Below are 52,222 nucleotides of genomic sequence, written 5' to 3'. Positions count from 1 at the left end.
TAGCGGGTCGCCGCAGGCGTGGCCACGAGGGTGGCACCCGCCGGCTCTTGCTCCAAAGCCCAAAGCCAAACGCGACGCCGAAGGCGAGCCCTAAATATCCAAAAAAGCCAAAAAAAAACCTCGCGAATCTCTCGCGAGGTTTTTCAAGAACAAACAAACCTTACGCCGTAGCGCGAATACGCTCCACGATCGCATCACCGAAGGTATCCGTGGTACCCGTACCACCGACATCCGGCGTCGTGCGATCACGGGCATCCATCACATCGCGGATCGCGCTGCGCAGGCGGGTAGCCTTGGCAACCATGTCGAGGTGATCCAGCATATCCGCCGCGGCAAGCAGCAGCGCACAGGGGTTGGCCTTCTTCTGACCCGCGATATCCGGCGCCGAACCGTGCACGGCCTCGAAGATGGCCGCGTCCTTGCCGATGTTGGCGCCCGGCGCGAGGCCCAGGCCACCGACCAGACCGGCACACAGGTCGGACAGGATGTCACCGAAAAGGTTGGTGGTGACGATCACGTCGAACTGGTACGGGTTCATCACCAGCTGCATGCAGGCGTTGTCCACGATCATCTCGTTGAACTCGATGTCCGTGTAATCCTTGGCCACTTCACGCGCCACCGTCAGGAACAGACCCGACGAGGTCTTCATGATGTTGGCCTTGTGCACCGCCGTGACCTTCTTGCGGCCCTTCTGGCGGGCCATCTCGAACGCGTAGCGGCAGATGCGCTGCATGCCCGGGCGGGTGTTGCGGATCATCGACACGGCCACTTCGTTGTCGCCCTCGCCCGTCTGCGTCTGGCCTTCGGCGAGGTACGCGCCTTCGGTGTTCTCGCGCACGGTGATGATGTCGATGTTCTCGAAGCGCGCCTTGGTGCCCGGGAAGCTGATCGCCGGACGCACGTTGGCGTAGAGGTCGAACTTGCGGCGCAGGGTGACGTTGATCGAGGTGAAGCCGCCGCCGATCGGGGTGGTCAGCGGCCCCTTCAGGGCGACCTTGTGCTTGGCGATGGTGTCGATCGTGGCCTGCGGCAGCAGGTCGCCGTGCTTTTCGAGCGCGACCACGCCGGCGTCCACATACTCGTAGGACAGGCCACAGTCGAGGGCGTCGAGGACACGGATGGTCGCGTCCATGATCTCGGGGCCGATGCCGTCGCCGGGGATCACGGCAATCGTCTTGCTCATGGGAGTACTCCTGAAGGTGTGTCGCATGACACGTGCCGAAGCGCACGCGTGGGGAGAAAAATCGCCCAATTATCGGCGATCCGGCCCTCTTCCTTCAAGGATGGCGCCCGGCGGGCGCCAGGGTCGATCAGGCGGCGGGATGATCCGCGCAGGCGGCGGCATCCGTGGCGGGTTCGCCCTCGAGCGAGTCGAGGAAATCCACGGCGCGACGCAGATGGGGAATGACGATGGAGCCGCCCACCACCAGGCCGACGCTGAACACCTCGAAGAACTCGTCGCGGTTCACCCCCGCCTCCTTGCACTGGGCCACGTGGTAGCTGATGCAATCGTCGCAGCGCAGCACCATGGAGGCGACCAGGCCAAGCATTTCCTTGGTCTTGACGTCCAGCGCGCCTGCCCGGTAGGTCTGGGTGTCCAGGGCGAAAAAGCGGCGCACCACCTGGTTGTCCTCGCCAAGGATGCGCTCGTTCATCCGCTGGCGGAACGCGGTGAATTCCTCGACGCGCTTATCGGCCATCAGTGCGCCGCCCCGAGGATCTCGGCCAGCCGGCCGCTGCGGTCGGCCGCGGCCAGGTCGTCGAACCCGCCCACATGGGTGCCGTTGATGAAGATCTGCGGCACCGTGCGGCGGCCGCCGCTCTTCTCCAGCATGAGGTCGCGCTGGGCCGGGTCCGTGTCGATGCGCACCTCGTTCCAGGCCAGGCCCTTGGCCTTGAGGAGGTTCTTGGCGGCCACGCAGTAGGGGCACACCGCGGTGGAATAGATGGTGATGTCGGGGGTGGACACGGGAGGGGAACTCCAAGCCGGGATGAGGATGAAAAATGGCGATCCGGGGGCTATTTTACAAGGCAATCGTTCGCCACCGGGTGATGGTATCGTCCTCGCACCTATGCGTACCCCACGTCTCCGCCTGCCCCTGATCGCCGCCGCCGCGCTCGCCACCTTCGCCGCCGGCGCGCAGGACAACGTCCGCCTGCCCGACCTGGGCAGCTCGGCCAATGCGCTGATCAGCCCGCGGGAGGCTGACGAATACGGCGCGATGATGCTGCGCCAGATGCATGCGCTCGACCTGACGGTGGACGATGCCCTGCTGGACCAGTACATCAACGATCTGGGCTATCGGCTGGTCGCCGCGAGCGACCGGCCCAAGGACCATTTCCAGTTCTTCATCGTCCGCGACACCCAGATCAACGCCTTCGCCGCGCCCGGTGGCTACATCGGCGTCAATGCCGGCCTGATCAACATCACGCAGAACGAGAGCGAACTGGCCGGCGTCATGGCCCACGAGATCGGCCACATCACCCAGAACCACCTCTACCGCGCCTTCGAGGACTCCAAAAAGAACGCGCCGCTGATGGCCCTGGTGCTGCTTGGCGCCATCGCAGCGGGTGCCGGCGGCGGCATGGGCGATGCGGCACCGGCCGTACTGATGGGCGGCCAGGGCCTGCTGATGCAGCGGCAGATCAACTTCACCCGCAAGGACGAGGTGGAAGCCGACCGCGTGGGCATCCAGACCCTATCCCGTGCCGGCTACGATCCCGAGGCCATGGGCGACTTCTTCGGCCGCATGCAGGACACGCTGCGCGTGGGCCAGGGCGAAGAAGCCCTGCCCGCACTCTTGCAGACCCATCCGGTCACCCTGGCGCGCATCAGCGAGGCCAAGGCGCGCGCCCGCACGCTGGAGGAGGCCCAGGCCAACCGGCCGCGCCAGCCGACGCTGGACAAGGCCACCTGGGAAAAGAGCACGGCGCCCGTACTCTTCGTGAAAGACCCGACCACGCTGATATCGCCCTCGGGCAAGGTGGCCCGGGACGGCGTCGACGACACCTACGCGCTGATGCGCGAGCGCGTGCGCGTGCTCTCGGGCGATGCACGCCAGCTGGCGCCGTATTACGCGACCAACCTGAAGCGGAAGGATTTCGACACCGCGGCCAACCGCTACGGCTACGCCCTCTGCCTGCTGCGCATCGGCCAGGGCGCCCAGGCCGCCGCCGAGTTGCAGCCCTTGCTGGCCAAGGCGCCATCCAGCGTCGTGCTGCGCCTGGGCCTGGCCGACGCCTACGAGAACGCGGGCCGCCACGGCGACGCCATGGCGATCTACAAGGCCCTGCACGACAACTCGCCGCGTAACCGCGCGGTGGCCCTGGGTTACGCCCGTGCCCTCACCGGCACCGGACGGGTCGAGGACGCCCGCATCGCCACCGCCATGCTCCGGCCGATGCTGGACGACAGCGAGGACCCGGACATCTACCGCACCTTCGCACGGGCCAGCGAGCTGTCAGGCGACGGCGTCCGGGCCGCGGAAGCGTATGCCGACAGCGCCTACCTCTCCGGCCGGCCGTTCGACGCCATGGAGCAGCTGAAACGGCTGCTGGGTCGCAACGACCTGGATTATTACCAGCGATCGCGCGTCCAGGCGCGCATCGCGGACCTCACCCCGCTGCTGCTGGAGCTGCGCAAACGGCGCATTACAACGGACGACAACCCCGACGGCCGTAGCCAGTGGGCCGGGTCTCGTACCTTGCTGAGAAACGGAATGTGACCGTTGTCATTCCCGTGTAACACTGCAAGGCTGCAATATGACGGTCACAGCCACCGAGCGGCCCACGCGTGCATAAGCGCATTCTCATCGTAGAAGACGAAGCTTCGATCCGCGACATGGTCGCGTTCGCACTTCGCAAGGCGGGTATGGACGCGGCTCACGCCGCGGACGCCCGCGCCGCACAGATGGCCATTTCCGAGCGGGTTCCGGACCTGATCCTGCTCGACTGGATGCTACCCGGCACCAGCGGACTGGAACTGGCCCGACGCCTGCGACGGGAAGAACTGTCACGGGAAATCCCGATCATCATGCTCACCGCCCGCGGCGAGGAGATGGATCGGGTCAACGGCCTGGAAGCCGGGGTGGACGACTACGTCATCAAGCCCTTCTCCACCCGCGAACTCATCGCACGCATCAAGGCGGTCCTGCGCCGCAGCCAGGGCGACGACGGCTCAGGCGTGGTCGAGCTGGGCGGCCTGCGCATCGACGGACCCGCCCACCGCGTGTTCGCCGGCGAGGAGGCCGTGCCCATCGGCCCGACCGAGTACCGGCTGCTGTTCTTCTTCATGACGCATCCGGAGCGGGTCTACTCCCGCGCCCAGTTGCTGGACCATGTCTGGGGAGGCAGCGTCTACGTCGAGGAACGCACCGTGGATGTGCATATCCGGCGCCTGCGCAAGACGCTGGAGCCGTGGAAACTCGACGACATGGTGCAAACGGTGCGCGGCGCGGGCTATCGCTTCTCCGCCAGCACCTAGGTTTGCGCGGGCGGGCACGCTATGGTCCGAGCATCTGAACGACCACCGGCCGTACCCGTCATGTCACACCGTTTCCTTTATTCCTGGCGCCTTCCCGCCGGTTGCGCGGCCCTACTCGTTCTGGGCGGCGTGGCCGGCTGGCTGGTGCACGCGCCCCTGGTCGGTGTGACCGTGGTCGCGCTGGGGCAAATCGTCGTGCTGTTGTCTCTGTTCCGTCACAACACACGGCCAATGTTGCCTTCGACCGCCACGCACGCCCCCGAGTATGACCGTCTCATGACCCGCACCCGCCGAATCGCCTCCCGCCTGCGTGACCTGCGCAGCGCCGCGGGGACCCTGCCCGATGCCGTGGTCCTTTTGGACCACTCGCACCACGTGCGCTGGTTCAACCATGCGGCGGAGGAACTGCTCGGGCTGAAACAGGCGCGCGACCGTGGCCGGGTGCTGGCCGACCTGATGCGCAACACCGACCTGTCCGAATGGCTGGCCGACGGCGCGCGCGAACCGCTCAATGACGTAACCGCGCCCGGGCATCCGAACCGGCACGTCACCGCCACGCTGCTGCCCTTCGGGAGCCGCCAGCGCCTGTTGCTGGCACGCGACACCAGCCACCTCACCCGGCTGGAACAGATCCGGCGGGATTTCGTGGCCAACGTGTCGCATGAGCTGCGCACCCCGCTGACGGTGATCCACGGCTACCTGGAACTGCTCGACCCCGAAGACGTGCCTGAGCTTGCCCCGGTCCTGGACGAGATGCGCGCGCAGTCCAAGCGGATGGGCCAGATCGTGGAAGACCTGCTCACGCTGTCGCGGCTGGAAACCCAGGAACACGTCGCCGACGAGCCCGTGGCGATGGCACCCCTGCTGGCCAGCCTGCGCAAGGAGGCCGAGGCGCTGAGCCAGGGCCGCCATACCGTGTCGCTGGACGTGGCCACGGGGCACGACCTGATGGGCTCGCCGAAGGACCTGCACAGCGCGTTTTCCAACCTGGTCAGCAACGCGGTGCGTTACACCCCCACGGGCGGCAAGATCGTCATCCGCTGGGCCGCGGTCGAGGAAGGGGCCCGATTCTCGGTACAGGATTCCGGCTTCGGCATTCCCGCCTCGCATATCGCCCGGCTGACCGAGCGGTTCTATCGCGTATCGTCCAGCCGCTCGCGCGACTCCGGCGGCACCGGCCTGGGCCTGTCCATCGTCAAGCACGTGCTAAATCTGCACCAGGCACGGCTGGTGATCGAGAGCGAACCCGGCAAGGGCTCCACCTTCGCCTGCGTCTTCGGCAGCGAACGCCTGGCCGATGCGGCCCGGCTACACGAAGCCGCCGGCCTGCACGGCTGATTCGTGGCCGGCACGCGACGGCGGGTTGCTGCGACGCCGCTTTCCGGCATGATCGTCCATGCGCCACCATCGGACGTCATGAAAGGACCAGCGGAACGAATGAGCGAGCCCGTCGACCTCGGCCACCCCGACCTCTACATCAACCGTGAACTGGCGGCGCTGGAATTCAACTTCCGTGTGCTGGCCCAGGCCCGCGATCCCGATGTCCCCGCGCTGGAGCGCCTGCGCTACCTGACCATCGTCAGCAACAACCTCGACGAATACTTCGAGGTTCGCGTGGCCGTGCTCAAGCACAAGCATGCCCTGGGCGCGGCGGTGCCTGGCGCGGATGGGCTCTCGTCTGCGGATCTCCTCACCCGCATCCGCCAGCGCACGCTGGAACTGGTCGGCGAGCTCTACATCATCTGGCACGAGGAACTGCTGCCCACACTGGAACGGGAGGGCATCCGTTTCCTGACCCGCGAAGCGTGGAGCGATCGCCAGCGCCGCTGGCTGCAGGGCTATTTCCAGAACGAGATCATGCCGGTGCTGTCGCCGCTGGGCCTCGATCCGGCCCACCCGTTCCCGCGCATCCTCAACAAGACGCTCAACCTCGCCGTGGTGCTCGAAGGCCGCGACGCGTTCGGTCGCGAGGGCCACATGGCGCTGGTCCGCGCGCCGCGCTCGCTGCCGCGCATCATCCACGTACCCGGCGAAGTGGACGGCAACGACGGCGACTTCGTGTTCCTGGCCGAAGTGCTGCAGGCGTTCGCGGACGAGATCTTCCCCGGCTTCCGCGTCTGCGCGGCCTATCAGTTCCGCGTCACCCGCAACAGCGAACTGGTGGTGGAGGAAGCCGAGGTGGAGAACCTCGCCCGCGCGCTGAGCGAGGAGCTGGTCGGCCGTGGCTACGCGCGCCCGGTGCGCCTGGAAGTGGGTGCGGACTGCCCGCGTGCGATCACCGAGATGCTGGTGGCCAACTTCCAGTTGGAAGACGCCGACGTCTACCGCTGCGACGGCCCGGTCAACATCATCCGCTCGGGCCTGATCTACGACCAGGTGGACCGCCCGGACCTGAAATTCCCGCGGTTCACGCCCCGCCTTTCCCCGGCGTTCGGCAAAGGCGTCAACGAATTCGACGTGCTGGGCGCGCGCGACGTGCTGCTGCACCACCCGTACGAATCCTTCGTCTCCGTGATCGAGCTGCTGCGCCGCGCGTCGACGGACCCGGGCGTGCTGGCGATCAAGCAGACCCTCTACCGCGCGGGCAAGGATTCCCCGCTGGTCGATCTGCTGGTGGAAGCGGCGCGTAACGGCAAGGACGTCACGGTGGTGATCGAGTTGCGCGCCCGGTTCGACGAGGAAGCCAACATCGGCCTGGCCACGCGCCTGCAGGAGGCCGGCGTGCAGGTGGTCTACGGCGTGGTCGGCTACAAGACCCACGCCAAGATGCTGCTGATCGTGCGTCGCGAAGCCGGCGGGCTGCGCCGCTACGTGCACCTGTCCACGGGCAACTACCACCAGGGCAACAGCCGAGGCTACACCGACATCGGCCTGATGACCTCCAACGCGGATATCGGCGAGGACATCCACAAGGTGTTCCAGCAGCTGTCCGGCCTGGGCCCGATGATCCAGCTGAAGCGCCTGCTGCATTCGCCGTTCACCCTCTACAGCAGCGTGATGGGCAAGATCGAACGCGAGATCGAGCACGCACGAAACGGCCGGCCCGCACGCATCGTCGCCAAGCTCAATGCGCTCAACGAGGCGCACGTGGTGGAAGCCCTCTACCGCGCTTCCATGGCCGGCGTCAGCATCGACCTGATCATTCGTGGCGCCTGCACCCTGCGCCCCGGCATCCCGGGCGTGTCGGACAACATCCGCGTGCGCTCGATCATCGGCCGCTTCCTCGAGCACAGCCGCGTCTACTGGTTCGGCAACGACGGCGCGCCGGAGCTTTACTGCGCCAGCGCCGACTGGATGGAGCGCAACCTGATGCGCCGCATCGAAGTGGCCGTGCCGATCCTCGACGCGGAGCTGGCCGCCCGCATCTACGGCGAAACCCTGGAAAACTACCTGCGCGACAACACGCAAGCATGGCTGCTCGGCGCAGATGGCCGCTACACGCGCAACCAGCCCGCCATGGGCGAGGCACCGCACAGCGCGCAGCAGGCGCTGCTCTCGGCGTATTGCGGGTGACCCGGCGCGTGCTGTTCCTGTCGGTCTCCGCCGGCGCTGGGCATGTGCGCGCCGCGGAGGCACTGGAGGCCACGGTGGCGGCGCTGGCCGCTGAAGGCCACGACGTGGAGGCGAAGCACCTGGACGTGATGCACTACGTGCCCGCCACGTTCCGGCGCATCTACGCCGACTTCTACCTCAGCCTGATCACGCGCTATCCGCGGCTGTGGGGCATGCTCTATCGCATCACCGACGACACCCATCCGGATGCCGTGACTGCGCGCATGCGGCGCACCATCGAGCGCCTGAACACGCGGCGCCTGCGCACGGCGATCGCCGCGTTCGCGCCGGATGCCATCGTCTGCACGCATTTCCTGCCGGCCGAGATGCTGGCCCGGCAGATCCGCAAGGGCCGCATCGATACCCCGGTATGGCTGCAGGTCACCGACTTCGACCTGCACCGCCTGTGGGTGGTGCAGGGCATGGCCGGTTACTTCGCGGCCAGTCCCGAGATCGCCCATCGCATGCGTGCGGTGGGTCTGCCGGCCGACCGTATCCATACCACCGGCATCCCGCTGATGCCGGCCTTCGCCGGTCCGCACGATCGCCAGGCGCTGGCCGCCGGCTTCGGGCTGGACCCGTCGCGCCCCACCTTCTTGGTGATGGGTGGGGGCGCCGGGGTGGGCGAACTGGACCGGCTGGCCGACACGCTGCTGGCCGCCGGCGGCACCTTCCAGCTGGTGGTGCTCGCCGGACGCAATGCCGCCATGCTTGAACGCCTGCGCGCCCTGGCCGCGACCCGGCATGCGGGGCGCCTGTTCCCCCTGGGCTTCACGCGTCGCGTCGACGAGGTCATGGCCTGCTGCGACCTGGCCATCACCAAGCCGGGCGGCCTGACCGCCTCGGAGTGCCTGGCGATGGGCCTGCCCATGATCGTCAACGCCCCCATACCCGGCCAGGAAGAACGTAATGCCGACTACCTGTTGGAACAGGGCGCGGCGTGGAAGGCGATCGACGCCGTGGCCCTGGCCTGGCGCGTCGACGTGCTGCGCGACGCACCCGACCTGCTTGCCACCATGGCCGCCCGCGCCCGCGCCATCGGGCGGCCCCATGCGGCACGCGACGTGATCGCCCGGGTGCTCGACCTGCGGGGCACGGCATGATCCATGCCCCAGGACGACGCGCGCTGGCGGTGCTCGCCACCGCGGCCTTCACCCTACTGCTGGCCTTCCTGTTCGCGCGTGTGGAGATCGAGATCGAGGGCGCGCACGGCTGGGCGACCAGCCTGCCCACCTGGCGGATCGAACACCACTGGCTGCTCGACCTGTTCTGGGGAGGCCGCGCCATGACCGGCTACCACGCCTACGTGTTTCCGTTCATCGCGCTGTTCTTCCATTTCCCGATGGTGTTCCAGGGCTACTGGAGCTGGCGCGCGCAGGTACGGACGATCGCCTGCATCATGCTGTTCTGGGTCGTGGAAGACGGCCTGTGGTTCGTGCTGAACCCCGCCTTCGGGCTGGCGCGTTTCGACCCCGTCGACGTGCCCTGGCATCGCCACTGGTGGGGCCCGGCGCCCGCCGATTACTGGGTGTTCGGCTTCCTGTGCGTCGTGCTTTTCGTGCTGTCCGCGCTGCCCAGACCGCAGCGCGCGCCTACCCCACGCTGACGGACCGTGCCAGAATCCGTCGATACGTTGCTGCGGACATCCCTTTTGGCATCTACAGGCAAATCGCAGATCAACGACGGTGAATTCCTCGCCGCGGTCGATCTGGGCTCCAACAGCTTCCATATGGTGGTGGCCCGCTACGAGCACGGCGAGCCCCGCGTGATCGACCGCCTGCGCGACTCGGTGCGCATGGCGATCGGCCTGCGACCGGACGGCACGCTGGACGCCGGCCATCGCGCCGCGGCGCTGGCCAGCCTGGCGCGGTTCGGCCAGCGCATCGCCGGCATTCCCGCCCTGCACGTCCGCGCGGTGGCGACCAACACCGTACGCCGGCTGGCCTCCCCGCATGCCTTCCTGTCCGCGGCGGAAGCGGCGCTGGGGCATCCGGTCGAGATCGTGTCGGGCCGCGAGGAAGGCCGCCTGATCTTCCTCGGTGCCGCCCACGACCTGCCGGCCTCGCGTGACCATCGCCTGGTGATCGACATCGGCGGCGGCAGCACGGAGTTCATCATCGGCCGCGGCACGTCGCCGCTGCTGACGGAAAGCGTGCAGGTGGGCTGCATCGCCAGCACCCTGCGGTTCTTCCCGGGCGGCAAGATCACCCGCAAGCGCTGGCTGCGCGCGCGCCGCGAGATCGGCGTGCTGCTGCAGCAGTTCTCCGAGGATTACCGGGAAGCCGGCTGGGCGGATGCCTACGGCTCCTCGGGCACCTCCAAGGCCATCGGCGCCGTGGTCCGCGCGATGAAGCTCTCCGACGACGGCATCACCCCGGAAGCGTTGGCCGCGGTGCGCGAGGCCCTGATCGAGCAGGGTGCGTCCGGCGGCGCGCTCAAGCTGCCGGGGCTGCCCGAGGATCGCGCCGAAGTCTTCGCCGGTGGCGTCGCCATCTACGAGGCCGCCTTCGAGGCGCTGGGCATCGAACGCCTGCGCGTGTCGGAAAGCTCGATGCGCGAAGGCCTGCTGTGGGACCTGATCGGCCGCTCGGCCGGCACCGACCCGCGCATGGCCAGCATCGACGCGCTGGCCGCACGCTACGGCGTGGACCGCGCGCAGTCACGGCGCGTCGAGACCACGGCGCTGGGCCTGTTCGACCAGCTGGCCAAGGTGTGGAAACTGGACGACGACGGCCGCGAGTGGCTGTCGTGGGCCGCGCGCGTGCACGAGCTGGGTCTTGCCATCGCGCACAGCCAGCACCAGCGACACGGCGCCTATATCCTGCGCCATGCTGACCTGGCGGGTTTCTCGCGCCAGGAGCAACAGCTGCTGGCGGCGATCGTCGAATCGCACCGACGCAAGCCGGAAAAATCCGTCATCGCCGCGCTTCCCGTGCGTTACCGCATGCTGGCCCGGCATATCACCGCCATCCTGCGCCTGGGCGTGCTGTTCCGTCGTGCGCGCCGTGCCGAGGCGCTGCCACGCATCCGTGCCGTCGCCACGCGCCAGCGCCTGCGCCTCACCCTGCCCGCCGACTGGCTGGACCAGCACCCGCTGACCGAGGCCGACCTCGACCAGGAGCGCGAACCGCTGGCCGAGCTGGGCCTGGAGCTGGAAATCGTGACCGAATGAGCGCAATCGCCCCCGTGCGCGCGAACGCTTTCGCGAAGGGGCGTATCATCGGTGACCTGTTCCGCCGCCGCGATCGGTCACCCATGTTCAAAGCCGTCCTTGCCAGCGTCCTGCTCGCCCTGCCCCTTGGCGCCCTGGCCCAGCAACCCGCGAAACCCACGGCCCCGGCCACCGGTGCCGCGGAGCATCCCCGGGTGGTGATGCACACCACGCAGGGCGATTTCACCCTGGAGCTGTACCCGGAAAAGGCACCCAAGAGCGTTGCCAACTTCCTCCAGTACGTGCGTGACGGTTTCTACGACGGCACGGTGTTCCATCGCGTGGTCGACGGCTATCTGGTACAGGGCGGCCTCTACGGCCGCGACCTCACCCAGCGCCGCACGCGCGCCGCCATTCCCAGCGAGGCGGACAACGGTCTGTCCAACCTCCGCGGCACGGTGGCCGTGGCCCGTGGTGCCGACGCCAACTCCGGCACGTCGCAGTTCTTCGTCAACCTGGTCGACAACCGCCGGCTGGACTACGTCAGCAACCAGAGCGGCCTCACCTGGGGTTTTGCCGTGTTCGGCAAGATCGTCTCGGGCATGGACGTGGTGGACAAGATCGCCGCCCTGCCCACACGCGCCCAGGGGCCGTTCGTCGGCGATGTCCCCAATCCGCTGGTGATCATCGATTCGGCCAACGTGGTCGGTGAGGAAAAGGCCGCTCCGGCCCACGCGTCCTCCGCGGCCGCCGCAACGCCGGCAGCCACCAGGAGCAACGCGGCTCCGGCCAAGCCAGCCACGAAGAAGGCCGACAAGAAGGCCGCGACGCCGAAGGCCGCATGAGCACGCTGTTCATCGCGGACCTGCATCTGGACGATGCACGGCCCGCCATCACCACGCTTTTCGAGCAGTTCCTCGCCTCCGATGAAGCACGCACCGCTTCGGCGTTCTACATCCTGGGCGACCTGGTCGAAGCGTGGATCGGCGACGACGACGATGCCGAACTGCCGACCCGCATCGCCACCGCCACGCGTCGCCTGAGCGACGCCGGCGTTCCGGTGTACTTCATGGCCGGCAACCGCGACTTCCTGCTGGGCGACGCCTTTGCCAAGCGTGCCGGCCTGACCCTGCTGGACGACGGCACGGTACACGACATCGAAGGCGTGCCGACGCTGCTGATGCATGGCGACGTGCTGTGCACCGACGACGTGGCGTACCAGACCGTGCGTGCGCAGGTACGCACGCCCGCCTGGAAGGCGCAGATCCTGTCGATGCCGCTGGAGGCGCGCCGCGCGTTCGCCGCCAAGGCGCGCAGCGACAGCAAGTCGCACACAGGGCGCACCGACGAGACCATCATGGACGTGAACCAGGCCGCCGTCGAAACCGCGATGCGCAGCGCTGGCGTGCAGCGCCTGGTGCACGGGCATACCCACCGCCCCGCCATCCACACCTTCGACCTCGACGGCCGTCCGGCCCGGCGCATCGTGCTGGGCGACTGGTACGACCAGGGCTCGGTGCTGACCGTCGACGCCACCGACGCGCAGCTCCGCGGATTCCACAACGCACACGTGTGAACGCACTGATGTGATCGCGCACATCGCGCGAACATACACACGCGCATGCGACCGCGCCTATCGCGCGCACATACATACGCGCATGCGACCGCGCCTATGTAGGAGCGCACGATGTGCGCGACATCTGTTGAGGCCAAGCGCCCGGATTCACGCGCCAGCCCCAGGTCATCGCGAGAAGATGTCGCGCACGTGCGTGCGCTCCTACCGGGATCAAACGGCGGGGCGGTTGTCCAGGGTGGCGAGCCAGGTGAGTTCGCTTTCGGAGAAACCGGCGGCGCGGCGGGCGTCGAGGTTGAACGGGCCACGCAGCGAGCCATTCATGTAGTCGTCGAGCAAACGGGCGAAGGTGGCTTCAGGGTCGATGCCGTCGCGCGCGCAGCACCAGTGGAACCAGCGCGTGCCGGCGGCCACATGGGCCACCTCCTCACGCAGGATCACGTCCAGGATGGCCACCGTACGATCGTCCTGCTGGCGGCGCAGGCGCTCCATCATGCCGGGCGTGACATCCAGCCCGCGCGCCTCGAGCACGCGCGGCACCAGCGCCATGCGTGCCGTGTCGCTGTGCGCCGTCTTCTCGGCCATCTCCCACAGGCCGTTGTGCGCGTCGAAATCGCCGTAGGCATGCCCCAGTTCGGCCAGCCGGCCCGACAGCATCGTGAAATGCCGCGCCTCGTCGTTGGCACAGGCGGCCCAGTCCCGGTAATACGCATCGGGCTTGCCACGGAAACGATAGACCGCATCCCAGGCCAGGTCGATTGCATTGAATTCGATATGCGCGATGGCGTGGATCAGCGCGGCGCGGCCCTCCGGCGAACCGAGCCCGCGTTGCGACAACGCACGCGGCGACACCAGCCGTGGACGATCGGGTCGCCCGGGTAGCCCGATCGGCCGCGGCGGCGGTGAGGCCGAGTCGGGTCGAAGGTCGCCACTTTCCAGCGCGGCGAAGGTCGCGAAGCTCAGGCGTACCTTCTCCGCGGGATCGGTGGCGGCGAGGCAGCGCCCCGCCGCGGCGTGGAGATCGTGCAGGTCGGACATGACGTCAGCCGGCGGGAATCGAGACGCCGCCCGGGATCAGGCGCTGCGGCGTTCGTGCTTGGCGGAGTCCGAGCGCATCGCTTCCTGCTGTTCGAGGAAGCCGGCGTCCACGCCCGTGACGTACTCACCGGAGAAGCACGAGGTATCGAACTGCTTGAGGTCCTCGTTGCCGTCGTTGACCGCCCAGATCAGGTCTTCCAGATCCTGGTAGATCAGCCAGTCGGCACCCAGCGCCTTCTCCACTTCCTCCACCGTGCGACCGGCGGCGATCAGCTCGGAGGCGGCCGGCATGTCGATGCCGTAGATGTTCGGGTAGCGCACCGGCGGCGCGGCGGAGGCGAAATAGACGTTCCTTGCGCCAGCGTCGCGGGCCATCTGGATGATCTGGCGCGAGGTGGTGCCACGAACGATGGAGTCGTCCACCAGCAACACGTTCTTCTTGCGGAATTCCAGCTCGACGGTGTTGAGCTTGCGGCGGACGGATTTCACGCGCTCGCCCTGCCCCGGCATGATGAACGTGCGACCGATGTAGTGATTCTTGACCAGGCCTTCGCGCATGGGCACACCCAGCGCCTGCGCCAGCGAACTGGCGGCGGTGCGCGAGGTGTCGGGAATGGGGATGACCGCGTCGATGCCGTGATCGGGGCCGCGCTCGCGGAGGATCTTCTCGGCGAGCTTCTCGCCCATGCGCAGGCGAGCCTTGTACACCGACACGTCCTCGATCATCGAATCCGGACGCGCCAGGTACACGTATTCGAAGATGCACGGCGCGTGCACCGCGTTCTCGGCGCAGCGACGGGCATGCAACTCGCCGCCCTCGGTGATGATGACCGCCTCGCCCGGTTCGATGTCGCGCACGCGCTTGAAGCCGAGTACGTCCAGCGCCACCGATTCGGAGGCCACGGCGTATTCGCGGCCTTCGGGCGACACACGCTCGCCGAGCACCAGCGGACGGATGCCGTTCGGATCGCGGAAGGCGATCAGCCCATAGCCCAGCACCAGCGCGATGCAGGCATAACCGCCGCGCGCACGCGCATGCACGTTGCCGATCGCCTTGAACACGTGCTCCGGCGTCAGTGCCCCGCGATCGTCCACCTGCAACTCGTGCGCGAGGACGTTCAGCAGCACCTCGGAGTCGGAGTCGGTGTCGATATGGCGACGATCGTCCTCGAACATTTCCTTGCGCAGCGCCTCGGTGTTGACCAGGTTGCCGTTGTGCGCAAAGGCGATGCCATAGGGCGAGTTGACGTAGAAGGGCTGGGCTTCTTCCGTCCCCTCCGAGCCTGCCGTGGGGTAGCGGCAGTGCCCGATGCCGATGCGGCCACGCAACCGGCTGACGCCAGCCGAGTTGAAGACGTCGCGAACCAGGCCGTTACCCTTGTGCAGGCGCAGCCGCGCACCATCCACGGTAGCGATGCCGGCGGCATCCTGACCGCGATGTTGCAGGACGGTCAGGCCGTCATACAGGGCCGATGCCACTTCCGTGGTACCGACGATGCCGATGATTCCGCACATGGTGTTGCCTTCTACTGATGGGCCGACGTGGTCGCGGCGGCAGGATGAGCATTATCGCTCTTCGGCGCCTGCCCTGGCATGGTGAGGTCGCGAAGTTTCATCAGGTCGGCCCCGCTGGGCATCGACATGTTGGGCATTTTCATCTCCTGCAGCGCCGCGGGCGGGTGCAGGTACTGGCGCACGTTGCCGGGCACCTGCTGGCCCAGCCAGGCAGCTGGCGCGGCGAACTGCGGCAGCAAGGCGGATTCACGCCAGATCGGCTCGTTGGGCAACGGCGTGAAGCCCATGGCGAACACCACCAGACTGACGATGAGGATGCCACGCAGCGCGCCGAAGGCCATGCCGAAGAGGCGATCCGGCCCGCCAACGCCCGTGCTGGCCACCAGGCGGGAGATCATGAAGCGGAACAGGCCGCCGATCAGCAGCACACCCATGAAGCAGACGCCATAGCCGATGCCGATGCGCGCCATGGGCAGCGAGATGCTGCCCTCCAGGCGCTGCGCGATCAGCGGACCGAACGTCCAGGCGGCCCAGAAGGCGCAGACCCACACCACCACCGACAACACTTCGGAAATGAGGCCGCGCACCAGGCCGATCAAGGCCGAGATGAACAGCACGCCCATGATGACGTAGTCCACCCAGCTCACGGCGCCCCCCATGGTGTCGTGGTCATGCGAGCGTTACGGCGCCGACACCACGACGCCGTCGAGGCCGACCTTGGCCTTGATCTGGTCTTTCAGGCGCGTCGCGTCGTCGCGCTGGGTCTGCGGGCCGGCACGCACGCGCCACAGCTTGGCCCCCGAGGAGGCGACGACCGTATCGACATAGCCGGCGATGCCCGCACCACGCAATTTATCGCGCAGACGCGTGGCTTCCGCCTCGCTGCTGACCGCGGCCACCTGGACGGCGAAGCCACCGGCGCGCGGCGAGGCGGCGGGAACCGCGGCGGCCGTCGGCGCGGCCGCCGCAGCCTGCGTGGGCGTGGGTGCAGCCCGCGCCGGCGCATCGGCGGTCTGGGTCTCCGGTCGGGACGACAGCGAGGCCGGCGCGCCCGGCGCCGCGGCAGTAATCTTCAACCGGGCGGCTTCCGCGGCGGCGCGCGTCTCGAACGGCCCGGCGGTAACACGGGTAAGCGACTTGCCCGCCTGGTTGGTCGCGGCGGTGCTGACGGGATAGCCGAGGGCCTTCACCTTCTGCACGAGGGCATCGGCCTTGCTGCGGTCGGCGTAGGCGCTCAGGTTGATGCTGTAGCTGCCGCGACCGGCCGTACCTGTGGGCAGGGCCTCCGCGGCGGCGGCCTTGGGCTCGGCGGCGGGCACGGCAACCGCCTTGGGCGGCTTGGCCGTGGCGACAGCAGCCGCTGGCGTGGCCGGCGCGGCGGCCTTGGGAGACGCCGGCGCATTGGCGAAATCTTCCGGCAGGGCGTCGGCCGGCTTGCGCGAGGCGATGTCCACCGAGGCGAGCTTGCTGCCACCACCGGGCGTGACCGTGGCCGGCGGCGAAGCAGGCGCCTGGACCGGCTGCGCACCGCCGTTGGCGGGCGTCGTACCGGCTACCTGCGCCGCACCGTTGGCCGCGGCGGGCGAACCGCCGGGGGCCACATCGAGCGTACGGGTTTGCAGTTCGCGATCGGGCGCGGGCGGAATCTCCAGGCTGACCGTCTGGTCGGCGTCCGATTTCGGCGGCGCGCTGGAGAACATCATGGGCACGAACAGGACCAGCAACGCGATCAGTACCGCGGCACCCAGCAAGCGTGTTTTCAAGGAAGGCTCCATACGACCGGCGCAAAGCGAATCAAGCCGATTATAGCCGGCAAAGGGGTGGCCCCGACGCCCCGGGCGCCGGGGCGTTCACGTCGTAGCGGCCAGTGCCGCGCTGGCGACGAAGAACGAGCCGAACAGCAGGACGGTGTCGCCCTCCCCGGCCGCGGAACGCGCCCCGGCCCAGGCACTGGCGACATCGTCGAACACCGCGTGCGCGGCATGCGGCAGGACCCCCGCGAGGCTGTCCGCCAGAGCCGGCCCGGCAAGGCCCCGGGGCGTGTCCCCGTCCAGGCCAGCGAGGTACCAGTGATCGACCCGGTCGCCCAAGGCGGCCATCACGCCCTTCGTGTCCTTGTCGGACAAGGCGCCGTACACGGCCAACAGGCGTCCGTCGCGGTGCTCCGCATCGATCCAGGCGGCCAGGGCGCGCGCCGCCTGGGGGTTGTGCCCCACGTCCACGACGGTCGTTGGATGCTCGCCGATGCGTTGCAGGCGGCCCGGCACCCGTACCGCGGCCAGCGCATGGCGGAGCGCGGCGGTCGGCACGACCACCCGCGGGACCAAAGCATGAACGGCGGCGATGGCGGTGGCTGCATTGTCGAGCTGCACCGGCGCATCCAGGGCCGGCAACGGCAACGCATGCCGCGTGCCGTCGGCGTGCACCCAGGTCCACGCGGCGTCGCCATCGCCACCTGCCGGCTCGACGCGGTAGTCGATGCCCGCGCGGACGAGGCGTGCGCCGTGTGCCGCCAGCGCCGTGAGCAGGCCGTCCGGCGGCTGCCGCTCGCCGACGATCGCCGGTCGGCCGGGCCGTGCGATGCCGGCCTTCTCGCGACCGATGCTGTCGCGGTCGCCACCCAGCCAGTCCTGGTGATCGAGGTCGATCGTGGTGATGACGGCCACATCGGCGTCCACCAGGTTCACGGCATCCAGCCGGCCGCCCAGGCCCACCTCGAGGATGGCCACGTCCAGCGACGCGCGGGACATGAGGTCGATGGCCGCCAGCGTGCCGAACTCGAAATAGGTCTGCGCGATATCGCCACGCGCCCGCTCGATCCGTTCGAACGACGCCACCAGGGCGGCGTCGTCGGCATCGCGGCCGTCGAGGCGGATGCGCTCGTTGTAGCGCACCAGGTGCGGCGAGGTGTAGCAACCGACACGGTAGCCGGCGGCACGCAGCATCCCCTCGACCAGGGCGACGGTGGAACCCTTGCCGTTGGTGCCGCCCACGGTGACCACGAGCGGCGCGGGACGTGGCGCGCCCATGGCCGTCCATACGGCACGGACGCGATCCAGCCCCAGTGCGATGTCACGGGGGTGCGTGCGCTCCTGGTAGGCCAGCCAGTCGGACAGCGAGCGCGTCATGGGGAAAACCAGGGTGACATGGAGCGGAAAGCCCGATGAAAGAGGCGTGCAGCTTAATGCTCCGGACGGTCGCGTGCACCCTTGCGGCCCTGGCACACGCGAAGGTAGGCGGCATGTTCGCGCTCTGGTCTGCACTGGTCGAGGGCACACGCGCCCATGCGATCGTTCCCCTCCTGGCCTTCCTCCACCTGGACGGACTGGCCGGCGACCCGCGGGAGATCGCCGAGGCGATCCTCATCTCGCTGCTGCAGGTGGCGATCATCGGTTTCCTGTTCCGGCCGCTGGAGTCGATGATTCCCGCGGAACGCTGGCCGGACCGCCGCCTCACGCGCGTGGACCGCCAATACACGCTGATGATGCTGCTGGGCATCTTTCCGATGTTCAGCTACCTCGTGCTCACCCCGATCGGCAACTACTTCGGCGGCACGGGCAACGAGGCGGGCAGCGACGATTCGCTGCTGGGCATCACGCACTGGATTCCCGCGCTGGCCGGGCATCCGCTGGCGCTGTTCGTCGTCTATTACCTCATCTACGACCTGGTGTACTACTGGATGCACCGCCTGCAGCACGCCCTGCCCTGGTGGTGGGCGCTGCACAGCATGCACCACAGCACCCGGCAGATGAGTTGCTGGACGAACGATCGCGGCAGCCTGGTCGACGGTTTCCTGCAGTCGATGGTGCTGGCCGGCGTGGGACTGGTCATCGGCGTGGAGCCCACCGACTTCGCATGGCTGATGCTGATCGGCGAACTGGTGCAGAACTTCTCCCACGCCAACGTCCGCGTGCGCTTCGGCCCCGTCCTCGACCGCGTACTGGTCTCGCCCGTGTTCCACCGGCTGCACCACATGCGCGTGGACCCGGACCGTCCCACCCTGCACAACTGCAACTTCGGCCAGGTGTTCTCGATCTGGGACGTGGTATTCGGTACCGCCCTGTACGGCGAGCCGATCCGCCCCACGGGCGTGGGCGATCCGATGGTGGACGCCGACAACGACAAGGGCCTGGTCGGCCTGCACTGGAACGCCTTCCGCCGCTTCTGGGGCGCCGTCCGATGCCGCGCCGGCTGGCGCCTGGGCGACGTGGCCTTCGGCCAAGACTACCGCCCCATATCCGTCAAGGACCTCGACCTCCACGCCCTGGAAACCCCGGTAGGAGCGCACGATGTGCGCGATGTGCGCGATGTCCGCGGCACGCACGACATGTAGGAGCGCACGATGTGCGCGAAAAAAAAACGCCAGCCGCAAGGCTGGCGTTTTTCACCTCATCTCACCGAAGCAAGATCAGCAACCCGCCTCGCCTCCAAACGGATCGTCCAGGATGATCGTGTCGTCACGATCCGCACCGGTGGCCACCAGCGCCAGCTTGCAGCCGGACAGCTCCTCGACCGCACGCAGGTAAGCGCGCGCGGCGGGCGGCAGCTTGTTCCAGTCGCGGATGCCCGCGGTGGATTCTTCCCAGCCCGGGAACTCCAGGTACACCGGCTTGCACTCGTCCCAGCCATCGGCGTCCAGCGGAGCCAGTTCGCGACGCTTGCCGCGGTATTCGTAAGCGATGCAGACCTTGATGCTTTCCAGGCCGTCCAGCACGTCGAGCTTGGTGATGGCCAGGCCGTCGATGCCGTTGATCTGCACGGCGCGCTTCAGCGCAACCAGGTCGATCCAGCCACAGCGGCGCGGACGGCCCGTGCTGGCACCAAATTCGTTGCCCTTCTTGCGCAGCAGTTCGCCCATGTCGTCGTTGAGCTCGGTCGGGAACGGACCGCCGCCGACGCGCGTGGCGTAAGCCTTGCAGATGCCCAGCACGTAGTCGATGTCACGCGCGCCGACACCGGTGCCGGCCAATGCGCCGCCGACGGTGGTATTGGAGGAGGTGACGTACGGGTAGGTGCCGTGGTCGATATCGAGCAGCGCGCCCTGCGCCCCTTCGAACAGGATGTTGCCACCGTCGCGGCGCACGTCGTGCAGGATGGTGGCGACATCGTCGACCATCGGGCGCAGGTATTCGCCCCAGGTCAGCGCTTCGTCGAGGACGGTCTGGTAATCGACCGGCTCGGCCTTCAGCCACTGCGTCAGCACGAAGTTGTGGTAATCCACCGCGGCCTTCACCTTTTCCGGCAGCTCATGCGGGTACATGAGGTCGGCGACGCGGATGGAACGACGGGCGACCTTGTCCTCGTACGCCGGGCCGATGCCGCGGCCGGTGGTACCGATGGCCTTGGCGCCGGAAGCCACTTCGCGCGCCTTATCGACAGCGATGTGGTACGGCATGATCAGCGGCGTGGCCGGCGAGATCTTCAGGCGCGGACGCACGTCGACGCCCTGGGCTTCCAGCTCGGCGACTTCGCTCATCAGCGCGGCCGGCGACAGCACCACGCCGTTGCCGATCAGGCAGAGCGCGTCGTCGCGCAGGATGCCCGAGGGGATGAGATGCAGGACGGTTTTCTTGCCCTTGATAACCAGCGTATGACCGGCGTTATGGCCACCCTGGAAACGTGCGACGGCACCGACGCGCTCGGTAAGAAGATCGACGATCTTGCCCTTGCCCTCGTCGCCCCATTGCGCGCCCAGAATTACGACTGACTTACCCATGTTGACGGTTCTCTTTGGTGGCGTTGCCCGAACGGGCGATGTGGATACGGATCAGCGCTGACGACCGGGGCCGTCGTTGAGATAGCGCAGGAATTCGGAATCGGGCTTTAGGACGAGTACGCCCTTGCCATCGGCGAACGACTTGCGATAAGCCGCCATGCTGCGATAGAAGGCGAAGAACTCCGGATCCTGGCTGTAGGCCTGGGCGTAGATGGCGGCCGCCTGGGCATCGCCGTCGCCCTTGACCTTGGTGGCGTCGCGCTCCGCGTCCGCCAGCAACACCGACTTCTGCCGATCGGCATCGGCGCGGATCTTGGCCGCGCTTTCCTGGCCGGTATAGCGCAGTTCGTTGGCCAGCTGCAGGCGCTCGGCACGCATGCGCTTGTAGACCGACCCGCTGACCTCGTCGGGCAGGTCGATGCGCTTGATGCGTACATCGACCACGGCGATGCCGAGGTTCTTGCGGGCGGCGGCGTCGGTGTCCTTGCGAACCTGGCCGGTGATGTCCTCGCGGCCGCCGGCGATCAGGTCTTCCAGCTTGCGCGAGTTGAACTCGTGGCGCAGGGCGTCCTTCACGATGGGGGTGAGGCGCTGGATCGCCTGGGTGTCCTCGCCCGACGTGGCGCGATAGAACGCCGCGTTGTCGGCGATGCGCCACTTCACGTAGAAGTCGACGTTGACGCTTTTCTTCTCGAGCGTGAAATAGCGCTCGGGCTGGGCGTCGAGGCCGAGGATACGGTTGTCGAAGCGCATCACCTGCTGCACGACCGGGATCTTGAAGTGCAGGCCGGGCTGGTAGTCGGCACGGACGATGCGGCCGAATTGCAGCAGCAAGGCGTTCTCGCCTTCCTTGACCACGAAGACGCTGTTGAGGCCGAGCAGGACGACGAGAAGGACGATGAGGCCGGAAACGATCTTCACTGGGCGCTCCCCTGCGGCGGGTTCGTGGTCGGGGTGGCATCGGTGGTGGCCGACTGGACCACGGTGCCGACGCCGGGCACGTTACGAACGGCGTTGTCGGGCGAGCCGACCGGCAGCTGGATGATGTTCTTGCCGTTGGTGCCGTCGACGATCTTCGGGTTGTCCGCCATCACTTCCTCGACCGTTTCCAGCCACAGCCGGCGCCGGGTGACCTCGGGCGCGGCGCGGTATTCCTTCAGGAGCAGGTCGAAGCGCTCGGCCTCGCCGTTGGCGCGCGCGATGCGCTCGACGCGGTCGCCCTCGGCCACCGCGGCGATCCGGCCGGCGTCACCGCGGGCCAGGGGCACCACGCGGCTCTCGTAGGCGCGGGCGTTGTTTTCTTCGCTCTGCTTGTCTTCGCGCGCGGCGTTGACGTCGTCGAAGGCGTCCTTCACTTCCTTGGGCGGCGAAACGTTCTGGAAGCTGACGCCGGTGACCATGATGCCCGCGTCGTACTTGTCGAGCGTGGCCTGGAGGATGTCGCGGGTCTGCTGCTGCAGGGTTTCCTTGGCAGCAGGCGCGACGCCGGCCACCGGTGCCTGGTCCGGCGCGGGCGTGTCCACACCCGGCGTGGTCAGGATGTTGTCCATGATGTTGGCGCCCACCACCGATCGCACGGCCGCCTCAGCCGCGTTGTGGATGGTGTTTTCCTCACGGTCGGCATTGGAGTAGAGGAACTTGCGTGCGTCCGACACCTGGTACTGCACGTTGAAATCGATGGCGATGATGTTCTCGTCGCGGGTGAGCATCGACACGTTGTCGGAGACAGAACGGACCTGGGTGGTCTCGACCTTGGTCACCGTCTCGATCGGGCTGGGCGCCTTGAGGTGGAAGCCCGGCGGCAGGATGCGCGAGAACTGCCCGAAACGCAGCACCACGCCCACCTGGCGGGCGTCGATCACCGTGTAGCTGCTGACCAGCAACCAGGCCACGATGAAGACCAGCACGATGGCGGTGACGCCACCGCTGCCGGCGCCGAACTTGCCGAAGCGCGCCCTCAGGCTTTTCAGCGCACCGTCGAGGTCAGGTTTGCGCCCACCCGACCGGTTGCGGTTCCAGGGGTCCTTCTGGCCGTTGCCGGGTTCGTTCCAAGCCATGGGCGGCAGTCTCCTTGGGGGACCGTGGTGGGGGCTGCAAAGCCTTCAGCGCGCCGTGGTAGAGGCACGCAAACGCCGTGAATTCTAGCAGATGCGTTCGGGCGGGTGCGGCTCAGAACGCCGGATGGGGCGGATCGATCAGGTCGCGCAGGGCACGCGCATGCTCGTCGTCGCCCAGCAGCGGCGCCAGCACGGAGCGTGGCGCGTCGATATCCAGGTGCCAGCCATGCTCGTCGATGGACTCCCCGGCAATGGCGCCGGCCGCTTTCAGGCGCGCATGCAGGCGGCCTGCCGTGAGCGGAAGCTCAAGGCCCGAGCGGATGCGGTCGCCGCCGAGCAACTCGCCCAACGCCTCGCGCAAGCCCTCGACGCCCTGCCCCGTCGCCGCCGACAGCCATACCTGGCGCGGCTTGCCGTCATCGCCTCGGTCGATCCGCGGCTCGACGTCGATCAGGTCGACCTTGTTCATGACCGACAGCTGCGGCACGTCGCCCGCCCCGATCTCGTCGAGCACCTCGTCGACGACACGCCGCAGCAGGTCGCGCTCCTCGTCGGCGGCATCGCTCAGGTGGATCAGCAGGTCCGCGTCGCGCGCCTCGGCCAGCGTGGCGCGGAACGCGGCCACCAGGTCATGCGGGAGCTCGCGGATGAAACCGACGGTGTCGGCGACCACGGCGGGCCCGCAGGACAGCCCGTCGATCTTGCGTACCGTGGGGTCCAGCGTGGCGAACAACTGGTCGGCGGCGTAGACCCCGCCAGTGGTGAGCGCATTGAACAGCGTGGACTTGCCGGCGTTGGTATAGCCGACCAGGGCCACACGCGGCACGGTGTTGCGCAGGCGGGAGCGCCGCTGCTGGTCGCGCTGCACGCCGACCTTTTCCAGCCGCTTGCTCAGCATCTTCACCCGCTCGGCCAACAGCCGGCGGTCGGTCTCGAGCTGGGTTTCACCCGGGCCACGGTTGCCGATGGCACCGCCGCGCTGGGCGTCCAGATGGGTCCAGCCGCGCACCAGGCGCGTCGAAAGATGCTTGAGCTGGGCCAGTTCGACTTCCAGCTTGCCTTCGTGGGAGCGGGCCCGCTGGGCGAAGATATCGAGGATGAGGCCGGCGCGATCGACCACGCGCGTCTTCAGCTGCTTCTCGAGGTTGCGCTCCTGCACCGGGGTCAGCTCGTGGTCGACCAGCACCACGTCCGCCTCGAGCGCACGCACGGCCTCGGCGACCTCGTCGGCCTTGCCGGTGCCGATATAGAAACGGGGGTTGGGTTTCTCGACGCGTGCCGAGATGGTCGCGAGGACCTCGGCGCCTGCGGAGGATACGAGCTCGGCGAACTCTTCGCCGCGCCGGATGGCGTCGCCTTCGCCGCGGGAATGCGGCAGCACGAGCACGGCCCGGTCGCCTTTCTTTTGCCTGTCGAACACTTAGGGGGATGACCTCATCGAAAAGAAGGGGTACGCGTAACCCAAGGATACGCGCACCCGTCCTTACACATATGGGTTGCCGCCGGGGTTCCCTCAACCCTCGACGTCGCCCGTGCCTCCGTCCGCATGGTCGTGGCCGCCGACGCGCACGTTGCGGCTGGGCACCACGGTGGAGATGGCATGCTTGTAGACCATCTGGCTCACCTGGTTGCGCAACAGCACCACGAACTGGTCGAACGACTCGATCGTGCCCTGCAGCTTGATGCCGTTCACCAGGTAAATGGCGACCGGCACGCGCTCGCGCCGCAGCGCATTGAGAAACGGATCCTGCAACGATTGCCCTTTGGACATTTCTTCTTCTCCCCTACGCCTTCGTACGGGACCGGGCAAAAAGAACGCCTTTCGACGCCCCGGTCCAAGTGTCTTGAATCTTAACCGCTTTTAAACGCTGGCTGGAAGCGCCGTACGTCACCGTATCGGCTTTTCCAGGAACCCTGCCAGCGCCACGTCCGACGCCGGCAGCGGATCCTGCCTGTCGGGGTCGAAGGTGCGTGCGTCCAGCTCACTGCGCAGCCAGGTGATCTGCCGCTTGGCGAGTTGCCGCGTGGCATAGATACCACGGTCGCGGAAGTTCGTGGCGGTTCCCTGCCCGTCGAGGTATTCCCAGGCCTGCCGGTAGCCGACGGCCCGGATCGCCGGCAAGTCGGCATGCAGGTCGCCGCGCGCCCGCAGGCGCTGCACCTCGTCGAGGAATCCCTCCGCGATCATGGCCTCGAAGCGCTGCGCGATGCGCGCGTGCAGCAGCGTGCGATCCGCCGGCAGCAGGGCAAGCTTGAGCACCCGCCAAGGGAACCGCTCGCGCTGCCCCTGCCGTTGCAGCTCGGTCAGGGTGCGGCCGCTCAGCGCCATCACTTCCAGCGCCCGCTGGATCCGCTGGGCATCGCCGGGCCGGATTCGTGCACCGGCCACCGGGTCGCGCGCCGCCATGCGCGCGTGCATCGCGGCCCAGCCGATGCGTGACGCCTCGGCGCCGATGCGCTCGCGCAGCGCCGGATCGGCCTCGGGCAGGTCGGACAGGCCCTGCTGCAAAGCCCGGAAATACAGCCCCGTGCCCCCGACCAGCAAGGGCACCCTGCCCGCGTCGTGCTGGCGGGCCATCGCCGCCAGCGCATCCGTGCGGAAATCCGCGGCCGAGTAAGGGTGTGCGGGATCGCGTATGTCCACCAGTTCGTGCGGGTAGCGCGCCAGCGTGGCGGCATCGGGCTTGGCCGAACCGATGTCCAGCCCGCGATAGACCAGCGCGGAATCCACGCTGATCAGGCCCAGCGGATAACGGTCGGCCAGCGCGCAGGCAAGCGCCGTCTTACCCGAGGCCGTGGGGCCCATCAGGAAGATGGCGAGGGGACGGGTATCCAGGGTCATGCGCGCGTCGGTCGGTCAAACGACCGCAAGGGTAACGCAGGCGGACATGCCGATGGCGTCCACCCTTACCCAGGCAGACATTCCGCCATGAGATGCGGGAACAACCTGCATGACCTAAGGAGTGGTGTCGGGTAACCTCATCGCTCACCGCCGTGATCAGAAAGTACGCAGCGCAATGTAAGTCGTTGAGCAACCAGCGCACATGCGACTTATCCACACGGTTATGCAACTCGTATCCACACCGGCTGTGGATAACCACACGGACCGCGGAAGACACCACGCAAGCAGCGGACGCAACGGTGCAGATGTCGCCCTGACAAGCCGCTTGCCCTGTTCTGATTCACTGGTCAGCGAGTGAACAGCGTGACGCAAGTACGCGTCACGCGGTGCAAATTCCCACTTGTCCACAGGCTTATGCAGCACGTATCCACATTGGGTGTGGATAACCGTGCTGGCGACGCTCCTAAAAAGTTCTTCACGCGTTGCCCGCGGAGGAGGCGTCGGGCGGTCACCCTCTGCGCTCGAGCAGCGGCCGCAAGCGGCCGAACTCGCTCAGAGGATGACCACCCGACACCTCCCTGAAAACTGAAGTTGCGGGCTGGGAAAGCAACGCTTGCGGCATCGCACGGAGCGTCATCTCCAGGGTGGCCCCGCCCGATGTCGCCAACGCTTTGCTCTCCACACCGAGTGCCTCCGTCGTCACAGAGGAGCTGGGTGGTTACGCTCTGAGCGAGTTCGGCCTCTTGAGGCCGCTGCTCGAGCGCAGAGTGTGACCACCCGGCGCCTCGTCGCCGCGCCCTACGAGCGACGATGGCTCGACTTCGGGACTGTCCACGGTCATGTGCGAAGACCCATAAAAAAAGGGACGACGCAGCATGGTGGCCCGCACCGTCCCCCGCTTCAAGCTACCCCGCTTACTAGGCCGCGGGACGGAAGATCGCGCAGAGCTTGTTGCCGTCCGGATCGCGAACGTACGCAAGGTACACCTCGCCCGCGCCGGTCTGGCGCGGACCCGGCGGCTCTTCGATCGAGACCCCACCGGCCGCGACCGCCGCGTCGTGGAATTGCGCGACCTGCTCGGGCGAGTCACAGCGAAAACCGACCGTCGTGCCATTGCCGGCCTGGGGCGGCAGGTCGTTGATCGGCTGCGTCACGCAGAACGAACTGCCGTCGTGCCGATAGAACAGCCGGACATGGCCGCTGTTCGACACGTTCCTTACGGGCTCACCGGCACCCACGACACCGAGTACCGAGTCGTAGAACCGCTTGGAACGTTCGATATCGCTGGAACCCACCATCACGTGACTGAGCATGCAAACTCCGTTGGGGCTTCAAAGGTCGTCCAGATTGTAATGGCTCACCTCGCCAGCGAAAACGGAAATGTCGCGAACGTCGCTTTCCTCCCGGGCACCTCAGTCGCCAGCGAGGTGTCGGGTGATCACCCTCTGAGCGAGTTCGGCCGCTTGCGGCCGCTGCCCGAGCGCAGAGGGTGATCACCCGACGCCTCCTCCGCGCATCGCACAAGCAGCAGACGTACGCCTCCTGCACTACGCGAAGAACAAGAAAAAGGCCCGCCAGTAACGGCGAGCCCTTTCCACTCATGCGCGAAGAACCTATCACCACTTACTTCGCCGGCACGCCCATTTCCTTCAACAGGTTGTCCGCGTGATCGAGGTGGTGCATCACCCAGAGCATGTAGCGCACATCCACCTGGATCGACCGGTTGAGCTTCGGGTTGAACAGCCAGTCGCCGCTCACCGACTCCCAGTTGCCGTCGAAGGCCAGGCCCACGAGACGCCCCTCGGCGTCCAGTGCCGGCGAGCCGGAGTTGCCGCCGGTGATGTCGAGGTCGGCCAGGAAGTCCACCGGTAGCGTGCCCAGCTTCTTCGAGGCGTAGCCGTCGAAGGCCTTCGCCCTGATCGCATCGATCTCGGCCTTGGGTGCGTCGAACGGATCTTCACCGGTGTTCTTCTCGACGATGCCTTCAGCCGTGGTGAACGCCGAGTAGCTCACGCCATCGCGCGGCGCCACGCCCTTCACGTTGCCGAAGGTCACCCGCAGCGAGCTATTCGCATCCGGGTAGACGGGCAAGCCCTGCGACTCCTTCCACGCGATGATCGCCTGCATGTAGCGCGGGCGCAGCTTGGCCAGTTCGCCCTCGCGGGCATCGTCCTGCTGGTCGATCGCCTTCAGTTCCGGCAGCAGTGCACGGGCCAGCTTGAGCATGCTGTCGTTGCTGGCGTCCAGTGTCTTCGCGTCGGCCTTGAACCACTTCATGCGCTCGGCGGTGTCGCCCAGCTGGCTGCCCTTGTACAGGGCGGCCACCTTCGCCTGGATCGCGGGACGCGTGGACGCGCCACCCAGCCAGGTGTCCAACCCGGTCAGGCGTTGGTCCTTCGGCAACGACACGTAGCGCACCAGGGCGTTGGTCAGCAGTTCCTGGTCGGTCTGCGCGTCGTAGCGACGCTCCATCTGCTTCAGGGCGCCCTCGATACGGGGTTCGTCGCGCTCCTGGTAGCCCGACTCGCGGTCCATGTCCCGCTTGGCACGCTCGTCGGCCAGCTTCGCCAGGCGCACGCCCGCGGAGAACAGCTGCGTTCGCTGGATGAGCATCAGGTCCAGGTCGCGCTCGCGGGTGGCCTGGTACTCGGCCAGCTTCGCCTTCAGCTGGGCGATGTCGGCGGCCAGCGCCTGGTTCTCGGCGCCGCCCTGTTTGGCCAGCCAGGCGTTGAGGTCGGCTTCCTGCTTCTGCTTGACCGCGACGGCGTCCGCGCGACGCAGGCCCTCGAGCTGGCCGCCGAAATTCTTCAGGTAGTTGTTGAGGCCGGCGACGAGGCTGGCGTACTTCACGGTGACGTTGGGATCGCGCTTGCCGTTTGCGGCGATGGTGTCGAGCTGCTGCTGGTAAAGCTTGATCTGCGTCGGGTAGGTCCAGTCGATGGCGCTGCTGACCTCCTGGGCCAGGCGGTACCGGTTGGTGCGGCCGGGGTAACCCACCACCATCACGTAGTCGCCTTCGTCCACGCCCTGCGCATTGACCTTGATGACATGCTTGGGGTGGTACGGCACATTGTCCTTCGAGTAAGCGGCGGACTTGCCGTCCTTCGCGACATACGCGCGCAGGTAGCTGAAGTCGCCGGTGTGACGCGGCCACATCCAGTTGTCGATGTCGCCACCGAACTTGCCGATGGACTCGGGCGGGGCGTACACCAGACGCACGTCCTTGATCTCCAGCTGCTTGATCAGCTGGTAGCTGTAGCCGCCGTGGAACGTGTAGACATCGCAGCGATAACCGTCGGTCTCGCAGGCCTTGACCAACGACTTCTTCGCCCGGTCGATCGCGTCGTAACGCTGCTGGCCGGTCATCGACGGGGTGAGCTTGCCGGTGACGTCGGCCGTGACGTCACGGATTTCCTCGGTGACGAAGACCCGCATGTCGGGCGAGCCCGGCAGTTCCTCGGCCGGCGTCTTCGCCAGGAAACCCTGCTCGATGAGGTTCTTGTCCTTGGTGGAGTTGTACTGCAGCGCGCCGTAGCCGCAATGGTGGTTGGTGACCACCAGGCCGTCCGGCGACACGAACGACGCCGTGCACCCGCCCAGGCTGACGATCGCGCCCATCGGGTAGGCCGTGAGGTCGGTGAGCGAGGCCGGATCGAGCTTGAGGCCGTGCTGCTTCAGCGTGGCGGCGATCTTCGGCAGCTGGGCCGGTTGCCACATGCCTTCCACGGCGTGGGCAACGGGAACGAACGCGGCCGCGAGGGCGGCGGCAAGGGCAAGTCGGCGCATGGGGTGATACTCCCTGAGTGTTATAAGGTAACAATGCGGCACGGGCCCGCGAGGGGCTATGTGCCGGAGGTCATGGGTGCGTCGGCGCATGGGCCGCGGGAACCCCCAGTTCCTCCAGCAACGCCGGCGACGGATACACCTTGTCCATCAGCCAGCGCATGTAACGCATGTCGACATGGATGGCGCGCTTGTAGCGCGGGTCGTACATCCAGCTGGCGCTGACGGCCTCCCAGTTGCTGTCGAAGTTCAGCCCGACCAGTTCGCCCTTCGCGTTCACCACGGGCGAGCCCGAATTGCCACCGGTGGTGTCGAGGTTGCTGAGGAAGTCGACCGGCATCGCACCGGTCCGTGGATCGGTGTAGCCCGCGAAGTCGGCCTTGCGGATCGCGTCGATGAGTGGCTTCGGCGCGTCGAACGGGAACCGTCCGGTGTTCTTCTCCACGATGCCCTGCACGGTGGTCACCGGCGCGTAGCTCACGGCGTCGCGTGCCGCCAGGGGCGTCACCTTGCCGTAGCTGACCCGCAGGGTCGAGTTGGCGTCCGGGTAGACCGCCTTGCCCTGGCTCTGGCGATAGGCTACCAGCGCCTGCATGTACGCGGGTCGCAGGCGCATGAGGTCCCCCTCTCGCGCCTTTTTCTCATCCTCGATGCGCAATAACGCGGGGCGGAGTGCGCGGGCGGCAACCAGCAGGGCGTCGTCGTCACGCTCGACGGTGCCAGGGGCGGCGGCGAACAGGCGTTCGCGCTGGGCCTCGTCGCCCAGGCGGGTGGCCGCATACAGGCGGTCCAGCGCGCGGGTCAGTTCGGCGGGCGTGCGGCCGAACACGGTGTCCAACTCGTGCAGGCGCTGTGCGTCCGGCAGCTGCTGATAGCGTGTCATCAACGTGCCGACCAGCGCCTTTTCCACGGCGGGATCGTAGCGGCGCTGGATCTGCCGCAGCTGGCTGTGGATCATCTCCTCGTCGCGCGCCTGGTAGCCGGATTCACGCGCCGCGTCGTCCTTGCGCCGTTCCACGGACAGTCGATCGATCGACAGCGCACCTCGCATCAACTGCGTCTGCGCGGACAACAGGCCGACCAGCAGGTCGCGTTCGCGCACGTCCTTGCCCTGCGCAATCAACGCCATGACCTGATCGATCGACGGCCGCAGCGCCTTTGCATCCGGTTGGGTGGCCAGCCACGCCAGCATCGCCGCTTCGTCCTCGCCACGCACGGCCACCGCGTCGCTGCGCTCCAGGCCTTCGCGCTCACCGCTGAAACGCTTGATGCTGTTCTTCAGCGATTGCAGTTGCGACGCATAGCGGATGCCTGCGTCCTTGTCGGTCTTGCCCTGCGCCTCGATCACGTCCTGCAAGGCCTTGAGCACCGTCACGGCGGTGGGTAGCCGCCACTGCACCTGATCGGCGAACTCGGCCGCGGTGCGATGGCGATAGGTGGTGCCTGGGTAGCCGGCCAGCATGACGAAGTCGCCTTCGGCCACGCCCTCCGCGGCGATCTGCAAATGCGAAGGCGGATGGTAGGGCACGTTGTCCGGCGAAAAATCGGCCGGCTTGCCGTCCTTGCCCACGTAGGCGCGCAGTACCGTGAAGTCGCCCGCATGGCGCGGCCAGACGAAATTGTCGATCTCGTCGCCGTAGTTGCCGATGGCGCGCGGCGGGGCGTACACCAGCCGGATGTCGCGCAGTTCCAGCTGGCGCACGAGGTAGAAGTCGCGGCCGTAGAACATCGTCGAGACGCTGCAGCGGATGCCGGCCTCCGCTTCGCACTCGGCGACGAGCGCCTTGCTGGCGGCATCCACGGCGTCGTAGTACGCCCTGCCCGTGGTACCGCGCGCGGCGGCCAGGATGCGGTCGGTGACCTTGTCGAAGCCGACGGTCACACGAAGACGGTAATCGGGGTTCGCCGGCAGTTCGCCGGCGCGGTCGGGCGTCACGAAGCCGTCGGTGATCAGGTCGCGGTCTGCCCGCGTGTTGTACTGGATCACCCCGAAGGCCACGTGGTGGTTGGTCAGCACCAGGCCGTCGGACGAGACGAACGCCCCGGTCCCGCCGCCGATCCGGACCACGGCATTCAACGGCGCGCGGGTGAGATCGGCGAGGTCGTCCGGGTTGCCGCGGAAGCCGGCCTCCTTGAGGTTCTTCGCAAGCGAGGGCAGTTGCGACGGTAGCCACATGCCTTCGTCGGCCTTCGCATCCAGCCCCAGCGCCATGGCCGCGCCCAGCATCATCGTTCGGATTCCCATCATCGGTGCCCCTGTCGGTCTTGCCCAAAGCGGACCCGACCATAGAGGCCCTCGGGCGGTCGTGGCAATGGCGCGGCGCACCACGACCGGATCGGTGGCGGCCTTATAATCGCGGTTTGGGTCCGCCCCCGGACCTTCCCCGCACGGAACCCTTTGAAGCCCATGCAGCAGACGATGAAGGCGCTGGTCAAGCGCAAGCCCGAACAAGGCATCTGGATGGAAGAAGTGCCGGTGCCGCAGCCCGGCCCGAACGAAGTCCTGATCAAGGTCGAGAAAACCGCCATCTGCGGTACCGACCTGCACATCTACAAATGGGACGAATGGTCCCAGCGCACGATCACCCCGGGGCTGACCATCGGCCACGAGTTCGTCGGCCGCGTGGCCGAGATCGGCCCCGGCGTCACCGGCTACGCCATCGGCGACCGCGTCTCCGCCGAGGGGCACATCGTCTGCGGCCACTGCCGCAACTGCCGTGCCGGCCGCCAGCACCTGTGCCCGAACACCACCGGCATCGGCGTGAACCGCAACGGCGCCTTCGCCGAATACATGACCATGCCCGCCTCGAACCTCTGGCCGATCCCGGACCAGGTGCCGTCCGAGCTGGCCGCCTTCTTCGACCCGTACGGCAATGCCGCGCACTGCGCGCTGGAATTCGACCTGATCGGCGAAGACGTGCTGATTACCGGCGCCGGCCCCATCGGCATCATCGCCGCGGGTATCGCCAAGCACGTGGGCGCGCGCAACGTGGTGGTCACCGACGTGAACGACTACCGCCTCAAGCTGGCCGCCGACATGGGGGCCACGCGCGTGGTCAACGTGTCGAAGCAGTCGCTGAAGGACACCGTGAAGGACCTGCACATCGAAGGCTTCGACGTGGGCCTGGAGATGAGCGGCAACCCGCGCGCCTTCGGCGACATGCTCGACTGCATGTACCACGGCGGCAAGATCGCCATGCTGGGCATCATGCCGCGTGGCGCCGGCATCGACTGGGACAAGGTGATCTTCAAGGGCCTCACCCTTCAGGGCATCTATGGCCGGAAGATGTACGAGACCTGGTACAAGATGACCCAGATGGTCCTCACCGGCTTCCCGCTGCAGAAGGTGCTCACGCACCAGATCGCCATCGACGATTTCCAGCGCGGCTTCGACCTGATGGACGCGGGTCACTGCGGCAAGGTGGTGTGCTCATGGACATGACCTACCCGGGCCAGACACGTTTCGCCAGCGAACTCGACGCCATCCGCGAACAGGGCCTGTTCAAGCGCGAGCGCATCATCGTTTCGCCGCAGTCGGCGCAGATCACCCTCGAGGACGGCCGTTCCGTCCTCAACTTCTGCGCCAACAACTACCTGGGCCTGGCCGACCACCCCGAGGTGATCCAGGCCGCCAAGGATGCGCTGGACACGCATGGCTTCGGCATGGCCAGCGTGCGCTTCATCTGTGGCACGCAGGACCTGCACAAGGAACTGGAGGCGAAGATCGCCACGTTCTTCGGCAAGGAGGACACCATCCTCTACGCCGCCTGTTTCGATGCCAACGGCGGGCTGTTCGAACCGCTGCTGGGCGAAGAAGACGCGGTCATCTCCGACGCTCTCAACCATGCGTCGATCATCGACGGCATCCGGCTGTGCAAAGCCAAGCGGTTCCGCTACGCCAACTGCGACATGGCCGATCTGGAAGCCCAGTTGCAGGCGGCCGACGCCGCCGGCGCGCGGACCAAGCTGATCACTACCGACGGCGCGTTCTCGATGGACGGCTTCGTGGCCCCGCTGGCCGAGATCACCGCGCTGGCGGCGAAGTACGGCGCCCTCGTGCACATCGACGAATGCCACTGCACCGGATTCCTCGGTGACACCGGCCGCGGCTCGGCCGAGGTACACGGCGTGCTCGACAAGATCGACATCATCACCGGCACGCTGGGCAAGGCCCTGGGTGGCGCGCTGGGCGGTTTCACCACCGGCCGCCGCGAGGTGATCGAACTGCTGCGCCAGCGCTCCCGGCCCTACCTGTTCTCCAACTCGCTGCCGCCGCACGTGGTGGCGGCGGGCACGAAGGTCTTCGACATGCTGGACGCCGCGGGCGACCTACGCGAGAAGGTGAAGGAGAACACGCGCTATTTCCGCGAGAAGATGACCGAAACGGGTTTCGACATCCGTCCCGGCCAGCACCCCATCGTGCCGGTGATGATCTACGACGCCAAGCAGGCCCAGGCCATGGCGGCCGACCTGCTCGACGAAGGCGTCTACGTCACCGGGTTCTTCTTCCCGGTGGTGCCGCAAGGCAAGGCGCGCATCCGCACGCAGATGAGCGCGGCGCATACGCGCGAACACCTCGATCATGCGATCGCGGCGTTCACGAAGGTCGGACGCTCGCTGGGCCTCCTGAAACACTGAGGCAACGCGGCGCGCCTACCGGGCTCCGAGGCGAAGAGCCGCCGCCTCGGCCCCGGTAAGGTGACGCCACTGCCCCTTGCCCAGGTCGCCCAGCGGCAGGTCGCCTATCGCCACGCGGACCAGGCGCTGCACGTCGAAGCCGAGTACGGACATCAGTCGGCGGATATGTCGATTGCGCCCCTCGTCCAGGGTCACTTCTAGCCAGGCCGTCTTCTCGCCACGGCGCAGCAACGATGCCGCACCCGCGCGCAGTGGCTCGCCCCCATCGATCACACCCGTGAGCATGGCCGACAGGGTGGCCTCGTCCGGCTGGCCGACGACCTGCACATGATAGGTCTTGGGCACGTGGGTGGCCGGGTCGGTGATACCGGCCGACCATGCCGTATCGTTGGACAGCAACAGCAGGCCCTCGCTTGCCTTGTCCAGGCGCCCCACCGGCCCCAGCCAGGGCAGACCGGCACCCTCCAGCAACCCGTACACGGTATCGCGCCCCCGCTCGTCCGCCGCCGACACGACGATACCGCGCGGCTTGTTCATCGCCACGTAGACCGGCGTGGCGGTTTCCACGCCGCCCCCGTCCAGCTCGATGTGCTCGGTACCGGTAATGGGGAATTCCGGGTCCCGCACGACGCGACCATCCACCCGCACCCGTCCTTCACGGGTAGCCTTCTCCGCCTGGCTGCGCGAGCAGACGCCGCGCTTGGACAGCACCCGCGCCACGCCAAAGGCAGGGGCCGATCGCGCGGGTCGGCGCATGGCGGACGGGGACAACGGAGGACGACGCATGGACAGCCACCAAAAAAAACGGCATGCCGGAGCATGCCGTTTCGGAAAATACGTTGAAGGGTACCCGTCAGATCTTGGCGATACCTTCGGGGCGCTTGGCGCCGGCGAAGTGCTTGGACCAATAGGCCTCGTTGAGGCTGTCCACGCGAACCGTCTTGCCCGCCGACGGGGAGTGGATGAACTGGCCGTTGGCGATGTACATGCCGACGTGCGAGATGGCCTTGCCGCGGGTGCGGAAGAACACCAGGTCGCCCGTCTTCATTTCGTTGCGCTTGACCTTGAGACCGGCGAGGAACTGGCTGGCCGAGTTGGTCGGGAGGTCGAGGCCGATGCTGTGGGCGAAGACGTAGCGGACGAAACCGCTGCAATCGAAGCCGGTGGACGGAGCGCGGCCACCCCGGTGGTAGCGGATATCGCGCAGTTTCATCGCGAAAGAAAGCAGGGCCTCGCGGGCATGGCCATCGACGTGGCCGGCGAGCTTGGCGGAGGCGGCGGCAACGACGCTGTCGTCGTCTTCGTCGTCGGCCAGGGAATCTTCGTCGGAGGACGTGGTATCAGCGACCGCGGCGGTGGATTTCGGGGCGGTGAGCGACGCCTTGGGGGCGGTGAGCGAAGCGATGTCCGGAATGGCCGACTGGGCCAGGGCGTTCGCCGGTGCGAACACGGGAAGATCGGTGAGGAGCAGCGTTGCGGACTGGTCAAGACCCTGTGGAGCGGCGACGGTGTCGGCCATGACGGGTGTGACGGAAGCGATGCAGCAGGAGGCTAACGCGAGAGCGGTCAGTCGCTTTAAATACATGAGCGATAAGGCCTATTCATCGTGAAGTTAAGCCGCCGTGAAGGTGAGACGACCGTGAACGAGTGGTGAAGTTACCAAACGACGACGGCCTTGTTGTTGGCATAAAGTTAAAAGCGGTCAGTCCTAGGAAACATTCATACAAGTCGCACAAAAATGCGGGCTGCGAGACGGAAACCTGAACACATAGAAGCACTTGGCTTCACATATGTGAGCATGAAATCACGTAATCGGCCGTCTGACGGGTGCTGGACGCCGTCAGGGCGTGTAGGTGCGAGCCCCGAACAAGGCGCTGCCAACACGTATTTCCGTACTGCCTTCCGCGATCGCCAGGGCGAAATCGCCACTCATGCCCATGGAAAGCCGGTCCAGCGTGTGGCCCGCCTGGCGGCCCGTCTCGCGGCACCCGTGCAACGTACGGAAACACTGCCTGACCACGGCCTCGTCGTCGGACGCTTCCGCCAGGGTCATCAGGCCACGGACGCGCAACGTGTCGAAGGCGCGCAACTGTTCCAGGAAGGCGGGCAACGCTTCCGGGGCCAGCCCGAACTTGCTCTCTTCCCGGGAGGTCTTCACCTGCACGAGGACATCGATAGCCCTGCCCTCCGCCTGCAACGCCTTATCGAGGGCCACGGCCAGGTCGAGGCGGTCCAGCGACTGCACCTCGGTCACCAGGCGCGCCACCGGCTTGGCCTTGTTGGTCTGCAGGTGACCGATGACCACCCAGTCGAGCGCTTCGGCAGCCAGCTCGGCCGCCTTGGCCTGGATCTCCTGGACCTTGTTTTCGCCGAACCGGCGCAGGCCGAGGGCGACAGCCTCGCGCACCACGTCGGCACTGAACGTCTTGCTGACCGGCAGCAGGGTCACCTCTGCCGGATCGCGCCCCGCCGCCGTGCACGCGGCGGCCATGGCACCGCGCACGCCCGCGAGGCGATCGGCGAAGGTGCCCGCCCCGTCGGTCATGCCTTCGAGGCTTCCTGGAAGTGGCGCGCAACCACATCGGCCACCACCATGCTCACCCGCTTGCCCGTGGGGATATGCAGGAATTCGTTCGGGCCGTGGGCGTTGGAATGCGGCCCCAGCACACCGGTGATGAGGAACTGCGCCTGCGGAAACTTGTCCCCGAGCATGCCCATGAACGGGATGCTGCCGCCTTCGCCCATATACGCGGCGGGCGCGCCGAAGTAATGCTGCGACGCCTGCGCCACGGCATCCTCCAGCCAGGGCGAGAGGGCGGGCGCGTTCCAGCCGCTGCCATCCTTCTCGAGGTCGAAGCTGACCCGGGCGCCGTAGGGTGGATCCTTCTCCAGCAGGTGCTTGAGGAACGCGCCGGCCTCCGCCCCCGAAAGGGTCGGCGGCACACGGAGGCTCAGCTTCACCGACGTCTTCGGGCGCAGCACGTTACCAGCGCTGTCCAGCGGAGGCATGCCACCCACGCCGGTCACCGCCAGCTGCGGCCGCCAGGTGCGATTGAGCACGAGCTCGCTCAGGTCGGTGGCCGCCGGTTGCATGCCTTCGACGAAGGGAAACTTGTCGTAGATGGCAGTGCCAAGGACCTCGGCGGAACGGCGGGCCTGCTCGACACGCTGGGCCGGGATCTCGACATACAGCTCGCGCGGCACGATCTCGCCGGTCTGCGGGTTCTCCAGGCGGCTGAGCAGGTCGCGCAGGATGCGGAAGCTCGACGGCACCACGCCGGATGCGTCGCCGGAATGGACGCCTTCCTCGAGGACCTGCACGGTCAGGTTGCCGCCGGTCATGCCGCGCAGCGACGTGGTCAGCCACAGCTGGTCGTAGTTGCCGCAGCCGGAGTCGAGGCAGACCACCAGGGCCGGGTTGCCGATGCGGCCGGCCAGGTGATCGACGTAATGCGGCAGGTCGTAGCTGCCCGATTCCTCGCAGGCCTCGATCAGGATGACGCAGCGGGCATGCGGCACGCCCTGTTCGCGCAGCGCCAGCAGGGCGGCGAGCGAGCCGAAAATGGCGTAGCCGTCGTCCGCGCCGCCACGGCCGTAGAGCTTGTCGCCCTTGATCACCGGCACCCACGGACCGAGGTCCTCGGCCCAGCCCGTCATCTCTGGCTGTTTGTCGAGGTGGCCATAGAGCACGACGGTTTCGTCGGTGCCCTTGCCGGTCACGCCCTGCGCGGGCACGTCGATGTAGATCAGCGGCGTGCGGCCTTCCAGGCGCACCACCTCGAGCGTAGCGCCCTCGAAGGCCGGCAGCTTCGCACGCGCCCAGCGCTCCATCAGGTCTACTGCCTGGTCCATGTAACCGTGTTCCCGCCACTGCGCGTCGAACATCGGCGACTTGTTGGGAATGCGGATGTACTCGACCAGCTGCGGGACGATTTCCGCATCCCAGAGGGCACTGACGAAGGAGGTGATGCGCGAGGTATCCATGGCGGGCGGCTTCAGGTGGGCAAGCGGCGATTGTAACAGCGCCGACGGAACGGCCCTTCGCGCCGTCGGCGAGGGCGTCGGGCAGGCGCAGCGAACGCGTACGCCACGGCGCCCACCACGCCGGTTCGCGCGCGGGCGGGCTCGCCGCACAGTGCCCGGGCGTCATGCGACGCGCCATCGAAGGAAACACACCGTGAATCGTCTCATCCTCGCCCTCGCGGGCCTCATGATCTCTTCGTCCGCCTTCGCCTCCACGCCGGTGAACGTGAATACGGCCGACGCGCCCGCCCTCGCCCAGTCGCTGGATGGCGTGGGGCTGGCCAAGGCGCAGGCCATCGTGGCCTGGCGGGACGCCCATGGCCCCTTCGAATCCGCCGACCAGCTCACCGAGGTCAAGGGGATCGGCCAGGCGCTGGTCGACCGCAACCGCGAGGCCATCCAGGTCGACGGCGGCAAACCGGGCAAGAAGCCCCGGCCGGCACGGGCCGCACGCGCCAAGGGCGTCGACGCCGACGACTGAGCCCGACCTTACGCCGCCGGCGGAACGCGCTACACTCGCGCCCCATGCCGGCGGCGCTTCAGCCCTGCCGACGGGACCTGGGGCCAGATGATCCGATGATCGTGCCGCGTTACCGCATCACCGCCTCCGCCATCCCCGGTGCCGGCAAGGGTCTTTTTCTCGATGAAGCGGTTGCCGCCGGCCGCATCGTCACCGCGCCCGACGCCATCGACCGCACCCACCGCTGGGACGAGATCCTGGCCTCCCCGTCGCTTTCCGCCGACCTCCATGCCGCCGCGCGCTGGTTCGAGGACCGCTACACCGTCTCCCCGGAATGGCCCGACGAGTGCTACGTCAACCACAGCTTCGAACCCACAGGCCTGTGGCACCTGGGGTTCATCTTCGCCGCGAGGGATCTGGTCCAAGGCGATGAAATCACGGTGGATTACCGCCACCTGCTCGCACCGGGCCAGGAAGAAAGCTTTTACGACGCGGCAAGTGGTGAGAAAATAACCGGCTTGTCCTGGCACGAAAGCCTCACACGCTCGACGCGTGCCCTGGCCGCCCTGCTCGGCTGACTCCCTTGGTCACCTCCATGCCCCTATCCGATATCCCCGTCCTGGAAACGCCGCGCCTGCGGCTCACCGCCCTTACCGAACAGCATTTCGACGACTACGCGCGCATGCTCGCGGATGCCGAAAGCACCCGGTGGATCGGTGACGGCCAGCCTCTTGACCGCATGAACGCCTGGCGGTCCATGGCCATGCTGCTGGGTCACTGGGCCCTGCGCGGCTGCGGCATGTGGGCCATGGAGCTGAAGGACACCGGCGAATTCATCGGCCGCGCCGGCCTGATGAAACCGGAAGGCTGGCCCGACCTGGAACTGGGCTGGATGCTGAAGCCGGAGCACCGCCACCACGGCTATGCGACGGAAGCGGGCGAAGCCATCCTCGACTTCGCGTGGAACACGATGCACGCCCAGCGCGTCATCAGCCTGGTGCGCATCGGCAACGAGGCCTCGGACCACGTAGCCGAGCGGCTCGGCGGCGAACACATCGACAACATCGATTTCCTCGGTGGCGCCACCCACCTGTTCGCCTACTACCCGCCCCATCGCGAGCTGCGTCGCGCCAGCTAGGTCCGCGCGGGAAAGTCGGTACGCCGGCGGCGCTGCAGGTTCGTGCCGGCCAGGCCGGCCAGCGCCAGCAGGCGTGCGGTACGCATCCAGGCGATCACCGCCACGCCCAGCTGCACGACCAGAAAGGCGATGAACCACTCCCCGCCCACGGCCACCGCATGCCCGCGCCACGCGGCGATCAGGGCGGCCACACCCGCGCCAGGCACGGTGATCGCCAGGTACACCGACAGGCTGGCGAACGGCCGCCGCGCAAACTGCGCGACACCGCGCACAAAGGCGAGCAGCGACGAACGCAGCCCGGCATCGGCGATGAACTGGGCGCGCGCCGACTCGACCAGGGCCTGCGCGATCACGAAACCGAGCACGGTCAGCGCGAGGGCACCGTCCTGGTAGAGGTCCGCCGTCGACGGCAGCAACGCCGCCTCGACGCGCTCGTCCGCAAGCGACGTCACACCCTGCGAAAGCAGCACGACCAGGCCATAGGGAATCAGCGAGAGCGGCAGCAGGCGCAGCATCCGCCCGTACTCCGCGGCGCCGCCCTGCAACAGGGCACCGAAGCCCAGCGCGCGGCCAGCACGACCGCCGGCCACTACCATGCCCGTCAGGAACGGGGAAAAGGCCAGTGTGAGGATGGCGCCCACGGTGAAGGCCGAGCCCGTCCAGGTACTGCGCTGTACCGTGGCGACGGCATCGGCGAAGAACAGGCCGTCAAAGTGGCGCGCCCAGGCGCCCGCATGCACCGAATGTCCGGTCATGTCGTCGAGGACGCTCCACAGCGGCAACGCCACGACCAGCGTCGGCAGCAGCGTGATCGCCATCCACAGCAGCATCAGCCGCCATTGCAGGCCGCCGATCGCACCCAGGCCCAGGGCCGCTGCGGTCGATCGTTTGGTACGGGCGTTCATAGGGTCACCAGGAAAGCGTAGAACCCCTGCAGCAACGCCGCGACGTCGGCGCTCCAGCGATGGGAAGCGGCGTGGTCGGCCTCGACGGTGCGGCTGTCGTTGAGCTTGTTCGCATCGAGGTAGAGGGTGCGCTCCGGGTCCAGTTCGGCGGAAACGCCCTTGGCCGGCCGGGTAAAGGCGAAGCGAGCCCAACGCCGCGTGTCGTCCCAGCGCGCGGTTTCCACGCCGCCATCGGCAAAGGTGACCTTGAGTGTCTGCGGTACCGGGGCACCGTCGCGCCAGAGGGTCACCGTGGTCTTCCACGGGAATGGGCCCAGGCCCTTCGCCGCACCGGGATGGGCCTTCGTCCAGGCGTCGCGCTGGCGCTGGATGGCCGCGTCGTTGTCGTCGGTACTGGTTTCCACGCGTTTGCCATCGACCATGGCGGTGCCCGCCAGCGGCAGCACTTCCTCGCTGGCGATGTCGCTGACGCGGTCGTCGATGCGGTCGGTGCCGTAGACGTACTGGTCGAACACCTGCGCCACCACCGCCGGCTGCCCCGTCGAGGCCGACAGGGACGCCTGCAGGTCGCCGATCGACGGATGACGGAAGCGCCAGGTGGCGTAGTAATCCCTGAACGCCTTTTCGGTCGCCGCCTTGCCCAGCCGTTCCTCGAGGTCGTGCAGGGCGGTGGCGGTACGCGAATACACCGTGACATACGTGCCGCTGGACAGGCGATCCCATGAGTTCGCGCCCAGCGCATCGGCCGGTCGCGACAGCATCGCCGTCATCCGTTCGAGCATGAATACCGGCAGTGCCGGCTCGACGCCGAAGAACCGCCACAGCGGCGTGGTCAGGTACACCGGCTGGTTGCGCGCGCGCAGCATGCGCTCGTCCCAGTATTCGTTGAGGCCTTCGTCGAGCATCGGCTCCTCGAACTCGTTCGAGGCGATCAGCCCGTAGAAATAGCCATGGCCGAACTCGTGCACGGTGACGAAATCCAGCATGTATTCGTCGATCGTCTTCGCCGGCACGTTGGTGTAACTGTCCGCGGTGAAGAAGGTGGGGTATTCCATGCCGCCCGCCTCGTCGGCGTTGAACGGCGGCACCACGGCGGTTACGGTCTTGTACGGGTAGGGGCCCAGCGTGGACGAAAACCAGCCGAGCGCATCGACGGTGGCCTTGAGCACCGGCTTCGCCGTGGCCGCGTATTCGGGTGGGTAGATCACGCGCACTTTCACGGTCGGGCTGCCCGGGCCTCGCCATTCACCGTCCATCGTGCGGTAGCCGGGCGCCGCCATCCAGGCGAAATCGTGCACGTCGGCCTGGATGAAATGCCAGGTGAGCGCGTCGCCTTCCGGCACCGGCTCCCCCTGCTGTTCGCCGGTGGCACCCACCACGTAGCCCTTGGGCACGGTCATGTGGACGTCGTACTCGCCGAAGTCGGCGTAGAACTCGCTGTTGAAATGGAACGCGTGCACATTCCAGCGCGGCGCCGTCGCACCGCGCTCCCCGGCCAGTTCGAGCACGCCGATCTTCGGGAACCACTGCCCCACGAGATGGAACGAGCCGACGTAGCCGGTGCGCTCGATCACCCGCGGCAGCTGGCTGTGGAACGACATGTCGAGCGTGACGCTGGCACCGGGCGCCACCGGCCGGGCCAGGTCGACCCGCACCACGGTGTGGTCCGTCGTGGGGCCACCATCCGGGTGCACGTAGCGCCACGACAACGCGGCGCCGTCCTGCTCCACCCTGCCCAGGTCGATGTACCCCCATTCGCCCTTCTTCACCTCGGCCGCACCGCGCGAACCGCCGGCACCGGCGAGCACGTTGCGCTCGGTGAAGAACAGGCTGCCTTCCCCTTCGAAGGCATTCAGGTACAGGTGCAGGAACACCGACGACACCGGACGATCGCTGCGGTTGCGCCAGGTCAGCTGCTGCTGGCCGTCCACTGTGTGCTTTCCCGGATCGAGCCGCGCCTGGATGCGGTAGGACACGACGCGGTCGGACAGCGTGGCCTCGTCCCCCTTGCGTGGACCGCCCCACGCCTCGGGTGCGCTGGGCGTGCGGACGAAGCCGGCATGGGGCGATGCGAAGGGAATCTCGACGGGAAGCTGCGGCGCCGCGACAACGGTGCTGGCGGAGGCCGGCACGGGCGGAGCGACGGGCGCGACGGGCACGGCATCCTGCGCCCATGCCCCGGCGAGGCCGAGCAGCGCCACCGCTGCGACACAACGAACCACCCTGGCTGCCTTGCGGCGCATCGACCACCCTCCCCTGCAATCCGGAAAGATTGCGGGCTGGGGCCTTCATGCCGATATAGGCCAGAGGTCACGGTTCACGCCCATGCGATCAGCCGGGGAACGGGCGCTCGCGCATCCACTTGGTGACGATCCATTTCTCGCCACGGATCACCGGCGCGCCGCCGTGCAGCGACAGCACATCGAGTGTCCCGTCGGCGTCGGTGTACTCGAAATACAACGCCTGCCCCTTGCGCGGCACGTAGCTGAAATCGATGCGCGGGAAGATGGTTTCCCCACCCGCTTCGACATCCGCCAGGTACATGATCAGCGTGGATACCCGCTGGCCGCCTTGCCGCAGCGGAACCTCGCTGCCCTTTTCCTCCGGCGGGAAATAATCGTAGTGGGGAACGTATTCGCCACCGACGCCGTAACGCATCACCTGCAGGCCTTCACCGTGCTCCTCGCTCAGGCCCATGATGGCCGCGGCCCGTGCATCGATACGCTGGATCAGCGGATTCTCCGACCGCTGGAAGAACGCGCCTTCGCTCGTGCGGATATCCATGACGGTGTTGGCCCCGGATTCCGGCGAGACCACGGCGGAGCGTTCCAGGCGAACCTGCGCCATGTGCATCAGCTGCTCGCACTCCGCCTCGTCGAGCACCCCGTCGAGCAAGGCGACCACGGGCCGCGCGATGCGCAACAGCACCCGGATATCGCGGTCGGGGGTGTGCAGGATGTGGCCCTGGGCAAGGCGCGAGACGTGGGGCGTGGCCGGCGTCGACCGCTCGGCGACCGGCCCGGCCCCGCCGAACAAGGCATCGCTGATGGCACTGCGGGCGATACCGGTATCGAACTGGTGGTCGCGCATCGTGGCCAGGATATCGGCCGGCGCGTTGCCCGCGGCTAGCGACTCGGCGATCCAGCGGTACCAATCGGGCGTAACCCTGGTGTGCTTGCGCGTCTCCATGTGCGTGGAGCTCCCTGGCGAATGATCGTGAACAGTGTGCCTTTCCGGCGCCGAAAGTGCATCGTACGCAGCGTGAAGACGCCTGCGCTCAGCCGGCCGAATCGGGCGGCGATGCGACCAGCCACGCCAGCTTCTTCGCCCGCGGCAACCGTTTCACCACCCACTCGGCCCGTGAGGCCTCGGCCCGGTCGGCGAACGGCCGCGAGCCGAGCAGGCGCACGGGCGGATTGGCCCGGGTATAGCGCGCGCCCTTGCCGGCCACATGCGCCGCATAGCGGGCGTCCAGGTCGTTGGTGATCCCCGCGTACCAGGCGCCGTTGCGGCATTCGATCAGATAGACACACCACATGCCGCGTAGCGTAACCGGCATGCCTACAATCGGGCCATGCATCCGTCCTACGACCTGGCCGTCAACTACCCCCTGCGAACCCCGGTAGCCGCCCGGCTGGCCGAGGCACTGGCCCACGCGACCGTGGGTCCCGACACGCTGGCCTATCCCGATCCGCGGGGTGCGGCGCCGACGCGCCAGGCGATCGCACAGTGGATGACCCGTATCGGCGGGCACGCCGCCGTCGATCCCGGCCACCTTGTGCTGACCCTGGGCGCGCGCCACGCGTTGTGGCTGGCGCTGGCGTGCCTTGTCGCCGAGGGGGAGGCGTCGACGGTGATGGTCGATACCCTTACCTACCACGGCTTCCGCGACCTTGCGTCGGGCATGGGAACCCGATGTGTCGATGTCGCCATGGACGAGCACGGCATGCTGCCGGATTCACTCGACGCCGTGGCGGCACGTTCGGGCAGCCGCGTCGTGTACGTGCAGCCGACCCTGCACAACCCGACCACCCTCACGCTGCCCCTGCAACGGCGCCTGGACCTCGCCGCGGTGGTGGAGCGACGGGGGCTGTGGATCATCGAGGGCGACGTGTACAGCCACCTGGTGCACGACACGGGCGAGGCACTGCCGCCGTTCGCCACCCTGTTGCCCCAGCGCACCCTGCATGCGGGCGGCGTCGGCAAGCTGCTTGGCCCGGGCCTGCGCGTCGGCTGGCTGCGACTACCGAATCCGGCGCTCCTTGCGGCGTGCGTGGAGCCGCTCCGCCGCGCCACCGATGGCTTGCCGGGATGGCTGCCGGCCGTGGTCGCCGACTGGATGCGGGATGGCACGGCCCTGGCACTGAACCAGGCCCTGCAATCGGCGATGCGGGAGCGTGCGGCCCTTGCACGCCAGGTCGTGGGGCCCGACCTGGTGACCTCCGGCGCCAGCCTGCATGCGTGGCTGCCCTGCGCAGATGCGGAGGCCTTCAGCGAGCGCCTCCTGGCACGGGGGGTCAGGGTCGGTAACCCGGCCGGGTATGGCGATCCATCCACCCGTGCCACGGGGGTGCGCCTGTGCCTGGGGGCCGAGGAGGATATCGGCCGGCTGGAGGTGGCGTTGGGGATCGTTGGAGGGTGTCGTTAGGCCGGTTTCGCGCACATCGTGCGCTCCTACCCGTGCGGGGGTGAGGGCGGGCCGTGCGGGGGTGAGGGCGGGCCGTTTGGCGATGGGGTGGCGGTCAGCTTTTCGAGGGCCTTGCCGACGGCGGCGAAGGCGAAGGCCCCGGTGACGTGCGTGGCCGCGCCCAGGCCGCCGCCGCAATCGAGCTTCACCGCGTCGCTGCCGGCGGGCCGCACGCCGCAGACGCTGCCATCGGGCTGCGGGTAGCGCACGTTCTGCAAGGAATACACCGCGGATACGCCGAAGAAGCGATCGGGGTTGCGTGGGAAGCCGTGCTCCTGGCGGAGCTTCTTCCGGATCATGCTGAGCATGGCGTCGTGCTCGGTGCGCGACAGGTCGCGCACGCGCACCTGCGTGGGGTCGGTGCGGCCGCCGGCCGCGCCCACCGTCACCAGGGGCAGCTTGCGGCGGCGACACCAGACGATGGTCTCCAGCTTCACCTTGAGGGCGTCGCAGGCATCGATCACCACGTCGTAGTTGCGGTCCAGAAGCTCGTCCAGGCTGGACGGCGTAAGGAAACGCTCCATGGCCTCGAGCCGGATCGTCGGGCTGATCGCATGGGCGCGTTCGGCGATGACGCCCACCTTGGGCCGGCCGTACTGGCCGTCCAGCGCGTGCAACTGGCGGTTGGTGTTGGACAGGCAGACATCGTCGCCATCGATCAGCGTCAACCGGCCGACCCCGCTGCGCGCCAGGGCTTCGGCCGCCCACGAGCCCACGCCACCCACCCCGATGACGCATACGTGCGCCCGGGCGAGGCGGTCGAGGCTGCCGCGCCCGTACAGGCGCTCGATGCCGGCGAAGCGTTCCGCCTGTGCGGTACCCACATGATTTCCAGGGGAAAGGACTGTGCTCATGGTCTCATATTGAAAGAACGGAGCCGTCAGCTATGCTGACGACCGTGCCAGGCCAGGGATCCCCCATGCGTGCGTTGCTCCTCGTCATCCTCGGCCTCGCGGTCGGCGCGATGGGCGCGACCTTCGCGCTGTCCGCCCTGCGCCAGGGCACGCCGTTCCACAGCGGCGTCATGGCCGTGATGCAACATCGCATGGGGGTGCTGCGAGCCAACGTGCGGGCGAGGCAGTGCGATGCCAAGGTGTCGGCCAGGCAACTGGCTGCCCTGCGGGTCTCCGCCGGCGATATCCGCGACGCCTTCCCCGACATGGATGCCCCGTTCTTCGCCGCCGGCGACGCCCTGGGCCAGGCCGTGGATGTGGCGCGTACCGCCGCACCGGCCAGCTGCGACGCCCTGGCCACCGTCCTCAAGCCCATCGGCGATGCCTGCCAGGCCTGCCACCGGCAGTACCGCTAACCCATGACCGACGCCGAACCCGCCATGGACACGCCCACCGACAAACCCAGCGGTCCGCAGGGCTTCCTGCGCATGCGCTGGTGGCTGCTGGTACGGGCCATGGCACGTTTCGAAACCACCATGTTCCTGCGCACGCGCTACTCGCAGCCGAAGATGGTGGCGATCGGCGTCGTCGGCAGTTTCTGCCTGGCGGTGTATTACCCGGTCTGGGCCTATCTCTTCCCCCAGCCCTACGAAAACCTGCCCATGCGGCTGGTCTGCAGCGCCACCTTCATTCCGCTGGCGCTGCTGCCATGGTGGCCACGGCGCCTGCGCACGCACCTGCCGACCTACTGGTACTTCGCGATGACGGTGGCCATGCCCTTCTTCGTGGGCTACATGACGCTGCGCAACGCGACCCCGGCCTGGCTGATGACCCACCTCGCGTGCATCATGCTGCTGATGATGCTGTTCGACCTGGTGAGCTTCCTGCTGGTGTTCTCGCTGGGCAGCCTGCTGGCGGGGCTGGTCTTCGTGCTGTCACCGGAGGCCCACCTGCATACGCGGACCATGCTGGAGTACATCCCGCTGCTGCTGTTCGGCATGGTCGGCGGCGCCACGTGCACCGTGTCGTCGAACATGGCGGAGCAATCGCGCATCGATGCCCTCACCGCCGCGTCCAACAACATCGCGCACGAGCTGCGCACGCCGCTGGGCTCGTTGCGCATCGCCGCGCGCGCGGTGGCTCGCTACATGCCCGACCTGATCCGCAGCCACCGGCTTGCCGAGGGCGAAGGCCTGGCCGTGCCGGAAATGCGCGCGCAGAACCTGCACGCACTGGAGCGAAGCATCGGCGTGATGGAGCGCGAGGTCACCTACGCCAACACCATCATCGACATGCTGCTGCTGTCGGCAAGGCCGATCGGCGAGGTGCCCTTGTCACGCCTCCAGGCCCGCGAGTGCGTGGAACAGGCCCTCCGGCGTTTTCCCTACGGTTCGCGCTCCGAGCGAGATCGCATCACCCTGTCGCCCCTGGGCGACTTCCCCCTTTACGGCGAAGAAAGCCTGGTGGTCCACGTGTTGTTCAACCTGCTGCGCAATGCACTTTTTCATACCGATCGCGCGGGCAAGGGCGACATCCGCGTGATCATCGAACCGGCCGAAGGCGTCAATCGCATCCGTGTGCACGACACCGGCCCGGGCATCCCCGCGGATGTCCTTCCCCGTGTTTTCAACCGGTTTTATTCCTACTCCAGCGACAGCGCCGGCACCGGCGCCATCACGGGGCTGGGAATAGGACTCGCTTTTTGCCGCGCGGCGATGGAGCATATGGGCGGTGGCATCGCATGCCGTACCGAACTGGGTGAATTTACCGAATTCACCCTGACCTTCCCGCATTCGGAACCCGGGGACCGGCAGTGACGACGTTGAACGCACAGGGCGACATCCAGCCTTTCCATTTCCCGACGACCACCGTGCTCGTCGACGACCACGAGGAATACCTCGACGTGGTCCCGCTCTTGCTCGACCCCATGGTCCGGGTACGCACCTTCAGTTCGCCGCGCAGCGCGCTGGCCACGCTGGGCAACAACGGCAGCCGCCCGGTGCCCGGGGGCGGCTGGCTTTACCGTTGGAAAGACCGCCCCTCGGAAACCCAGGAGCTGGTGGCGCTGGACATCGACTCGATCCACCGCGTGGTCTACGACCCGGAACGCTTCGCCGAGATCTCGGTGGTGGTGGTGGACCAGGCCATGCCCGAGATGGACGGCATCACCTTCTGCAAGCGGCTGCCCAACCCGCACATCGGCAAGATCCTGCTCACCGGTCGTGCCGACGACGCCACGGCGATCGACGCCTTCAACTCGGGCGTGATCGACCGGTTCATCCGCAAGAACGATCCCCTGGCGATCGAAAAACTGCAGACCGCCATCGTCGAACTGCAGCGCCGCTACTTCGACCGCGCCAGCGCCTTCGTGGCCGAGACCCTCGCCCTGGGCAATTTCCGCTTCCTGCGCGACCCCGCGTTCCGCGAGGTATTGCAGAGCGTCACGGCCACGTTCCAGCCCGTGGAGTGCTACGTGCACTGCAACCCGACCGGGCTGCTGCTGGTGGACGCCTGGGGCATCGGGCGTTTCCTGCTGGTGCAGACCGACGAGGACCTGCGTACGCACTATGAAATTGCGGCAGATCTGGGTGCGCCCGGCGCCGTGCTGGATGCCCTGCGCAGCGGCGACGCCCTGCCCTGGTTCAATTCGCGCGACGGGTTCTACCACAAGGGCGTGGAGCACCCGGAAAACCACATGTACGCAGCCACCGCGGTGTCCGGCGAGCAGTGGTATTACTACGCCCTGATCGACGAAGTCGAACGCTTCCGCCTGCAGCACGTCAAGTCGTACCGCACCTGGCTACGCGAGCAGGACCTGAGCCTCGCCGCCGACAGCCGGCCCCGATTCATCTAATCGCGTTACCGTCCCCGGTCTCTCTGGCATTGCCAGGGGCCGGAGGACTTCCCCTCCTTTGGTCTCTCTCGTAATCGCGCCCGCCTGGGCGAGGCTGGCGCGCGCGCGTCGTTCGCGGTGAACGACGACGCGTTCATCGCCCATGACATCACAGAGAGATGACCATGGAAAACGTTTCCGTTCTGCACCGCGTCACCCGGGCGCCCGCGCTTCCCGCTTTCGTCGCGACGCGGGTCGATCGATTTCACAATGAACGTGTCGCCATCGACTGGGGCGGCCGTCACATTTTGCGAGGTCGCCGCCCCGAATCCGGCGACCTGATGCTCCAGAGCAACGATTACCTCGCCATCGCCGGCCATCCCGCGATCGTCGAGGCCCAGCGCGATGCCCTGGCCGCCGGCGGTCTGGGCATGATGATGTCCGCCCTGTTCCAGCAGGACGCCGACCAGCCGCTGCACCGTGTGGAGGCGGAACTGGCCCGGGCGGTCGGCAGCGAGGACGGCATCCTCGCCCAGTCGGGCTTCGCCGCCAATGTCGGCCTGCTGCAATCCATCGCGGGCGAACGGGTGCCGGTGTACGTGGACATGCTGGCGCACGCGTCATTGTGGGAGGGTATCCGTAGCGCGGGAGCGAAGGCGGTGCCGGTACTGCACAACGATGTGGGCCACCTGGAGCGCCAGGTGCTGCGCCATGGACCCGGCGTCGTCGTGGTGGATGCGGTGTACAGCACCAACGGCAGCATCGCGCCGCTGGAGGCGATCGCCAACCTGTCGCAGGCGCACGGCTGCGTGCTGGTGGTCGACGAATCGCACTCGCTGGGCACCCACGGCAGCCGCGGCGAAGGACTGGTCGCCAGCCTGGGGCTCAACGACCGCGTGCACTTCATCACCGCCAGCCTGGCCAAGGCGTACTGCTCACGTGCCGGCTTCGTCGCCTGCACCTCGCGCTTCAAGGACTACTTCGGGTGCGAGGCGTTGCCGGCGATCTTCAGCTCGTCACTGCTTCCCCATGAACTGGCCGGCCTGTCCGCAGCCCATCGGGTCATCCAGACCGAGGGCTGGCGGCGACAGCGCTTGCGCCAGGTCACCCGGCGCGTCCGCGCGGAGCTGACCGAACTGGGTTACCCGATCGCCGACGGCACCGAGCAGATCGTGGCATTCGAAGCCGGACAGGAATTGCTGACCGGCAAGGTCCGCGATGTCATGGAGCGCCACGGGGTGTTCGGTTCGGTCTTTAGCGCACCGGCCACCACGGTCAACCGCTCGCTGCTGCGCCTTACCCTCAACGCGGGCATGAGCGACGACGACGTATCACGGCTCATCGAAGTATGTCGCGTCGCCCGGGATGCCATGGACGTGCCGGCATGGAGCGCGTCGCGCCGTGCGCGACGCGACGGCGAACGTGGGATGGCTACCTCGGAAGTAGCCTGACAACGGGCTCATAGCCCATCGGCGATCCGGCGCGCGATCGCGTCGGGCGCCTTCATCCACGTGAAATGATCCGCCGCCTGCCCGTCCAGGTCCACCGGGGACACCAGGTGGACCTGGCTTGGCGCATCCGGCATCTTGCCCAGCAGGAATTCCAGCGACGCCGCGGGGGCCAGCCAGTCGTCGCGAAGCCGCAGGGCCAGCACGGGTGACGTCTGGCGTCGCAGCGCGGTTTCCAGGTCGACGCGGAGACCACGTGCCGAATACGTGCCTCGGCGCCCGCTGCGCGCCCAATCGGCAATGACCCCGCGCGCCTCGTTGCCGCCGAAGCCGATCCGACGCCCCGGCAGTCGCCCGACCAGGTTCGCGAGCGCGGGCGCCGCCATGTAGGCAAGCACGACCCAGGGTTTGAAGCGCCGCCAGTACGGCGCCCCGCTCCCCACCAGGACCACGCCCGCCGGAGGCTGGGGCGCGGTGGCCGCAAGGAGGCAGGCCAGCTGCCCGCCCAGGCTATGCCCGCCGACGTGGACGGGGCTGTCCGGTACGGCGCGGCGCAGGGCCGCCAGGCTGGCCGGCAAGTCGTCGCCCAGCAATTCGCGGTAACCCCAGTTCGCGCGGCCCGATGCGCGTTGGTCGCTCGAGCCCAGACCACGCCACTCATGCAAGGCGACGGCTACCCCACGTGCCGCCAGCGCACGGGCCAGGCCGTCGTAGTGACGCGCGCCGACACCCATGGCGGGCAGCCAGAGCAGCGCCGCACGAGGCGGGGCCGAGGCCGGCCGGTAGATCAAGAGGTCCGCCGATGCGCCGTCCGTCATGCGGAGGGGCTGGGACGAGGTGACGATGTCGGGTGTGCTGGCGGTCATACAAAAAACCCTCCCGGCGCGAAGCACCGGGAGGGTCAAAGTCATGCAGGAACGGGCGGCGCGAGGCAGCCCGAGGGCATTACTTCGGAACGACGTTGTCAGCCTGCGGGCCCTTCTGGCCCTGGGTCACGGTGTATTCCACCTTCTGACCCTCGGCAAGCGACTTGAAGCCGTTGCCCTGGATGGAACGGAAATGCACGAACACGTCCGGACCACCCTCATCCTGAGTGATGAAGCCAAAGCCCTTGGCGTCGTTGAACCACTTCACAGTACCAGTTGCCATCACACACACCTCTATCCAACACACTAAAAACCCGACTCGGCGAGCCGGCGACTTACTGGGCATGCTGGACCGGGTGAGGCGATGAGCGTGGATTACGCGCTTACATCGGGTCACTCGCGTAACCGCGCAGACTCAGTGGGGTCGATCATAACCGTATTTTCGCGAAGTTCTGTAGGGGAACCCCTACATGGGACGAATTTTTGACGTCTATCACGTGATTTGGGTCGAAATCTTGGGAAAAAATGACTTTGTGAAGGGCTCTGGAGGGGGTGGGCTCGCCTTTGGCATCGCGTTGGGCCTTGGCACCTTGGCGCCTTGGGGCAAGAGCCGGCGGGTGC

The 52,222-nt window shown here is 67.5% G+C and carries 48 protein-coding genes; 20 read left to right on the top strand and 28 right to left on the bottom strand.

Annotated features, from left to right (window positions below; all coding sequences use genetic code 11):
* Positions 1-160: 160 nt before the first annotated feature.
* From QRN34_RS17275 to grxC, 3 genes are all read right to left on the bottom strand, one after another.
* Complete coding sequence (locus tag QRN34_RS17275; RefSeq protein ID WP_285406403.1) at positions 161-1,183, bottom strand: isocitrate dehydrogenase; 1,023 nt, start codon at positions 1,181-1,183, stop codon at positions 161-163.
* A 127-nt stretch (positions 1,184-1,310) separates the two neighbouring features.
* Positions 1,311-1,700, bottom strand: a complete 390-nt coding sequence (locus QRN34_RS17270) for a carboxymuconolactone decarboxylase family protein (protein WP_036142760.1) — start codon at positions 1,698-1,700, stop codon at positions 1,311-1,313.
* Positions 1,700-1,969, bottom strand: a complete 270-nt coding sequence (grxC, locus tag QRN34_RS17265; protein ID WP_285406401.1) for a glutaredoxin 3 — start codon at positions 1,967-1,969, stop codon at positions 1,700-1,702. The genes QRN34_RS17270 and grxC overlap by 1 nt, the downstream gene beginning before the upstream one ends.
* A gap of 103 nt (positions 1,970-2,072) precedes the next feature.
* Between grxC and QRN34_RS17260 the strand changes: the two genes are divergently transcribed.
* The 9 genes from QRN34_RS17260 to QRN34_RS17220 all read left to right on the top strand — a co-directional run bounded on the left by QRN34_RS17260 (position 2,073) and on the right by QRN34_RS17220 (position 12,762).
* Positions 2,073-3,725 (top strand): M48 family metalloprotease, encoded by a 1,653-nt coding sequence (locus QRN34_RS17260; protein WP_285406399.1) that lies wholly within the window; start codon positions 2,073-2,075, stop codon positions 3,723-3,725.
* A gap of 68 nt (positions 3,726-3,793) precedes the next feature.
* Entirely contained in the window at positions 3,794-4,483 is a 690-nt protein-coding gene (phoB, locus tag QRN34_RS17255) for a phosphate regulon transcriptional regulator PhoB (protein ID WP_036142766.1), read from the top strand.
* A gap of 60 nt (positions 4,484-4,543) precedes the next feature.
* The gene (phoR, locus tag QRN34_RS17250) at positions 4,544-5,821 is read left to right on the top strand and encodes a phosphate regulon sensor histidine kinase PhoR (protein WP_036142768.1); all 1,278 of its coding nucleotides are present in this window, start codon (positions 4,544-4,546) and stop codon (positions 5,819-5,821) included.
* A gap of 99 nt (positions 5,822-5,920) precedes the next feature.
* Positions 5,921-7,996, top strand: coding sequence for a polyphosphate kinase 1 (ppk1, locus tag QRN34_RS17245; RefSeq protein ID WP_345782918.1), 2,076 nt, complete (start codon positions 5,921-5,923; stop codon positions 7,994-7,996).
* Positions 7,993-9,138, top strand: a complete 1,146-nt coding sequence (locus QRN34_RS17240) for a glycosyltransferase (protein WP_285406392.1) — start codon at positions 7,993-7,995, stop codon at positions 9,136-9,138. Before ppk1 ends, QRN34_RS17240 begins: the two co-directional genes overlap by 4 nt.
* Positions 9,135-9,641, top strand: coding sequence for a hypothetical protein (locus QRN34_RS17235; protein ID WP_285406391.1), 507 nt, complete (start codon positions 9,135-9,137; stop codon positions 9,639-9,641). The genes QRN34_RS17240 and QRN34_RS17235 overlap by 4 nt, the downstream gene beginning before the upstream one ends.
* A 45-nt stretch (positions 9,642-9,686) precedes the next feature.
* The gene (locus QRN34_RS17230) at positions 9,687-11,207 is read left to right on the top strand and encodes a Ppx/GppA phosphatase family protein (RefSeq protein WP_036142777.1); all 1,521 of its coding nucleotides are present in this window, start codon (positions 9,687-9,689) and stop codon (positions 11,205-11,207) included.
* An 83-nt stretch (positions 11,208-11,290) separates the two neighbouring features.
* Positions 11,291-12,031 (top strand): peptidylprolyl isomerase, encoded by a 741-nt coding sequence (locus tag QRN34_RS17225; RefSeq protein WP_285406390.1) that lies wholly within the window; start codon positions 11,291-11,293, stop codon positions 12,029-12,031.
* Entirely contained in the window at positions 12,028-12,762 is a 735-nt protein-coding gene (locus QRN34_RS17220; RefSeq protein ID WP_285406387.1) for a UDP-2,3-diacylglucosamine diphosphatase, read from the top strand. The genes QRN34_RS17225 and QRN34_RS17220 overlap by 4 nt, the downstream gene beginning before the upstream one ends.
* Before the next feature lie 210 nt (positions 12,763-12,972).
* Here QRN34_RS17220 and QRN34_RS17215 read toward each other — a convergent pair whose 3' ends face one another.
* The 5 genes from QRN34_RS17215 to folC all read right to left on the bottom strand — a co-directional run bounded on the left by QRN34_RS17215 (position 12,973) and on the right by folC (position 18,440).
* Positions 12,973-13,788, bottom strand: a complete 816-nt coding sequence (locus QRN34_RS17215; protein ID WP_285406416.1) for a ferritin-like domain-containing protein — start codon at positions 13,786-13,788, stop codon at positions 12,973-12,975.
* A gap of 45 nt (positions 13,789-13,833) precedes the next feature.
* Positions 13,834-15,312 (bottom strand): amidophosphoribosyltransferase, encoded by a 1,479-nt coding sequence (gene purF / locus QRN34_RS17210; protein WP_036142784.1) that lies wholly within the window; start codon positions 15,310-15,312, stop codon positions 13,834-13,836.
* An 11-nt stretch (positions 15,313-15,323) separates the two neighbouring features.
* Positions 15,324-15,959: a CvpA family protein gene (locus tag QRN34_RS17205; protein WP_036142787.1), complete on the bottom strand. Its 636-nt coding sequence runs from the start codon at positions 15,957-15,959 to the stop codon at positions 15,324-15,326.
* Between the two features lie 33 nt (positions 15,960-15,992).
* A complete protein-coding gene (locus QRN34_RS17200) occupies positions 15,993-17,075 on the bottom strand; it encodes an SPOR domain-containing protein (RefSeq protein ID WP_285406382.1) in 1,083 nt (360 codons plus the stop codon).
* Between the two features lie 87 nt (positions 17,076-17,162).
* Positions 17,163-18,440: a bifunctional tetrahydrofolate synthase/dihydrofolate synthase gene (gene folC, locus QRN34_RS17195; protein WP_285406381.1), complete on the bottom strand. Its 1,278-nt coding sequence runs from the start codon at positions 18,438-18,440 to the stop codon at positions 17,163-17,165.
* A gap of 113 nt (positions 18,441-18,553) precedes the next feature.
* Between folC and QRN34_RS17190 the strand changes: the two genes are divergently transcribed.
* A complete protein-coding gene (locus QRN34_RS17190; protein ID WP_285406379.1) occupies positions 18,554-19,645 on the top strand; it encodes a sterol desaturase family protein in 1,092 nt (363 codons plus the stop codon).
* Positions 19,646-19,720: 75 nt separating this feature from the next.
* Here QRN34_RS17190 and QRN34_RS17185 read toward each other — a convergent pair whose 3' ends face one another.
* The 9 genes from QRN34_RS17185 to QRN34_RS17145 all read right to left on the bottom strand — a co-directional run bounded on the left by QRN34_RS17185 (position 19,721) and on the right by QRN34_RS17145 (position 31,955).
* On the bottom strand, positions 19,721-21,028 hold the full coding sequence (locus tag QRN34_RS17185) for an adenylosuccinate synthase (RefSeq protein ID WP_036142797.1): 1,308 nt from the start codon (positions 21,026-21,028) through the stop codon (positions 19,721-19,723).
* Positions 21,029-21,079: 51 nt separating this feature from the next.
* On the bottom strand, positions 21,080-21,949 hold the full coding sequence (gene hflC / locus QRN34_RS17180) for a protease modulator HflC (protein ID WP_036142798.1): 870 nt from the start codon (positions 21,947-21,949) through the stop codon (positions 21,080-21,082).
* The gene (locus QRN34_RS17175) at positions 21,946-23,085 is read right to left on the bottom strand and encodes a protease modulator HflK (protein WP_285406376.1); all 1,140 of its coding nucleotides are present in this window, start codon (positions 23,083-23,085) and stop codon (positions 21,946-21,948) included. Before QRN34_RS17175 ends, hflC begins: the two co-directional genes overlap by 4 nt.
* 112 nt (positions 23,086-23,197) lie before the next feature.
* Complete coding sequence (gene hflX, locus QRN34_RS17170) at positions 23,198-24,505, bottom strand: ribosome rescue GTPase HflX (protein ID WP_036142801.1); 1,308 nt, start codon at positions 24,503-24,505, stop codon at positions 23,198-23,200.
* 93 nt (positions 24,506-24,598) lie between these two features.
* On the bottom strand, positions 24,599-24,856 hold the full coding sequence (gene hfq, locus QRN34_RS17165) for an RNA chaperone Hfq (protein WP_036142805.1): 258 nt from the start codon (positions 24,854-24,856) through the stop codon (positions 24,599-24,601).
* Positions 24,857-24,973: 117 nt separating this feature from the next.
* A complete protein-coding gene (gene miaA / locus QRN34_RS17160; RefSeq protein WP_285406371.1) occupies positions 24,974-25,927 on the bottom strand; it encodes a tRNA (adenosine(37)-N6)-dimethylallyltransferase MiaA in 954 nt (317 codons plus the stop codon).
* Positions 25,928-26,844: 917 nt separating this feature from the next.
* Positions 26,845-27,240, bottom strand: a complete 396-nt coding sequence (locus QRN34_RS17155; protein ID WP_285406368.1) for a VOC family protein — start codon at positions 27,238-27,240, stop codon at positions 26,845-26,847.
* 310 nt (positions 27,241-27,550) lie between these two features.
* Complete coding sequence (locus tag QRN34_RS17150) at positions 27,551-29,713, bottom strand: S46 family peptidase (RefSeq protein WP_285406365.1); 2,163 nt, start codon at positions 29,711-29,713, stop codon at positions 27,551-27,553.
* A 70-nt stretch (positions 29,714-29,783) separates the two neighbouring features.
* Positions 29,784-31,955 (bottom strand): S46 family peptidase, encoded by a 2,172-nt coding sequence (locus QRN34_RS17145; protein ID WP_285406413.1) that lies wholly within the window; start codon positions 31,953-31,955, stop codon positions 29,784-29,786.
* A gap of 174 nt (positions 31,956-32,129) precedes the next feature.
* Here QRN34_RS17145 and tdh point away from each other — a divergent pair, with 174 nt between their 5' ends.
* Both tdh and kbl read left to right on the top strand, forming a co-directional pair.
* On the top strand, positions 32,130-33,152 hold the full coding sequence (gene tdh / locus QRN34_RS17140) for an L-threonine 3-dehydrogenase (protein ID WP_285406410.1): 1,023 nt from the start codon (positions 32,130-32,132) through the stop codon (positions 33,150-33,152).
* Positions 33,149-34,348 carry a glycine C-acetyltransferase gene (kbl, locus tag QRN34_RS17135; RefSeq protein ID WP_285406409.1) on the top strand — a complete coding sequence of 400 codons (1,200 nt, stop codon included), beginning with the start codon at positions 33,149-33,151 and terminating at the stop codon, positions 34,346-34,348. The genes tdh and kbl overlap by 4 nt, the downstream gene beginning before the upstream one ends.
* Positions 34,349-34,363: 15 nt before the next feature.
* Here the strand turns inward: kbl and QRN34_RS17130 are convergent, their stop codons facing one another.
* The 4 genes from QRN34_RS17130 to QRN34_RS17115 form a co-directional block, all read right to left on the bottom strand.
* Entirely contained in the window at positions 34,364-35,104 is a 741-nt protein-coding gene (locus tag QRN34_RS17130) for a pseudouridine synthase (RefSeq protein ID WP_285406407.1), read from the bottom strand.
* A gap of 97 nt (positions 35,105-35,201) precedes the next feature.
* Positions 35,202-35,867, bottom strand: coding sequence for a C40 family peptidase (locus QRN34_RS17125; protein ID WP_285406363.1), 666 nt, complete (start codon positions 35,865-35,867; stop codon positions 35,202-35,204).
* Positions 35,868-36,188: 321 nt separating this feature from the next.
* Positions 36,189-36,893, bottom strand: a complete 705-nt coding sequence (locus tag QRN34_RS17120) for a YggS family pyridoxal phosphate-dependent enzyme (RefSeq protein ID WP_285406360.1) — start codon at positions 36,891-36,893, stop codon at positions 36,189-36,191.
* Positions 36,890-38,332 (bottom strand): M20 family metallopeptidase, encoded by a 1,443-nt coding sequence (locus QRN34_RS17115; protein ID WP_285406358.1) that lies wholly within the window; start codon positions 38,330-38,332, stop codon positions 36,890-36,892. The genes QRN34_RS17120 and QRN34_RS17115 overlap by 4 nt, the downstream gene beginning before the upstream one ends.
* A 193-nt stretch (positions 38,333-38,525) precedes the next feature.
* On the opposite strand from QRN34_RS17115, the gene QRN34_RS17110 reads away from it, so the two are divergent.
* From QRN34_RS17110 to QRN34_RS17100, 3 genes are all read left to right on the top strand, one after another.
* Positions 38,526-38,852, top strand: coding sequence for a helix-hairpin-helix domain-containing protein (locus QRN34_RS17110; RefSeq protein ID WP_345782917.1), 327 nt, complete (start codon positions 38,526-38,528; stop codon positions 38,850-38,852).
* A 95-nt stretch (positions 38,853-38,947) separates the two neighbouring features.
* A complete protein-coding gene (locus tag QRN34_RS17105; protein WP_285406356.1) occupies positions 38,948-39,409 on the top strand; it encodes an SET domain-containing protein in 462 nt (153 codons plus the stop codon).
* Between the two features lie 17 nt (positions 39,410-39,426).
* Complete coding sequence (locus QRN34_RS17100; protein ID WP_285406354.1) at positions 39,427-39,969, top strand: GNAT family N-acetyltransferase; 543 nt, start codon at positions 39,427-39,429, stop codon at positions 39,967-39,969.
* Here the strand turns inward: QRN34_RS17100 and QRN34_RS17095 are convergent.
* From QRN34_RS17095 to QRN34_RS17080, 4 genes are all read right to left on the bottom strand, one after another.
* Positions 39,966-40,874 (bottom strand): hypothetical protein, encoded by a 909-nt coding sequence (locus QRN34_RS17095; RefSeq protein WP_285406351.1) that lies wholly within the window; start codon positions 40,872-40,874, stop codon positions 39,966-39,968. The two genes, QRN34_RS17100 and QRN34_RS17095, sit on opposite strands and share 4 nt — an antisense overlap.
* On the bottom strand, positions 40,871-43,117 hold the full coding sequence (locus QRN34_RS17090; protein ID WP_285406349.1) for a M1 family metallopeptidase: 2,247 nt from the start codon (positions 43,115-43,117) through the stop codon (positions 40,871-40,873). Before QRN34_RS17090 ends, QRN34_RS17095 begins: the two co-directional genes overlap by 4 nt.
* A gap of 88 nt (positions 43,118-43,205) precedes the next feature.
* Complete coding sequence (locus QRN34_RS17085; RefSeq protein WP_285406347.1) at positions 43,206-44,063, bottom strand: 2OG-Fe(II) oxygenase; 858 nt, start codon at positions 44,061-44,063, stop codon at positions 43,206-43,208.
* Positions 44,064-44,151: 88 nt separating this feature from the next.
* A complete protein-coding gene (locus QRN34_RS17080; RefSeq protein WP_285406345.1) occupies positions 44,152-44,433 on the bottom strand; it encodes a GIY-YIG nuclease family protein in 282 nt (93 codons plus the stop codon).
* A 15-nt stretch (positions 44,434-44,448) separates the two neighbouring features.
* On the opposite strand from QRN34_RS17080, the gene QRN34_RS17075 reads away from it, so the two are divergent.
* Entirely contained in the window at positions 44,449-45,522 is a 1,074-nt protein-coding gene (locus tag QRN34_RS17075; RefSeq protein ID WP_285406343.1) for a PLP-dependent aminotransferase family protein, read from the top strand.
* 26 nt (positions 45,523-45,548) lie between these two features.
* Here the strand turns inward: QRN34_RS17075 and QRN34_RS17070 are convergent, their stop codons facing one another.
* Positions 45,549-46,385, bottom strand: coding sequence for a tRNA threonylcarbamoyladenosine dehydratase (locus tag QRN34_RS17070; protein ID WP_285406341.1), 837 nt, complete (start codon positions 46,383-46,385; stop codon positions 45,549-45,551).
* A 95-nt stretch (positions 46,386-46,480) separates the two neighbouring features.
* Here QRN34_RS17070 and QRN34_RS17065 point away from each other — a divergent pair, with 95 nt between their 5' ends.
* From QRN34_RS17065 to cqsA, 4 genes are all read left to right on the top strand, one after another.
* Positions 46,481-46,870: a cytochrome C gene (locus QRN34_RS17065; RefSeq protein WP_285406339.1), complete on the top strand. Its 390-nt coding sequence runs from the start codon at positions 46,481-46,483 to the stop codon at positions 46,868-46,870.
* Between the two features lie 3 nt (positions 46,871-46,873).
* Positions 46,874-48,271: a HAMP domain-containing sensor histidine kinase gene (locus tag QRN34_RS17060; RefSeq protein WP_285406337.1), complete on the top strand. Its 1,398-nt coding sequence runs from the start codon at positions 46,874-46,876 to the stop codon at positions 48,269-48,271.
* Entirely contained in the window at positions 48,268-49,308 is a 1,041-nt protein-coding gene (locus QRN34_RS17055) for a response regulator (protein WP_051938940.1), read from the top strand. The genes QRN34_RS17060 and QRN34_RS17055 overlap by 4 nt, the downstream gene beginning before the upstream one ends.
* Positions 49,309-49,466: 158 nt before the next feature.
* On the top strand, positions 49,467-50,738 hold the full coding sequence (cqsA, locus tag QRN34_RS17050) for an alpha-hydroxyketone-type quorum-sensing autoinducer synthase (RefSeq protein ID WP_345782916.1): 1,272 nt from the start codon (positions 49,467-49,469) through the stop codon (positions 50,736-50,738).
* 8 nt (positions 50,739-50,746) lie between these two features.
* Here the strand turns inward: cqsA and QRN34_RS17045 are convergent, their stop codons facing one another.
* Positions 50,747-51,601 (bottom strand): alpha/beta fold hydrolase, encoded by an 855-nt coding sequence (locus QRN34_RS17045; protein ID WP_285406330.1) that lies wholly within the window; start codon positions 51,599-51,601, stop codon positions 50,747-50,749.
* 79 nt (positions 51,602-51,680) lie between these two features.
* Positions 51,681-51,884 (bottom strand): cold-shock protein, encoded by a 204-nt coding sequence (locus QRN34_RS17040; protein ID WP_036111837.1) that lies wholly within the window; start codon positions 51,882-51,884, stop codon positions 51,681-51,683.
* Positions 51,885-52,222: the final 338 nt, after the last annotated feature.

The sequence above is a fragment of the Luteibacter sp. ME-Dv--P-043b genome (genome assembly GCF_030209605.1).
Lineage (GTDB): Bacteria > Pseudomonadota > Gammaproteobacteria > Xanthomonadales > Rhodanobacteraceae > Luteibacter.
The sequence above is the reverse complement of the archived record's forward strand: the minus strand, read 5'-3'. Positions and strand labels throughout refer to the sequence as shown.

Bases quoted from the DNA above. Each gene is read 5' to 3' on its own strand.
- QRN34_RS17275 (WP_285406403.1), bottom strand. From the start codon at position 1,183: ATGAGCAAGACGATTGCCGTGATCCCCGGCGACGGCATCGGCCCCGAG.
- QRN34_RS17270 (WP_036142760.1), bottom strand. From the start codon at position 1,700: ATGGCCGATAAGCGCGTCGAGGAATTCACCGCGTTCCGCCAGCGGATG.
- QRN34_RS17260 (WP_285406399.1), top strand. From the start codon at position 2,073: ATGCGTACCCCACGTCTCCGCCTGCCCCTGATCGCCGCCGCCGCGCTC.
- phoR (WP_036142768.1), top strand. From the start codon at position 4,544: ATGTCACACCGTTTCCTTTATTCCTGGCGCCTTCCCGCCGGTTGCGCG.
- ppk1 (WP_345782918.1), top strand. From the start codon at position 5,921: ATGAGCGAGCCCGTCGACCTCGGCCACCCCGACCTCTACATCAACCGT.
- QRN34_RS17235 (WP_285406391.1), top strand. From the start codon at position 9,135: ATGATCCATGCCCCAGGACGACGCGCGCTGGCGGTGCTCGCCACCGCG.
- QRN34_RS17225 (WP_285406390.1), top strand. From the start codon at position 11,291: ATGTTCAAAGCCGTCCTTGCCAGCGTCCTGCTCGCCCTGCCCCTTGGC.
- QRN34_RS17220 (WP_285406387.1), top strand. From the start codon at position 12,028: ATGAGCACGCTGTTCATCGCGGACCTGCATCTGGACGATGCACGGCCC.
- purF (WP_036142784.1), bottom strand. From the start codon at position 15,312: ATGTGCGGAATCATCGGCATCGTCGGTACCACGGAAGTGGCATCGGCC.
- folC (WP_285406381.1), bottom strand. From the start codon at position 18,440: ATGACGCGCTCGCTGTCCGACTGGCTGGCCTACCAGGAGCGCACGCAC.
- QRN34_RS17190 (WP_285406379.1), top strand. From the start codon at position 18,554: ATGTTCGCGCTCTGGTCTGCACTGGTCGAGGGCACACGCGCCCATGCG.
- QRN34_RS17185 (WP_036142797.1), bottom strand. From the start codon at position 21,028: ATGGGTAAGTCAGTCGTAATTCTGGGCGCGCAATGGGGCGACGAGGGC.
- QRN34_RS17175 (WP_285406376.1), bottom strand. From the start codon at position 23,085: ATGGCTTGGAACGAACCCGGCAACGGCCAGAAGGACCCCTGGAACCGC.
- hfq (WP_036142805.1), bottom strand. From the start codon at position 24,856: ATGTCCAAAGGGCAATCGTTGCAGGATCCGTTTCTCAATGCGCTGCGG.
- miaA (WP_285406371.1), bottom strand. From the start codon at position 25,927: ATGACCCTGGATACCCGTCCCCTCGCCATCTTCCTGATGGGCCCCACG.
- QRN34_RS17155 (WP_285406368.1), bottom strand. From the start codon at position 27,240: ATGCTCAGTCACGTGATGGTGGGTTCCAGCGATATCGAACGTTCCAAG.
- QRN34_RS17150 (WP_285406365.1), bottom strand. From the start codon at position 29,713: ATGCGCCGACTTGCCCTTGCCGCCGCCCTCGCGGCCGCGTTCGTTCCC.
- QRN34_RS17145 (WP_285406413.1), bottom strand. From the start codon at position 31,955: ATGGGAATCCGAACGATGATGCTGGGCGCGGCCATGGCGCTGGGGCTG.
- tdh (WP_285406410.1), top strand. From the start codon at position 32,130: ATGAAGGCGCTGGTCAAGCGCAAGCCCGAACAAGGCATCTGGATGGAA.
- kbl (WP_285406409.1), top strand. From the start codon at position 33,149: ATGACCTACCCGGGCCAGACACGTTTCGCCAGCGAACTCGACGCCATC.
- QRN34_RS17130 (WP_285406407.1), bottom strand. From the start codon at position 35,104: ATGCGCCGACCCGCGCGATCGGCCCCTGCCTTTGGCGTGGCGCGGGTG.
- QRN34_RS17125 (WP_285406363.1), bottom strand. From the start codon at position 35,867: ATGGCCGACACCGTCGCCGCTCCACAGGGTCTTGACCAGTCCGCAACG.
- QRN34_RS17120 (WP_285406360.1), bottom strand. From the start codon at position 36,893: ATGACCGACGGGGCGGGCACCTTCGCCGATCGCCTCGCGGGCGTGCGC.
- QRN34_RS17115 (WP_285406358.1), bottom strand. From the start codon at position 38,332: ATGGATACCTCGCGCATCACCTCCTTCGTCAGTGCCCTCTGGGATGCG.
- QRN34_RS17105 (WP_285406356.1), top strand. From the start codon at position 38,948: ATGATCGTGCCGCGTTACCGCATCACCGCCTCCGCCATCCCCGGTGCC.
- QRN34_RS17100 (WP_285406354.1), top strand. From the start codon at position 39,427: ATGCCCCTATCCGATATCCCCGTCCTGGAAACGCCGCGCCTGCGGCTC.
- QRN34_RS17095 (WP_285406351.1), bottom strand. From the start codon at position 40,874: ATGAACGCCCGTACCAAACGATCGACCGCAGCGGCCCTGGGCCTGGGT.
- QRN34_RS17090 (WP_285406349.1), bottom strand. From the start codon at position 43,117: ATGCGCCGCAAGGCAGCCAGGGTGGTTCGTTGTGTCGCAGCGGTGGCG.
- QRN34_RS17085 (WP_285406347.1), bottom strand. From the start codon at position 44,063: ATGGAGACGCGCAAGCACACCAGGGTTACGCCCGATTGGTACCGCTGG.
- QRN34_RS17080 (WP_285406345.1), bottom strand. From the start codon at position 44,433: ATGCCGGTTACGCTACGCGGCATGTGGTGTGTCTATCTGATCGAATGC.
- QRN34_RS17075 (WP_285406343.1), top strand. From the start codon at position 44,449: ATGCATCCGTCCTACGACCTGGCCGTCAACTACCCCCTGCGAACCCCG.
- QRN34_RS17065 (WP_285406339.1), top strand. From the start codon at position 46,481: ATGCGTGCGTTGCTCCTCGTCATCCTCGGCCTCGCGGTCGGCGCGATG.
- QRN34_RS17060 (WP_285406337.1), top strand. From the start codon at position 46,874: ATGACCGACGCCGAACCCGCCATGGACACGCCCACCGACAAACCCAGC.
- cqsA (WP_345782916.1), top strand. From the start codon at position 49,467: ATGACCATGGAAAACGTTTCCGTTCTGCACCGCGTCACCCGGGCGCCC.
- QRN34_RS17045 (WP_285406330.1), bottom strand. From the start codon at position 51,601: ATGACCGCCAGCACACCCGACATCGTCACCTCGTCCCAGCCCCTCCGC.
- QRN34_RS17040 (WP_036111837.1), bottom strand. From the start codon at position 51,884: ATGGCAACTGGTACTGTGAAGTGGTTCAACGACGCCAAGGGCTTTGGC.